This is a genomic window from Paenibacillus sp. 4624, from assembly GCF_050435065.1.
In the GTDB taxonomy this organism is placed as follows: domain Bacteria; phylum Bacillota; class Bacilli; order Paenibacillales; family Paenibacillaceae; genus Paenibacillus; species Paenibacillus amylolyticus_D.
Genome location: NZ_JBNDJR010000005.1, coordinates 346028 through 403698, shown reverse-complemented (window position 1 = coordinate 403698; position 57671 = coordinate 346028). Strand labels below are relative to the sequence as shown.

Below are 57671 nucleotides of genomic sequence, written 5' to 3'. Positions count from 1 at the left end.
ATCGCAATTTTGGTCTGATAATTGATGAACTTTTGCAGTACTTCACCAGCCAGACGTGTTTTTAAATCAAAAAACGCTTCACTAACTTCCGATTTATTAACGATGATCAGATTACAGTCCACTTCATATCTAACGGTTGCCATTAAGTCCAAGGCCGATTGCACATCCGAGATTAGTTTTTCGTTATTTGTAACGTAAGCGATGGACACTCCATTTTTGTTTATTTGTTGAATATTCATGTCTGTTGCTCCCTCATCTCATATCTGTAACTTAGGATCAAAAATCACCTTAATATACGTTAGAGCCTATTCATATACAAGCACCCAGTATCTTGCTTCGGGTTCACCCTCTTCGACAACAGCGTTCCAGCCCTGCTTTTTATAGAACGAGAGCGCCTTATGGTTATCTGAAACACACTTTAACGTGACGGGTGTTCCCAATCTGCATATCGATTGCTGGAGCAACTGTTTACCTACGCCTTTCCCGGCCGCCTGCGGGTGTACGAATAAATTATGAACAAAACGGTCAGGTACATACAATGAAGCAAATCCAAGGATTTGATCACCTGATTCCGCCACAAGAATCTCTTCTTCCGATGTATCCCGGTCAAAATCTTCGAGAGTCATCTCATCGGCATTAGCCCAGTGAAAGCTCTCCTGCCGGGAATGCAAATAAATTTGTCTCAATTGTGCATAGTCTGAAGTTATTGCTTCTCTAATGATCATTCGATGAATCCCCCATCCGTCTGTTTCATCAAGGTTAGTTGTCATTTGGAGCTGGCGTTTACCATTTGTTTAGCCTGTGTACGACCTGCTTGTAACAGATCGTCACTGAGCTTTGAATCACTAACTGCACGTGCCAAAGCAACAGTTCCTACCATGCTGCTCACTAGCGCATAACCGGCAGAAGTATCGATTCCAGCCAACTTTGTAATAAACGTAATAAAACGCTGTAACTCTCGTGTATAAGCCTGCCGTATCTCCTCCGATAGCTGAGAAATCTCACCTGACAGTGCTGGTAGGATACAACCGACTTCCGTTTGATCTCGATGCAAGGAGCCTAAATAAAAATCAATGACCGCCTCAATTGGAGGTTGATCTTCATTTTTGTTTTTATCAGCAACTTTTTGCAGCATTTCCATGGTGTCACTAATAGCAAAATGGCAGGTCTCCATCACAAGCTGATCTTTGTTCTCAAAATGGGAGTAAAATCCCCCGTGTGTCAGTCCAGCACCTTTCATAATATGTGGAAGACTTATATTCCGCACGCCATGGGTTCGAAATGCTTTAGCCGCACTAGTAATAATATGGTTGCGCACTTTGAGTTTGTGCCCTTTCGGATAAGGCATCTTGCTTCCTCTCCTTTTTGTCTAGGTCTGTATCTATGGATCGTTTTTTAAAATATTATATTTATCATATTATTTAATGTCAATTCATATATCAGCATCTACAGCAGAGGAAGAATGATCATAAATGGAGTCTTGACTCCTTTAAAATATGATGACTATAATATATTACGATCATCATATTTTATTTTGGAGGTAGGCATTATGAATGCATTAGAAGCTGTAGACACCCTGGTCATTGGATCAGGGCCAGGAGGTTACGTGGCCGCATTACGATCCTCACAACTCGGGATGAAAACAGCTGTTGTGGAGCGTCAGCAAATCGGCGGCGTATGTACACATGTAGGCTGTATTCCTTCCAAAGCACTAATTGGCGAAGCGGAGCGTTTTACCATACGCAGGCAACGGGGTGCTGTGGACAAAGGTAGTTCCTATAAAGAGGCTCAGACTTTCAAGCAAGCCGTGGTGGATAAGCAGTCTGGAGGGGTTCGGTTTTTGCTCAAAACGGCGGGTGTTACTGTTCTGACAGGTGAAGCAAGCTTGATAGATGCACATACCGCGGCGATTCATCATGCTGAAGATGGTGAGCGCCATATAGTCTTTAAGCACCTCATCCTGGCAACCGGCTCCCGTCCCATTGAAATAAGTGCTCTTCCCTTCGGCGGACGTATTCTTTCATCCACCGAAGCGCTATCACTGCCCGAAATTCCTGAAAGCCTTGTTGTGGTTGGAGGCGGTTATATTGGTGTAGAGCTCGGTCAGATGTTTGCAAGATTTGGAACCAAAGTTACGATGCTTGAGGGGGGTGAACAGATTTTGCCGGGATTCGAAGCCGAGCTTGTTGAACCTGTTATTCGTCAACTGAAAAAAGACGGCATAACCATCTTAACCGGAGCTAAAGTTACAGGAGCAGACCAGTATACGAGTCACATCGATCTCCACTATACACGTCTGAATGAACGCGACGTTGTTCAAGCGGAATATGCGTTAATTACGGTGGGCAGGAAACCGAACACAGACGGCACTTTAGGTCTTGAAAATATAGGTCTCTCCCCCACTCCACAAGGGTTGATTGAGATTGACGGGCAGTGCAGAACATCCATCCCGCATATTTATGCTATTGGAGATATCGTTCAAGGCCCTGCTCTAGCTCATAAAGCTTCGTATGAAGCAAAGATTGCAGCAGAGGCTATTGCGGGTAAACCCTCTATCATCGACTATAAGGCGATTCCGCTAGTTGTGTTTTCACATCCGGAGATCACTAGCGTTGGTCTTAGCGAGACGGAATGTAAGCAAAAATCCATTCCCATTGTCGATGGAAAATCTGTTTTTTCCATCAATGGCCGTGCACTTGCTCTAAAGGAAACCGAAGGTTTTGTTAAAATTGTAGCTCACGCTACATCGGGTCTTGTATTAGGTGCACAGATTGTCGGAGCTGAAGCTTCTACGCTGATCTCCGAGTTGTCTCTTGCTATTGAAATGGGAGCAACGGCGGAAGATTTGGCCATGACCATTCATCCTCACCCGACGCTGGGGGAAATCATTATGGAGGCCGCAGAACAAGCTTGTGGGAAAATGGAAAAAATGAAAACGAGGGAGAAAACATCATGAGATCTAAATGGGGCCTGTATATCATTATCATGTTGATCATTATTTTGGCAGGCGGTTTGTTGATTGCAAAAGGTACCGATGCCGTAAGTCAGGCTGAGAATAACAAACAGGGAATATTGAATACAGCGCAAGATGCAGCAGCGTATTACGTCGACTTCTATATTCCCGAATCGCAGATTGAGCAGTTTCATGCAGATCAAAAAATAAACGTTCACTTTCCTTATTTGGAGCAGCCACTTGTAAAAGAAGGAGTGGTAACTTCGGTGGCTCCCTCACCTCAATTTGCTAACCTGCGCATGACACGGGAAAAAGGGCAAGCAGATCTGAGCATGTATCTGATCCGTATATCGGTTCCAACAAGCAAGGACCTGCTTCCGGGTATGACTGCGGAGGTGCAGCTTGATAACATCACTGACTGATGAATGGAATCACCTACGCGGGAGTAAATGGATTATTTTTATTTTTGTAGCCCCTCTAGTGGCTGCTCTATTCTTCGGACTGATGTTTTCCCGAAATCAATTGAGCGAAACGCCTGTTGTGGTGGTGGATGAGGATCACTCTTCCTATTCAAGGCAGCTTATTGAACAGATCAATGCCTCACCATTGATGGAAGTTACAAACGTCTTTCCCAATCGACTCTCTCCAGATATACTGCTGGCTAATGAACAGGCTGTGGCGGTCATTGCGATCCCGAATGGATTACAGCAAAGGCAAGATGCAGGACTATCCTCAAGTATCGGGATCTGGATGGATAATACGATGCCCTCCAGCCTTAGTGGTATTCGTCCTGCGATTCAGGAGATTGTGACGACCGAAAATACGATCCTTGCTGTAACCCGTCTCACTCAAACGGGGATGAACGTAGAATCGGCTAAAGATATAGTATCCCCGCTATCTCTTGCGCAGCACTTGTTATATAATCCAACCTCCAGTTATACAGGAACGATGGTGATTGGATTTGTAAATATCGTTATTTTAATGTTAACCACTGGAGCAGCTGGAGCGATAGCTCCCCGTCTCCGGCAAGAAGGCAAGCTTTTGTCTGTGGGAAGCTCTCCGTTCCAGCTCTGGATTCGCGTTCTGCCTTATGCAATCTTAAGCACCTGCTCTTCCCTGCTCAGTTACGGGATGTTAAAACAGGTGGGACAGCTGCGATTCGAAGTGCCACCGTATGTATTCATCGTGCCTTTACTGCTATATTCAATGTCATTATGCTTACTAGCGATGTTTCTCGGATATTCTGTTCAAAACGTATCGAAAGTCGGTTCGCGAATGAGCCTCATCCTGTATCCTTCTTTTCTGGTAACAGGGATTCAATTAACACCGCTTGCGTTTCCCACCTTTTTTCAAATTACGGCATGGGCACTGCCTATGAACTGGCTTAATCGGTTGATCCGTGGTATGGCTTTTCGGAACGGTGAACTTGGTTTTTACAGCGTGGAGCTGGGAGCATGTATTTTGATCATAGGTATTGCTTCATTAGGCATCGGATTCGTCCTGCGACGAGAGTCACGTAGGCCATTATTGAACCTTGAAGTAGAAGCTGCATAGAATGAATAATCGCCGCAAACCTGTTTAAACGATAGGCTGCGGCGATTTGTACTGTGAATTTGTGTAAGATCTGTAACAACTTAAGCGCTCTAACTGAATGATCTAACCTGATTTTGGTCACTTCGCTTCTCAGTTCTTTTGCGGTTCATTACCCTTAGAAGCTTCTACAGCTTTTCTCCCCATGTTCATGGATAACTGTACACTAATCATTAGCGTTACAATGACCAGCATGGCAATAATGGATACGTTAAACCGTCCGCTGAGATCAAAGATCCATCCAATAACAAGTGGCCCGAAGGCACCCATGATATAACCTCCCATCTGTGACATGGCTGACCAAGACCCTGCTTCCTCGGTTGTATTTGTTGCCATAATGGGTAGCATCAGCGCTAGTGGAAACAATCCACCAGCCCCGATACCGAGAAAAATAACGGCAAGAAGCATGGGCACAGGTGACAAAAGTAACACTAAACCGATGAGTTCAGAAACACTACACAAGACAAGCCATAGTTTGATCTTCCCTGAGCGGTTTACAAGATTCGGAATCAGTAATGCGACAGGAACTTGAATTAATGTAAACACGGTCAGAAGCATCGCTGCGTTTTGTGAACTGTATCCAAAGCTGAGAGCGATCGGGGAAATCCAAGCTGTCAAGCTATAGAACATACTGGCCATGAAGCCAAAAAACAAAGTGAATTGAATCGCTTTTTTATTGCCCAGGGGCAGTTTAACGCGTTGTGATCTGCTGCTGGAGGGTTTGTTTTTTCGAATGAGTAAGGTCCAAAAGATCACAGCAATGAAGCCAAAAGCGGCCCAGCAGGACAAGGCTAGTGAAAGATTGTGTTGATTTTGATTATAAATCGGAATGGTTAACCCAGATGCCAGTGCAGCCCCAATCGTCATCGATACGGAGTAAATACTCACTATGCCTGGGCTTGCTGGGAAATATTTTTTAATAAAACTTGACAGCAGCGGTCCCGTGAAGCTGATGCCGATCCCTCCGACCAAGGCGGTAGCAAGTAGTACGGTAACAGATTGATCTACACTGCGAAGTGCAGTGGCGAGTGTGATGAGAAGAAGCGAGATAAAAATAGTTCGCTCCAAACCGAGCCGCTGACTTAACGTTGTGGCGACGGGAGCAAATAATCCCATACACAGGACAGGCAGTGTGGTCAGAAGGCTTGCTGTTAATGCGCTTATACCTAAATCGGTTTGAATCATGCTCATCATGGATGCTACGGAAGTAATAATGGGTCGCAGGTTCAATGCCGCAATAAATAGTGCGAATAAATATAATATTTTTTTCACCGTTTTCATCCTCCTGGTTCTTCTTGAAGTCACTTTGAGTATACGTCCGCCCTATCCATTGATCAATCCAATAATTTATATTATTATGATAGTAAAATACTATTATTAAACGAGGAGAAGAGATGGATACCCGAAATATAACGTATTTTATGGCCGTCTTCGAGCATCTTCACTTCACGAAAGCCGCAGAGATTCTCGGAATTTCACAGCCAACATTGAGTCAACAGATACGTCTGCTGGAGGCTGAAGTAGGCATGCCCCTTTTCGATCGAATTGGAAAAAAAGTAGTTGCAACCGAGGCTGGCAGGCTTCTCCATCAATACGGAATGAAAATGATTCAGGCTGAAATGGATGCAAAAAGTGCGATTCAAGAACTTGTATCGGAGAAGCGTGGAACGGTCCGGCTTGCTGTGTTACCCTCTGATCTTGACTTTCAGCTTGTTCCGCTGTTTGTTGAATTCAAGACCCGGTACCCTCATACGAAGCTGCAGGCATTTTCAACCATTTTCGTTCGAGACGAAGTACTAACACACAAAGTTGATCTTGGCATTGGGCTACGTGGTTCAAAGGACAAGCGTCTCGTGCAGATTCCACTGGGAAGTGAGCCTTATGAATTGTTTGTTCATGCATCCAGTGATCTTGCAAAAAAACAGGAAATTACCTTGGAAGAATTGACGCGGCTCGCACTAGTTATGTATCCCAAAGGGTATATTGGCAGAGATTTGGTGGATGAGGTTTTCCGGGAGCAAGGCCTGGAGTTAACTACGGTTATGGAAGCAGGTTCCGCATCTTCCCTGTTGCAGCTAGTAGCTGCTGGCATTGGTGCAACGATCCAGCCGAGAGAACTGTTAAAACAGCATTCGGGCTGGGAAGATATCGTAACGATCCCCATTGTAGGGCCTGCACCTGTTCGGCATATGGAGTTGACTTACTACGCGGATCGATTCATTAGCAAAGCGCAACACCAGCTAGCGGAGTGGTTGATTGATTTTTTTAAATCGAAAACGAACTAGTGAAACGCGAAAATTCAAAGAGAATAAATGAGGTTTTTAAAATGGAGAAATCGAAAGAAGTATTTGCCGTTTCGGAGCGTCTAGTGATTCGAAAGTTCGGCATGCAAGACGTGCAATTCTTCTATCAATACCGCTCTAATCCCGATATTGCTCGTTTTCAATCGTGGGAAAATTATACGATTCAAGATGCAGAATCATTTGTCAGCCGTCAATTAGCATCTTCCCCTGATCAGCCAGGAGCGTGGTTTCAATACGCGGTTGCCTTGGCTACATCTGATCAGATCATCGGGGATTGTGCGATTCATACCCTTGGAGCCGAACCTCGAATCGTCGAGCTTGGGTTTACTCTTGCGCCTGAGCATCAGGGTAAAGGATATATGCACGAAGCACTTTGTGCCCTGCTTGACTATGTTTTTGGTTCGCTGAACAAACATAAATTGATCGCTTTTTCCGATGTGCGAAACACAAAGTCTATTCACGTTCTGGAACGTTTAGGTATGAGACGCGAAGGACATTTGCTCGAAAATTACATGTCCAAGGGTCATTGGATCGATGAGTATCAATATGCGATTTTGCAATCAGAATGGTTAAATATGCGGCGGTAATCTGTTATAAAGATATGGGTCTTTTCAATATAGAAAAGAGTCTGATGGTTATTGTTTTATTGGGGTGATGACTTTATTGGGTACCCACCCCTTCTCACCTTCAGTCGTATGCACAAAGCTCCATTCGTTTAACTCATATTCTTTCTGCACAAGAGTACCAGGTATCACGTTTAATTCGAGAGCAGAGTAATCTTCTTGTACTTTTGCTATGTGTTCTTCATTCGGTGTACTCAGTATTTGCTTCGGCACCCAACCACGCTTTTTAGATTCAATAGATTCACAAAAAATCCAGTTCGGAAATTCAGTATCTTCTTCTCCGTAATGAACGATATCTCCCTTAGCCAGCACAATAGGGTCTGGATAATTCGACTGATGCGGGTGAATTACCTTGTATTGCTTCATATGTACTCCCTCCAAATGTAGTTCTTTAAGAAGTGAACCCAACGATCAGGACAATTCTTCGTTTTTGTGGTAACTGGCGCGTTGTCCATAGGCGCGAAGGAAGACACGTACCCCTTCTGTGATGATTCGTTTGGTTTGTTCATCTTGAAAATTTCCGATTTTTTTCGGTTGATTAAATACCATTAAAAACGTTAATGCGGCGAAATGCTTTGTAGCCAGTTCAGGATCGGACACATTAAGCAATCCGTTTTCTCCAAACTCGGTAAACCTCTTGATCAGCCCCTCTTCCGTTGCGTTGTCTAACTTTTCTAAAAAAGAGATGGGTAGGTTGGCTTCTTCCATCGTAACCAGACGGATCAAAGCACTGTAATCAGAAGAACCGTTTGCAGAAGCTACGAATTGTTCACAGAACAAGGTAAGAGCCTGCTCCAAATCCTCGAATTCCGAGAGATAGTCTGTTATTCCTTGTTTGATCATGTCCAAAACTGTCCTACTGGTTACTTCTACAACAGCAAGCAGTAAGTTCTGCTTGTCACCATAATAATCATAAACTGTCCGTTTGGAAACGCCCGCTTTAGCTGCGACCGCATCAACACTGGAACGATCAAACCCATCTGATAGAAACAAATCTCGTGCCGCCGCAATAATTTTAGCTCTTTTGTCAGAAGAGCCTTTGCGGACTTTTTTGATTTCCGTAGTATTCATCCTTAAGCTTCCCCCCTATGACTATACTATCAAAAATGAGTTCCTCTTTACAAACTACACTGCACGGTGTAGTTTAGTTAATGTGATCTATCCAAATCCATGATTAAGGAGGAATTAACTTATGAACACGCCACAGTCTTTTGTAGATGTTCTAATTGTTGGGGCTGGGCCTACAGGGCTGACACTTGCCTGTGACCTTGCCCGTCGAAACGTAGACCATCGGATTATCGAACGAAGCACTTCGTATAACCTAGCATCCCGTGCCAAAGGAATTCAGCCCCGTTCGCTTGAAGTCGTTGATGATTTGGAAGCCGTTCGTTACATTATGGACACAGGTGTCGTGGATTTACCTGTGCGCTATTATAACGAGGATGGCAGAAGTATGGTTAAGCCTTCTATTACCGTTGCTGCCAGCGCTGAATTAGGATCACCCTATCCAGATCCGGTCTGGATTGCTCAATTTGATGTGGAAAAGGCGTTACGTGACCGATATGAGATGTTTGGCGGTAAAGTGGAGTTGGGTGTGGAAGCTGTAGAACTTGTTCAAGACTTGGAGGGTGTACAGGTAACGGTGAATACACCAGAAGGAAAAGAGCAAATTCATGCCCGTTATGTGGTTGGCGCTGATGGTGGGAAAAGTAGTATTCGCAAGTTTATCCATCTCCCTTTAATTGGGAATACACACGATTATGAACGGTGGTATCTTGGCGATGTGCGTTTGGCAGGACTGGATCGTGATCATATCCATATCTGGACTTCTCCGGAGGGGATGATCGGAGTAACGCCATTACCGAAATCCGACATTTGGCAACTCCAAGCTACCATTTCTTCAGAGATTAAGGAACCGGAAAATCCGTCGTTAGAAGTGTATCAGGATATGTTTAACCGACGAGCAGGTGCTCGGCATGTTCGGCTTATGGATGCCTCCTGGCTATCTATCTACCGGATCAACGTGCGAATGGTTGAATCTTACCGCAACGGTCGGGTTTTTCTTGCCGGAGACGCCGCGCATGTTCACTCGCCAGCCGGAGGGCAAGGCATGAATACCGGGATGCAGGACGCCTACAACCTAGGATGGAAACTGGAATCCGTCATACGCGGAGCAAACACCACCCTGCTTGACACCTATGATGAAGAACGTCGTCCCGTAGCTCAAGTGGTGCTTGAGGACAGCACAAAAAAAATGGGAGCGATTTTAGGGACAGCGACTGAACGTGGAGCATTATCCCAATCCTTAAGTACCGTATCTGATGATCTAACGAGCGGACTTCTTATTTCCTATCGTTCAAGTTCTCTTACCTGCCCCTCTATTCAGGCTAATGTTACCCGTTCATTGCCTGGAGATCGTGCTCCTAATGCCGAGGGCCTGCAAGGTGCTGAATCCATAGGAGATGTCTTTGACCTGTTGCGCGGCCCACACTGGACTCTTTTAGCTTTTGTAAACCGTACAGATCATCTTTCTCTACAGGACTTCACTTTTGATGAACTCCATACGCATTGCATTGTGCCATCACATGTGGAAGGAGAAGAAGGTATCATTGACACGGCAGGTAATGCCTATCGAATGTACGATGTTACAAGCGAAACGCTTATATTGATTCGTCCCGACGGATACATCGCATTACGTACTTCCATTGAGGACAGCGCATTGATTCTAAGATACCTGAACACTATTTATCGCGCGAACTAATTAAAACTAGGTTATATGTTGGAAGCTCCTGATGCTCAACCTAAAGATGGCCCCCGTAAAAACAGGAGCCATCTTCTTCATTTTTTATGATGTGCTATAACGAAAATAGTCAAAGTCAGCATGCCTACGGGTACCGCCGAGATCCTGCACACAAAGACCAATATAGGTTCCCGTGAATCGGATATATTCTGGGGATTCATCACACAGATGAGTGATATCCGTCCACTCCCCTACCTGAATCCATGACGAATCATCGTTTATCGCATAGTAGAAGCAAGCACGATCATGCTGAATCACGGCTTTTAAACGAATACGACTCCCCGATTGCAATGGAACATCCTCCACAAGTTCATCATATACTCCACATTTAGACTGAAGGATGCCAATGCATAGTCCCTTTTCTTCTTGATACGTCACTCTAAGGTAAAGGTAATCCTGCGTATCGTAATAGAGGATCAGTCCTGCCATTTGCTGTGGATGATCAGGCTCGAATTCCAGACACGTTTCAGCTTCACACTCGAAAGCATCAAGTCTGCGAGCAAGCATGCTTTGTCTGTGTGTTGAACTCATCGATTCCATCCCATACAAACGTAAGTAGTCAGGACGTTCCTTCAGTGTAATCCAAGTTGCGTCGGGCGGGATACGAAGAGTATTCCAGTCGTTACAAAGTTCTGCTTGATCAAAGTGGTCCATCTCCGCTGTCGGTTCAAACGGGTGAAGCTTTATATTTGGTGCGGATACTTGAAGCTCTGGATATCGATCCCCGCTTGCAAGCCTTAACCATCCATCCTCGCTCCACGTACAGCGCTGCAGAGCCGTTTCACGTCCAAGGATACAGTGTTTCTCCTGAACAGGTCTGCCCACCAGATGTGCAATGTACCATTCGCCCGTGTGGGTCTCGACGAGACTTCCGTGACCTGCCTTTTGAAGTGGTAAATCCGTTCTTCCGTTTGATGTGAGGATCGGATTGTTCGGATCAACTTCATATGTGCCTTGTAATGTACGTGAACGGGCAACCGTCACAGCATGCTCATAACCTGTTCCGCCTTCAGCGGTTACTAAATAATAATAACCATTGTGTTTATACAGATGTGGTGCCTCTGTCAGCCCCAGTTCTGTTCCTTTAAAGATGTTGACGGCAGTTCCGACGAGCTTTTGCTCCTGAACCGAATACTCCTGAAGTACGATACCTGCAAAGCGGTTTTTGCCCTTACGGTGATCCCAAATCATGTTTACCAGCCACTTACGTCCATCTTCATCATGAAACAGAGAAGGATCAAAGCCGCTGCTGTTCAGATAGATTGGTTCAGACCAAGGCCCTTCGATATTTGTTGCGGTCACGAGGTAGTTGTGAGTATCTTTAAAAGCACCTATTCTACTCTTCACATCCGTATAGATCAGATAAAACACACCTCGATCATAGCTGAGACAAGGAGCCCATACACCTCCAGAGTTGATATTCCCCTCCATGTTTAACTGAGATTTTCGCGTCAATGGTGAAGGTAACGCACGCCAGTGAACTAGATCCTTGGAGTGATGAATGCGCACACCTGGAAACCACTCAAAGGTGGATGTAGCAATATAATAATCTTCTCCTGCCCGGCATATGGAAGGATCGGGATGAAAGCCGGTGAGGATCGGATTGGTAATCATGGTTGTGGTTGTATTCATGAAAGCAACCTCCGGTAAAAAGTAATAGCTATAAAACATGGCTGGCTAGCACATCGTAAAAGAATGGGCTGATTTCAGGACCTCAGTTCCAACCGAGCGCCTTTTTGCCAGCCTCAAGTGCAGTTATGATGCGGTCTACATCGTATACATTCCCTCTCCAGGTGCCTCCACTGACCGATTGCAACGCTGCCCACAAGCGTGTATCGTCAGGCAGTGCTTGGTCTGGTCGCATATCCGGATGAAAAGGCCGCTGTGCCAGGATCAGTGCTCCTTCTTCGGGCGAAACCTCGATCCCTTCAGCTCCGACAAAATTAACACTTCCCTCCAGCGTGTTACGATCCACGACAATGTCAATTAAATCACCGTTTCGCAACTTACCAATTGGTCCCCCGGCAAGCGCTTCGGGGCCAACATGACCAATGCACGCACCGGTAGATACACCGGAGAAGCGGGCATCGGTAATGAGCGAAACATGTTTTCCAAAGGAAAGATGTTTAAGTGCGGAAGTGAGTTGATACGTTTCCTCCATCCCTGTTCCGGATGGACCACGTCCAAGCAGGACAATAATATCACCTGCGAGTATTCCGCCTGTTTTAATTGCACGGATGGCTTCACGTTCAGTCGTAAATACCTTGGCCATACCCTTGTGACGATATACTCCTTGTTCATCGAGTACATCCGGGTCAATGGACGTAGATTTGATAACAGAGCCTTCGGGAGCGATATTGCCCGTTGGAAATGTCACGGTAGAGGAAATGCCCAGCCGCTGGGAGTGCTCCGCACTCATAATGACACTGTCCGGATCGATGCCATCGACCTCTTGCAATTGTTTTCGCATAACATGCCGACGCTCGGATGACTCCCACCAGTCCAGGACGTGGCTCAGAGATGTACCTGTTACCGTCTTCACAGTTTCATCCAACAAACCAAGACGTCTAAGGTGAAGCATAACTTCTGGCACACCACCGGCCTGAAAAACCCGAATGGTCGGGTAGAAAATAGGGCCATTGGGGAGCGCACTCACCAGTCTCGGAACATGTTTATTGACCTGAATCCAGTCCTGTACATTGGGCAATGTCAAACCGGCCGCATGTGCAATGGCAGGAATGTGAAGAAGCAGATTGGTAGAACCGCCGAAGGCTGCATGTACTACCATGGCATTGCGAATCGACGCATCGGTGATAATGTCCGCCATTCTCATCCCTTGAGTCTCCATCTGGATCAGTGCACGTGAGGATTGCCGAGCCATCTCAAGCCAGATCGGTTGCCCTGAAGGGGCTAGAGCGGCATGAGGCACAGTCATTCCCATCGCCTCAGCTACAACTTGAGCCGTGGCTGCTGTTCCTAAAAACTGACAGCCTCCGCCCGGGGTAGCACAAGCCCGGCACCCTAACTCAGATGCCATCTCCAGTGAAAGCTCTCCGCTTGAGTACCTTGCACCGATCGTCTGAATTTTCCCGGCGTCTTCTCCATCCGTAGGCGGGAGAGTTACACCGCCGGGAACAATAACACCTGGCAGCTTCGGCATACCCGCCAGAGCAAGCATCATCGCGGGCAGTCCCTTATCACATGTTGCTACGCCTAACACACCTTTGCGTGTGGGCAAAGATCGAATCAATCGGCGAAACACCATCGCAGCATCATTTCGATATGGCAGTGAGTCGAACATACCGGTTGTTCCTTGCGATCTGCCGTCGCAGGGGTCGCTGACATAACCGGCAAAAGGAATTCCGCCGCGGCTGGACAATTCATCTGCCGCGGCTTTCATCAGCAATCCAACCTCCCAGTGACCCGTATGATAACCGAGTGCCGTGGGACTGCCATCCTCATTGCGTATACCGCCTTGTGTACTTAAAATCAGATACTGTTTGCCGTTTAACTCGCCAGGCTTCCACCCCATGCCAACATTCTGGGACATGCCGAACAAGTCGCCACTTGGCGCATTTCGCAGTAAATCATCGGTTAGAGGCAGGCGCCCTTCCACTCCGGGAGCATGGGCTTGAATCGTGAAGAGGTCAGATTGATTTTGACTTCGATCAGAACCTTTTCCCCCGGAATCCACGGTCTCTTCCCCTGGTTTAGATGCTTTGTTGCTCGGATCAGGCGAATGTTCACCCATAATGGATCGAATCTGTTCGTACATAATATCCCTCCCCGCAGTTTAAGACTTCACGAAGACGGTTTTGATTGCGGTGAAAAATTCAATAGCGGCCTGACCTTGCTCTCTGGAATGGGAACTGGACATCTTCATTCCGCCAAATGGAGCCTGCAGCTCAACACCCGCTGTTTCCGCATTAATTCTTACAAGTCCAGCGTCCATATCACGAATAAACGAAAGCATCGATCCAACGTTTTGCGTATAGATTGAAGCACTTAATCCATAGTCACTATCATTGGCCAGCGCTATAGCTTCTTCAATGGAATCTACAGGCATTAAAGCCAGCACTGGGCCAAATATTTCTTCCCGAGCGATCGACATGTGGGATTCGACACCTTCAAATACCGTCGGCTGTACATAAAATCCTTCTGCAAGTTCAGGACTATCCGGTCTGTTTCCTCCGGCTAGTAGAACTGCACCCTCATCCTGTCCTTTTTGGATGTAACTCAGCACCGTATTAAGCTGTCCTTCACTTGCGCATGGACCCATCCAGCTACCGCCAGACATACCATCGCCCAAACGAATTTCCTCAACTTTTGCCAAAAGCTTTTCCTTGAAAGCATCATAGACTTTTCGTTCAATAATGACACGGCTGGTCGCCGTACATTTCTGACCCGTTGATTTCAGGCCGCCGCTAATCGTTCCTTCCACAGCCAAATCCAGGTCAGCATCAGCTGCAATGATAACCGGATTTTTGCCGCCCATTTCAAGCTGATATTTGGCCCCTCGAGCAAGTACAGCAGCACCGACCCGTTTACCCACTTCATTGGAGCCAGTAAAGGTAATTCCGTTCACATCTGGATGTTCAGCCAGTGCAGAACCGATAACCGAGCCTTTACCACACACCAGATTGAGAACGCCAGCCGGAAGTCCTGCTTCTTCAAAACATTCCAATACTTTGGCTGCCGTAACCGCTGTCTCCTGTGCAGGTTTCAACACAACCGTGTTGCCATAGATCAACGCAGGTGCAGCTTTCCAGATCGGAATAGCTACCGGGAAGTTCCACGGTGCAATTACACCAACAACACCAAGCGGTACACGCGTTGTAAACATTAAAGCTTCGCTGTCCGTGGACGGAATGACATCACCCGTTTTGCGCATGCCTTCACCTGCGTAATATCTCAAGATCGCGACACCGCGCATCGTTTCTCCTTTGGCTTCAGGGAACGTTTTCCCCATTTCTCTCGTCATCGCCTCTGCGACTTCATTCGCTCTGCGTTCCAGCACGTTTGCTGCTTGAAAAAGAAAATTACCTCGTTCAGCGCCAGTTAACCTCCGCCAAGACTTCGCCGCTGCTTTTGCTGCTGCCACGGCTTGATTCAGGTCTTCCACGCTAGAGGCAGGCACATGCCCTACCACTTCATTTCGATTGGCCGGGTTGATACTAGGTTCTGTTTTTCCGCTGGCAGCTTTCACCCATTCTCCGTTAATAAAATTGTTATAGGTCTGCTCTAACTGAAATGCGCTCATTGTTTTCATCCTCTCTAATCAGTAATTTGATTTTATAATTGTCGGATTGTCACGAGTTCGAAATAACGGGATTAATTAGCGTTCCGATGCTGCTGATTGAAATCTCGATACGGTCTCCTGGCTCAAGTGTAAAATCATTTGGCGGTACAATGTTAGTACCGGTCAGAAGTACCGTACCGTCGAACAAGTCATTGTCTCTTGCCAAAAACGAAACGAGTTCATCCAGCTTGCGGTTCAATTCACTCGTGCTGGCTTCACTTTTTACAATGACTTCTCCATTGCGGTAGATCTCGCAGATAATGCTGAGGTCATAGGGGTTCTGCACCGTTTCCACCAGTCGAATCGCTGGTCCAATAGCACAGGAATTGCGCCATATTTTGGCCTGCGGCAGATACAGCGGGTTTTCCCCTTCGATATCCCGGCAGCTCATGTCATTGCCTGCGATGTATCCTACAATGCTGCCATCAGCGGCAAGCACAAGTCCAAGCTCGGGCTCCGGAATCTGCCATGTGGAATCACTACGGAGCGTGACCGCTTCATTCGGCCCAATGGTACGTGCGGCTGTGGATTTGAAGAAAATCTCCGGACGTTCTGCATCATAAACTTTATCGTAAAAGGTGGTCGCATCCAGCTTGCCATCCGTTGCTTCATAATTACGAGCTTCCCGGCTGCGCTGATACGTTACACCTGCTGCCCAAACTTCGGGTGCTTCAATGGGATTGACAATATGCAGGGTTGTCCAATCGTCTGTCAGTTTGTTTACAGGTTTAAAAGCGCTTTCAACTAATTGAACCGTTGAAATGCCCTGTTCTCTCGCTTGGTAGATCAAGGTCATGAAATCGGTTTGTGGCAAACGATAGGCTTGTTCATCATCCGTCACGGCTGCCAGCCACTTCTGTTCTCCATCCAGAAATCGAATAATTCGCATGTAAGCGTGCCTCCTGTGCCCCTATTGGGTTGATAATTCTAGATTAGCATTCAACATGTCTCATGACGATGTTCTAATCACTCCGAGCATTTACCCTTTTCACGCATCATATTTCTGTTAAGATAAGGATATATCACTCTGACAAAGGGGTTGAATTGCGTGGCGAAGCATTCAGAAACGATGTATTTAGGCCGTTTGCCTGATGTTCGTCTGTCGTTTCAATTAATGGGGCTGCATGCCAGAAAAGCAGATTCGAACTGGACGTATCCATCCCATGAACATTCGATGTATGAAATTCACTGGATGATGGAGGGTCAGATGAGCATGGTGATCAATGGGAAACTGCATCAGCAGTCCAAAGGAGATCTTTTGTTCATTCGTCCAGGAACCACCCATGCTTGCACAGGGGCAGGGCCAGAAGGGTTTACCTATTTTTCGGTTCATTTCAGTGTACATGATACTTCTTTTTGCCGGGAACTCAACCGCTGCAAAGACACCTACTATCCAGCAGCATCGAATATGGCCATGGTCATGTCCCCGATCCTCTCTACGTTATATGATCTATCCACAGAGCATTTGTCTGAATCCTTATCCTCCTCGAAACAAATGAAGGTGCATGCCGCTGTATTTGAGCTTCTTGGCTCGCTCGTAGGACAGTTATCGCAGAACGCATCCGTTCCTGTATCCAGAAAAGAAGCGATTGCCCATCAGATCGCTGAGTATATCGAGGACTCGGTAAGATATATCCATTTACATAGTGAGATTCAGGAAACGAACCGAACCTGGATTCAGGATATTGCTAAATCGCTCAGCTTGAGCACGTCACAGGTCAATCGAATTTTTCGAGAAGTGTACGGTCAGGCACCGCGCAAATATTTATCGGAAACGTTACTGAACGAAGCCCAGCGGCTGTTAAAACAAACGGATCTGAATGTTGACCATATAGCCATGATGCTCGGATACAAAACGAATGCACATTTCAGCCGCCAGTTCAAACGGTGGACAGGCATTGCGCCAAGTGAATTTCGCATGCATGCCCAGCAGGATATGACGAATCTTATGGAAGACCAATAATACGTAAGATGGAGAAGAACATACTGTTTAAAATAAAGCTCAATTCCATGTGAAAAAGAAAAAGCAGCTCAAGGGTGAGTGCTCCCACCACGGGCTGCTTGGTATTTTTGAAGATGTAGTTTGCATCTCATGGTATACACGTTTGAAGAAATGAAATGTTGTTCATTTTTACGGGTGATTAAGTTAATTTACGTTAACCCAGTATAAATGAAGCCAGACTTGCGCTCCCCGTCCCGCGGTATGTAAAATACAAGGCCTGTTTTCCGTCCGGAATGTGAATCGCGGCTGAATACGACTCCCATACATTGGTGAAGTGTACCGGGATGGTTCCCAGAACTGGGCCGTCCCAAGCGGTTTTTACCTCAAAGGTTCCGTTGCAGTAGCCACGTACCTTAATCGTGACTTGCTGAATGCTGCCGCAATCAAAGTATTTAAAACCAGCTGTCGCAGATTCCGTCATATTGGCGATATATCCGGTTTCTTCGTCGCCATCTCGGCCATCTTGGGTAATTTTCGGAAAGCGACTGTCGAGCCAAGCGCCTGCACCAAATCCACCGGTATACAATTGTTCTTCTGGGGTAAAAAGGTTGCATGCAAGATAAGCGGGGTATTCGCCCCTACCTTCCAAAGGTTCTCCATTCAAACCACAAGAAGTCATTTCAACTTGAGGAATATATCCATCGGGTTCAAAAGAAATCTTCTCGATACATCCCTGCCGATTGAATGCATCTCCATTCGTATGTCGGTGATAGAAGATATACCAGTCTGTGCCGATTTCTACGATACTTCCATGATTGTTCCCACCATAATACATAGGCTTGCCAGCTGGCTTGTATGTATCGATATGAAGATCACAGTTGCTCACAATCACACCTTGATATTCGAAGCCTTGGGTTGGAGACGTACTGGTTGCGTAACATAATTCATGCATGACGACCGAGGAGTATACGAGGTAGTAGAGTTCTCCCCTTTTGCGAATCGAAGGAGCTTCAAAAAATTCATGTCCTTCATATCCGCTTCCATCACTATACGGCTGACTTGGGGCAATAAATACCGGTTCCTCCACAATGGTGATCATATCCGAGCCGAGCACTGTCGCCATTGCTCCATGTCTGGAACGGTCACCGGGTGCACAGAAGCCCGTGTAGAGATATGTGAACTCTCCTTCTGTCAACACACCCGGATCGAACTGCGGCTCATCCCCTTCTCGTTCCCCGAGCCGAGTGCCGTCTGTATATTGAACGTAACCATAGAATTCATATTTACCCGCAGGCGAATCACATACCGCTACAGAAACAACGGGCACTTTATCAAGTACATAATATAGATAATAGCGGCCATCCGGGCCAAGTGTCACATCGGGTGCATAAAGGCACATATGACCGTCCGGGTTCAGCGGATCATCTGTTTTTTGATAAATAAATCCCTCATTGCGCCAGTCTCCAAGGTTGTCTACCGGTGCGGACCAGCACACATAATCGTTCAGACAAAACGCATGTCCGTTAAACCGATCATGTGACCCGTAGACGTATACTCTGTCGTTAAACACATAAGGCTCGCCGTCAGGCACGTATTCCCATGATGGGAGATAAGGGTTTAAACCTTGTTTTTTCATTTGAAAATGCACTCCTTGTTTAGATTTATATGGTTTAGATTTAAATCGTTTAGTTCCTGTTTCAAGATTAGTGTTATACTGCTTTTTTCTATTGCAATCAAGCTAACTTTCGTATAATTAGGAGACAACGAGAATGTCAATGTTTCAATGGTGTTTTAATGTAACACATAGAACGAGACTCACAATACGCATGGTAAAGGTGAAAAACGATGAATACGATTTATTACGTTGAATATGATGCTGAGCATCACAGTCCATTTGTGTTTGATATACCTGAAGGTCATGATTGCTGGCTGTTGGTTATTACGCAGACTCCAGCACTGTTCTGGGTCAATGGTCAACTGAAAGAATTCCCGCCCTATTGTGCTGTTTTGTATCCGCCATATTCGAAAATATACTATCGCGCTTGCTCGGACCAATATGTGAACGATTGGATACGTTTTGCAAGTGATGAGCTCTATGTAACCGAAACATCTCTCCCTCTGGGGGAGCCTTTTGCATTGGACGATCCTGAATATTGTCATAAGTTGTTTCAATTACTTGTCGCAGAGCATTCTCTCCAGAACGGCTACAGGGAATCATCGATCGATTATTTGCTTCGAACATTGTTTAACAAGTTGCTCGAATCTTATGTGCAAAAAAATATCGGCCCGCAGCATTACCCTCTGATGAAACTTCGGACAGCTATTCACAACCATCCAAGTCACCCATGGACAGTGGCTGCGATGGCCAAAACCATGAATATCAGCCCGGGATACTTGCAACTCATTTATAAGAAATCATTTGGTTTGTCGTGTATAGATGATGTCATCCATAGCCGAATTCGCTTAGCAAAAGAGTACCTTAGATATCATCCCTATACGGTTGCAGAGATTGCGGACAGGTGCGGGTATCGTAATGTCGAGCATTTCTGCCGGCAATTCAAACAAATGACAGGTGTATCGCCTAAGCGATTCAAACATCAGTGAGTCGTAAGGAGAATCTGCGCTTCTGAAACAGACGTGTTTGTTTCTCCACTTTTCTTCGTGAATGGGTCGCGCGTGCTTATGATTTAAGATAAGGTTTTTAACACATGCATGCAATGACTTATCCTGACCGATTATTGATCAATCCTCATATAAGAGCAGTTGTTTGGCACTATACTTCGGTTCCATCAAGATTAATGGTAAAATAAACAAAAAAAGATGCCCACTAAAGGAGAGTTAACATGAACAAAAGACCGAGTAAAGAGGAATATGCAGCATTCTACGAAGGGTATATCAACCTTGTTCCTGAAGGAAATGTCATCGAGTTATTACAAAAGCAAGCGGAACGTGTGGAGAGCGTAATTCGCGCATTATCAGACGAACAAGCCAATTACCGCTATGGTGAAGGGAAATGGAGCGTTAAAGAGGTTTTTGGTCACCTTATTGATAATGAGCGAATTATGAGCGGCCGTTTGTTACGCATCGCTAGAGGAGACAAGACCTCTCTTCCAGGATATGATCAGGACACTCTTATGGAAGGTCACCCTTTTGAAGCATATAGCGTGGTTGATCTGGCTGAAGAATATGCAGCGGTACGGTATTCCACCATTGTACTGCTCCGCCGCCTGAGTCCGGAAGCTTGGATGCGTATGGGGCAGGTCAATGATAATACGGCATCTACTCGTTCCATTGCTTATGTGATTACTGGACACGAGCTGCATCATTTGTCAGTCCTTCGTGATCGTTATGATGTACAGATATAAGAGGTGAAGTGGAATTGAAAGGATCTTCAGCCTATTTGAGGAAAATACAGCTTAAACGGAATCAAATTGCAAACTACGATGAGTATCCTTTTGACTTGCCAATCATTCGTAATCTACATACGATGGATTTTCATCCCAAAGTTACGTACATTGTTGGTGAGAACGGGATGGGCAAGTCTACGTTAATGGAGTCCATTGCTGTGTCATGGGGATTCAATCCCGAAGGCGGCACCATGAACTTTACGTTTTCTACCCGGGCCACACATTCGGATCTGTTTCGTTATGTTCAATTAATCAAAGGCACACGACGTCCGAAGGACGGTTTCTTTTTCAGAGCTGAAAGTTATTATAATCTGGCAACAACCATTGATGAGTTGGATCGTGAGCCTTCCTATGGTGCTCCCATCAAGGATTCATATGGCGGTAAATCGCTGCATGAGCAATCCCATGGAGAGTCGTTTTTTTCCACGTTTGTTCATCGGTTTGGCGGTTATGGTCTTTATATTCTGGACGAGCCTGAGGCGGCATTATCGCCGCTTCGCCAGATGGCCATGCTTGCCCGAATTCATGAGCTGGTAGAGCAAAATTCACAATTCATTATTGCTACCCATTCTCCTATTCTGATGGCGTATCCAGATTCGCAGATCTATAACCTGACACCGGGAGGTATCGAGGTACAGACCTTGGAGGAAACCGATCATTTCTTGATCATGAAGGAATTTTTGAATAACAAGGATAAGATGATTCGGCAGTTATTTGAAGGGGCAGACACAATCGATTAAGGACTTCAACTACCGATTCTGATGCTGTCCCCTGGTCTGCTCCTGCAACTTGTCTTACTACTTCGCTAAATAAAAAAATAGACAGCTAATCTTAATGATTAGCTGCCTTATCTATTGATCACGCGGATTGCTTTATGTGAATATTCCTGTTTCGTTCTTAGCGCTTATAATAAAAATCCGGTATGCTCGTCCAGCGTCTTTTCAGTTCATGTGCGATAGCTTTCGGTTTGCGATCCCGTGTGAAAATGCCTTTCTTATTGCCTTGTACACGAATAATTCCTTGACTGGTGGCAAAATCAGCAAAGTTCCATACTTGTTCACCGACAAAGTGCTCAAATTCATCGAATACTTCATGGTTCGCTTTGTAAAATTCCACTTGGTATTCCTCCGTAAACATGACAGGTTCAACATCGTGCAATCCGGCAACCGTGTCTGCCCCGTATTCGGTCATCATAAAAGGTTTGTTCGGGCATCGTTTTAGCCAGCCATTGAATTCAGCGCGAAGCTTTTCCTTGGCAGCATCCAGATCCCCACCATCCACATACCAGCCGTAATATCGGTTAAAAGTGAGAATATCCAGCATCTCCGCAATCTGATCCTTCTCAGGTGAGGATTCCATTTGAGTAACAATGGTCACCGGACGTTTCTGTGGATCTAATTCTCTCGTTAGATCAATCAACGGTTTAAAATATTCATATGCTCCCTTTTCTTCAGAGGCAGGCTCGTTAGCTATATTCCACATGACTACACAGGGGTGGTTTTTGTCCCGCTGAATGAGTTCCCGAATGTCGTCCTGATGATGTTCGAACGTATCAAGTTCGTCCCATGTGTTCTTGAGCACACCTCCGCGATGAACGACCAGCATGTTCAGATGCATGCCAACTGCGGCCACCTCATCAATCACGACAAAACCTTCCCGATCAGCCAGCCGCATCACTTCTTCTGAATATGGATAGTGTGCGGTACGGAAGGAGTTGGCTCCAGACCATTTCATCAAATTAAAATCAAGCACATTGGCTGCTTCATTAAAACCTCTGCCATGAATGGTCGTATCCTCATGTTTGCCATACCCTTTGAAGTAAAAAGGTTTATCATTAATCAGGAACTTGCCTTCCTTCACTTCGACACTTCTCACCCCGAATGGCTGTTCATAAACATCTATTGTTTCTCCTTCGGTTTCCAGTTCTACACGCAACGTGTATAAGTAGGCATTCAGCGGCTCCCAGAGTCTAACGTCTGATATGATCATTGTGCCGGATTCGCCTTCGGATGCTGCAACCAAAGAGCCGGATTCATCGATAATTTTAGCTTTAACTGACGCAGATCCAACCACATCAATGGAATACTGAACCTGTCCATCCAATTCCGTTACGATCGTGACATCCTTAACATAGGTCGTTGGTGTTGTATATATTTTTACAGGGCGATGCAGACCGGCATAGTTGAAAAAATCAAAGTTCGGCAGATTGTGCACCGTTGTTTGTCCATTTGAATGTTGTTTCTCAATGATGGAACCAACGGGTAGTGTTGTTTCATCCACGATATTATTTACAGCGACGGTTAGGCGATTTTTTCCTTTGTGAAGGTAACGGTTTATCTCAGCTTCAAAAGGTAAAAAGCCGCCTTTGTGCTGAGTAACAAATTTCCCGTTCACATACACTTTGGCCAAATGGGTAACGGAGCCAAATCGTAGTACAACTCTCTCTTCACTCATCACACTCGGTAGCGTGATCTCCCGCTCGTACCAGACCCAGCCCACATGGTCACGAATTGTGGCGCTTACTCCGATATCATTATATGAAGCTGGAACAGCCATGCGCATCGGATCTTGGAGTTTTTCCTTTTGCCAATTTTCCTGAAATCCCTCTCCGGCATCCAATTTGAAATTCCAGATTCCATTCAGATCGATTAGATTACGTGTCTCGGTCAATATAGGGTATAACATATGAACCTCTCCTTCATTCTCTATAAAGTAGATGCTTCCTCTACCTCCTGCCTTCTACAGGTTGTGAAACGTGTCTCGGGTATCAGTTCATTCGTTTTGCGTTGATATCGCTTACAAGTTGTGCTGTACGTTTCTTGTTTAATGGATATAGGAAAGCAATGCAGATAAATACGAGAAACAGACCCATAGCTGGAACAAGCGTTGCCAAGAAATAAATGCCTTCAAGTGTACGTGGTGTTTGAACATGCAGTGTAGCATTATACCCGACAGCCGCCATAGCTACCCCGCCAATACCTCCAGCAACGGCCTGCCCAACTTTACGCGAAAAGGAATAAATAGAATATATCGTTGCATCCTCTCGCAGTCCTGTAACATGTTCATGATAGTCAACCAGGTCTGTAATAAACGCCCAGCTGATCAGATTGAACAGACCGTATCCTAACAACCCAATGAACAGAATCGCCATGTATTGAACAGCCGAAAGGTTCGGTATGAAATAGAGCAGCAAGTAAACGAGCGTTGAGAGTAAAAAGCCAGCAGCGGCAACTTCTTTTTTTCCGAACTTTGCTACGAGCGGTTTGATTAACGGCATTCCGATAAAAATAGGCGCAGCTTGAACCAGACTGAACACACTAAGTAATTGCGCGTTACCAAAATAGTCCTTGAACAAATACGTATTAACTGTACCCAGCAACATTAAATTGATTAAGAAAATGAGCGATCCGATCAAAAAGACGATGAGTGGTTTATTTTTCAAAAGTCCATATAATGTTTTTCTCAAATTGGTATTTGGTTTCTCATTCATATCCGGGATAACACGTTCGAGCGATAATTTATAACACGCCATATAAGAAGCAATGGACAATATTCCAAAAATAACAGCTCCCAGTAAAAAACGGCTTGCGTTGGCTTCGTTATTTACAAACAACAGCAAGGGGCCCACCACGCCTACAAATAATTGCGCCAATGTTGCTCCCAGCGATCTCCATGTAGACAGCACGGTTCGTTCTACTGGGTCAGCCGTAATGACCGAAGCCATGGAACCGTAAGGAATGTTAACGGTGCTGTAAAGCGTTCCCCAGAGAATATAAGTAACATAAGCGTAGGCGAGATAAAATCCATCGGGCATTCCGGGAATGTAAACAAACATGAGTACCCCGGAGATCACAAGCGGAAATGACATGCGATAAATCCATGGTTTGAATTTACCGTGTTTGCTTGCTTTACGCGTATCAACAAAACGTCCCCACGTGACATCGGCTACGGCATCCCACAAACGGGCTAACAGGAATAATCCTCCGACCGCTGCCGGGTTAATATGAAATACATCGGTGTAATAGACCATTAAAAATGAGCCAACTAGCGCAAAAAAGAAATCGTTTCCAAAATCACCAAACAAATAGCCGAATTTATCCTTATATCCGAAAGGACGCATAAAAATCCACCTCTTTATTCAAAATTTGGAGTAACTATTGCCGAATTTTATTGCAATACAAATTTGTTCTTTTGATAACGCTCTCAATTCAGGGTGTAGGTCGTGTGTTATATTGGCTGAGTAGCTGATCCCCCTTAAATCCATGCTTGAAATCGATTTCATGACAAATTATAATCGGTCTTGTGAGGTTTCATATGGTAAGTTTCACATGTAAATAGGAATATTCACATGTGTTTTTCACTTCTAAGACTGGAACGGAGGCTTGGTGATGTATAACTTTTGTGATGAAAACGTTGAATATATATGTAATATGACACATCATTTATACAATGTACCCGTCTACTATTTTGATAACGAATACAAGCTAATCTATCAGGTCACCCCTGTGGATTTCCAGCATAACCCGTTACTTCCCACTGACGATAAGATCATGACAGACCTGTTTTCCAGCATGCCACTCGAGCAGCTTCCTGTCCTTCGAGAAACAATCTATTTGGAGAAATTTTTTGCAATACGTATTCGTGCAGATCATCAGTGGAAAGGAATCATCATTGTTGGCCCGATTATTAATTTTAAAATGACAGAGGAAATCATTCGTGTTACTCTAAGTGATTTGTTAGCTAAGGCGGATCACCAGGAAGTGAAGATGTATTACGACGGAGTCCCTGTGATGAGTACTTTTAAATTGATTAATCTTAGTATGACGATGTATTTCATGCTCTATCAGGAGAAGCTGACGCTGGACGAAATTTTAATGAAAAATGAGAATGAGCGTTGGAGAAAAACGCTGGAAATCGAGCAGCCGTATAAGCAAATCATAGACGACCGTCAAAATAATCTTATTCACACGGAAATCGATAAAGAGAAGAAAGTATTTGATTTCATTCGATTGGGTAGAACCGATAAGGTGCTGGAATCCTTTCATACCATTCACAAACAAGGCAAAAAAAGTGTGTTGTCCAAGACGAGTTATTTGCGTAGCCAAAAGAATCTGGCGATCTCCCTTATCACGCTTGCAACAAGGTCAGCAGTAGAAGGTGGTGTTTTTCAAGAGATTGCTTATAATCTTAGTGATTTTTATATTCTTAAAATTGAGGACTTAACCGACAGCCAAGCGGTAGAGGATTTAATGGAGGTTGCTCTGCTTGATTTTGCGGAACGTGTGAAGCGTAGTAAAAAACACAAATACTCGAAACCGATCAACATATGCCAAAACTATATCTTCAACCATTTAAATGAACGGATTACGGTCGCACAACTGGCTGAAATCAGTTCGTTGAATCCGAATTATTTGTCCAATCTGTTTAAAAAAGAAGTCGGCATCTCCATTTCGCAGTTTATTTTGAAAACGAAAATTGAAGAAGCTCAAAATCTGTTGACGTATTCTCATTATACTTTAGCGGAGATTTCTACTCTTTTAAACTTTTACGATCAGAGTTACTTTGCGAAAGTGTTCAAAACGTATACGGGGTGTACACCCAAACAATTCAAAGATCAAAGAACAAAGGATTAAATTCAGTGGATCAGGGACAACAAAAAACCGCTGTAAAAGCGGCTTTTAAAGGTGTATTTAGTAACTTCCAAGTTACATTCCGGTGTTCGAAAGTAACCTGTGATTCGCGTATGCGGCGGCACCGATTACGCCCGCTTGTCCACCCAATTTGGCTTGCACGATGGTACAGGCTCCTGAAGAGAGCTTCAATGAGTGATTTCTAACGGTATAACGGACGGTGTTAAGGAGCCGATCACCTGCTGCGGACATGCCGCCACCTATGATAATCATTTCGGGATTCAACATATTTATGACATTGGAAAGGCCGAAACCCAATATCTCTCCTGTTTCGTGCATGACTTCAACAGCAAGTGCATCGCCAAGGTCATACGCATTCGAGATCATCTGAGCGGTAATTCTGGACGGCTCTCCTTCTACCCACTCTATAATCATACTGGATCGGCCTGCCTCCAGCTTTTCCGTCAACGTTCGAACCATTCCAATGGCAGATACATATCTGCCCAGGCAGCCTGAACTCCCGCAACGGCAAGCACGGCCTTCCCTATACATATTCATGTGTCCAATTTCCCCAGCACTTGATGTTGCTCCGTAGATTACCTTCCCGTCATTGATGATTCCAGAACCCAGACCAGTCCCTAAGGTGATTAATACCAAATTACGATGACCGACACCTGCACCAAACAGCCATTCACCATATAGATTAACACGTACGTCATTGTCGATAAAAACAGGGAAATCAACATGTTTGTCCATGTGATTCACTACATGGATCTTCTCCCATCCAGGAAAATTAGGCGAAAATATAGATAAGCCGGTTTGTGGGTCCAATAAGCCTGGCACACCTATACCCATGCAATTTATCTCATCTGGATGGATTCCTTCGGCCAACATCATTTCTTGTGTAATGTTTGCCATTCTATTTAACACATGGATCGGGCCTTTATCGGCTTCGGTGGCATCACTTCGTTCGTGAACTTTCTGAAATGCTGTATTAAATATAGCCGATTTAATATTGGTTCCGCCCAGATCTATTCCGATTATATATTTGCTCATATATTAACATCCTGACCTTAAATGATATAGACACCTCATTATTAAAACACGAAACCGCAGAAAAATCTAAAAATAGCAAAAGTCGCCATATCGGCGACTTGTTTAGGAAAGATTATTTACATGAGTAAGAAACGATACCCTAAGGTTGCTTATTTAAATCAAATCGGTTTATCTGAACATTATCGGTCATTACATAAATAATGCCTTCGCCCTCATATACAAATGTGGGATCAGACTCCTTTAGTTCAGAAATATTAACGGTATGAAGTAACTTCAGTTTGGTCTTTGCCGACGCACTTGTCTGATAGATGGATATTTTTGAGTCCTCAACCAGCATGACAGTTCCATCTGGCGCGGTCTGGTACATTTTGGCTGAAGCAGGGACAGTTTGCATGATGCCTTTGGGGTCAATAATGAAAAAATTTCCATTCGATTGAATTCCTGTGAATCCATTAGAAAACACGTTTCTTTTCACGGTCATGGATGTCTCCATGTCGTCATAGTAGCTCACATTGCTGATTTTTTTAGTCCATACTTCCTTCCCCTTCGTTGTTTTAGCACTGAAACTTATAACATTGTTTCCGTGATTCTTCTGAAAATGAAGTAAACCATCGGGACCGAACCCTGAAAACATGCCTTCTTTAAAGTCAAAATATGTCATGCGGCTGGACGTTTTGCTTGTACTATTGATGGTTTCGAGTAAACCATTGACAAAACCGTAAAGAATGGATGCGTTCCAATTGTTTTTACCCAAAAACTTACCTTCCGGATTATACCGATAACTAGTCACCCGCTCAGAAGCTGTTTCCAGATAAACAAACAAATTACCATCAGGCATGATGGATACTCCTGATATGGAACGGACTTTTTCGTCAAAATACTTCATCCACAATACTTTTCCGTTAGGATTGTATGCGGTTAGACGTTGTTTAACAACGCCAGAACTATTCTTTATCGAAGTGAGGATATAAACATTACCGTTTTGCGCGACTTGTGCATATGTACCAAAAAAACTAAAAAACAGGTTGCTTCCAGCAGTATAATCGGTTTTGGATAATTGCTTTCCTGTCTTCTTGTCAAAAATGTACATCTGATTGTCCATGCTCATAAAGTTCAATGTTTGATTTGTAATCCGAACATTACTGTCCGACAAATACTCGTGTCCATCTGGAATGGAGAAGGTCCAGTCTGGTTTGGGCAGGTTTTGAAAGTTGTTTGCAGACACCGTTCCGGTAAAAGCACTGCTGAGCATTAGGATGATTACCAGAGATATTAATCTTTTGATGTGAAGCAACATATCACCTTTTTCTTTTTATTTTTTTATAGATCCATTATCGTCATTTATGTGTATAAAATGAATAGCAGCCTTCTATTGGAAGACTGCTGGATCTGGCTATTTAGGCTGGCTTATTTTAGATCAACCAGATCAATTGATTTTTCGTACAGCAAACCATAATTCGACGAATTGCAGTCCATCCTTGCTTCCTGTAACCTCGAATTCGAGGCCGTCAACTTGCTCATAACCTGCTGTGGGGAGCCACTCCGAGAAGAAACGTTTATATAATGTTTCCATTACTTCCCCCAGCTGATCCCATTCAAATGGTTCGGATGAAAAGATGGCCCACGTATAAGCAGGAATGGAGATTACTTTGTAACCAGCAGTTACACTTGTCTCCTTTTTAAATGCACACAACATATACGGAAATGTTTCTTCTTCCGTCGGTCTGTAACTGCACACAGCGTGTACTGGATGATAGTTCTGATTTAAAAAATCAGGCAGCCCATTGGCATGGAGTGCAAGTTTTTCAACCTCACCATTCTCATGACTTTGTTTCCATAAGTCGGCTGGGGTTTCTTTTCCGTTTAAGCTGAATATTTTTTCGATCCCGAACACTTCAAAGCTTTCTCTTGTTTCAATGCGATAATTCATAGGCTCAGCCCCTTTAATAGAGATAAGAAAGGAAAGCCGTGGATAGGCTTTGAGCGCTGTCCCTTTTTCTCTTGCACGTGCAGGGTTCACTCCATGTAAAGCATGAAACGCCCTTGCAAACGATACCGGAGATTCGTAGCCATACTTTATTGCAACATCAAGCACTTTCGCATCACTGGTCTGTAATTCGATAGCAGCCAGTGTAAGCCGTCTTCTTCTAATATACTCTGCCAGTGGCACATTCGTAATGAACGAGAACATCCTCTGAAATTGATATGAAGAACAGCAGGCACACTGCGCAACGTCTTTTAAACTGATTTCGTTGGATAGATTCGTTTCAATATGATCTAGAGCACGATTCATTCTCATCAGCCAATCCATCTGATCCCTCCTCTCAATTAAAGTAAAGTATAGCTTTATGTAACCAAAGTTTCGCAACGATTTGTGCACTCTGAAGTTTCATCATGCCCCACCCATCTCCGCATTAAGATTGTGTTCAGCACCTTTTCTTTAACAATCATTTGTGATCTTGCACAAATCGATCTTCTTATGTTATGTTATTTGACATTTTTGTTTGACTCCCCTCCACAACCATGTTACATTTTCAAACATAAGCAATGATTGGAAAAAGATTACATGAAACTTGACCTGTTATTCCTACTTATTTTAACTCAGCGAAGGAGTTGCTGACTATGCATTTAACTGTACAGGAACGTGAAAAATTACTGATGTACCTCGCTGCAGACATGGCTGAAAAGCGGCTGAAACGTGGCGTTCAGCTGAATTACCCGGAAGCCGCCGCCTATATTTCAGGTTTTGTCGTAGAGGGTGCACGGGATGGAAAAACCGTAAAACAACTGATGGAAGAAGCTCGTCACCTTTTATCAGCAAACGAGGTAATGGATGGCGTAGCCGAATTGCTGAGTGAAGTTCAGATTGAAGCCACGTTCCCCGATGGAACGAAGCTGGTGACTGTACATGAGCCTGTTGCCCGGATCGATGGTGCGATTATCCCCGGTGAGTATGAATTTGCGGATGACCCTATTATCCTGTTACCTGACCGCAAACGAATTACCCGTTCCGTGACCAATACAGGCAGTCGCCCCATTCAGGTCGGATCACATTTTCATTTTTTTGAAACGAACCCCGCTTTATCATTTGACCGGGAAGGTACTAAAGGATATCGACTGGATATCGCTTCGGGTCTCTCCGTCCGCTTCGAACCAGGAGAAATGCATGAAATTACGCTGGTTGAAATCGGTGGAACGAAAGAAATCCACGGATTCGCCGGACTAACCAACGGGAGGGTTGAATGATGAACACCATTGATCGTGCGACATATGCAAGCATGTATGGCCCAACGACCGGAGATCGGATTCGGCTCGCGGACACCTCGTTAAAAATTGAGATTGAAAATGACTTTACCGTGTATGGAGATGAGTGTGTTTTTGGCGGAGGTAAAACGGTCAGGGATGGCATGGGACAGCATCCTCTGGCAACGCGCAGCGAAGGTGTCCTGGATACGGTCATTACCAACGTTGTTATTGTGGATACATGGGGAATTGTCAAAGCCGACATTGGCATTAAGGACGGACTGATCCGAGGCATTGGCAAGGCAGGAAATCCGTTTGTGATGGATGGCGTCGATCCTGACATGTATATCGGGGTAGGCACAGAAGTGATCTCTGGTGAAAATTTGATCGTGACCGCTGGTGGTGTAGACAGCCATGTTCACTTCATCTCGCCCCAACAAATTGAAATTTCGTTGCAAAGTGGAATAACCACAATGATTGGTGGAGGGTCTGGCCCGGCTACAGGTACACTTGCAACCAACTGTACCTCGGGCGTATGGCATATTGAACGCATGTTACAAGCGCTCGATTCACTGCCAATGAATTTTGTGATGCTTGGTCGTGGTAACAGTTCCAGACCTGAAGCCTTGATGGAACAAGTGCTTGCAGGCGTTGGCGGACTGAAAATTCATGAGGACTGGGGAAGCACGCCTTATGTTATCGACAAATGTTTAAGCGTGGCGGAAAAATATGATATTCAGGTCAATATCCATACCGATACGCTGAATGAAGCTGGATATGTGGAGGACAGTTTGCGTTCATTCAATGGTCGAGCCATTCATACCTACCACACGGAAGGTGCGGGCGGCGGTCATGCGCCGGACTTGTTGCGTGTCGCTTCGATGCCTAACGTCCTGCCTTCTTCCACCAGTCCAACGATGCCTTATACCCGAAATACGGTTGATGAACACTTGGATATGTTAATGATCTGTCATCATCTGGACCCTAAAATTCCGGAGGATGTGGCCTTTGCTGCTTCACGGATTCGGGAGACAACGATTGGTGCGGAAGATATATTACATGATATCGGTGCCATCAGTATGACCAGTTCGGATTCACAGGCGATGGGACGTGTAGGTGAGGTGGCAATCAGAACATGGCAGACAGCAGATAAAATGAAAAAACAACGCGGTTCCCTTACCGCAGATACCCAGGCGGATAACGAGCGCGTGAAACGTTATATTGCGAAATATACGATTAATCCTGCCATTACACATGGCATCTCCACGTATGTAGGCTCGATTGAAGTCGGTAAAATGGCGGATCTTGTGCTATGGAAACCCGCGTTCTTCGGAGTTAAACCGGAGCTTGTCATGAAGGGCGGCATGATTATTCATAGTGTGATGGGAGATCCAAACTCGACGATCTCGACTCCGCAACCGTATATGTACAGACCGATGTTTGGAAGCTATGGAAAGGCACGTTCAGCCATTTGTGCAACTTTTGTTTCTCAAGCCTCCATTGATGCAGGAACTCTGACTACTCTCGGACTCACGAAATCATTAAAACCTGTGACAGGCTGTCGTGCAGCTAGCAAAAAAGATATGATTTTGAATGGAGAAACCCCGGCTATTATGGTCGATCCGAAAAATTATACCGTATCCGTGAATGGTGAAACGCTACGCTGCCTTCCGGTTGACGAACTTCCCATGGCACAAAGGTACTTCTTGAGTTAATATGATGAAATCGTTGTTGCCTTCATTGAATGGCTCCGTTTCAATCTACAAAAAGCTCAGCAAATATGAATAAGTTGAACTACAAACTTTACACAGGTTATTCTGTTTCAGTGTAAAAGTATAGTTCAACTTATTGAGCTGGGCTTTTTTCGTTTCCCATTTTTGAATTGCGAATCTCGTCTTCATCAGACCACCTAATTAATCCCTTATAAATCCACCTTCCGAATGAATAACTTGCCCCGTAATCCAAGCTCCGGCTTCACTCACGAGAAAATCAATGATGTTCGCTGCATCCTCAGGTGCTCCAATCCGTCCCAGCGGGAACTTGGGCACAAGATAATCACGAATGGAGTCATCCATCCACGTTGTATCTGTCGGCCCAGGGTTTACAGCATTCACTGTAATTTTCAATGGTGCAAGTTCACGGGATAAGGATGTTGTAAAAGCGGAAATCGCACCTTTGGTCGCAACGTACGCTAGCTCACCTGGCATCGGCGATATATCCTGTCCCGACGTCATATTGATAATTCTGCCTGAGGTTAGATTGGATTTCTCAAATTCGCGGGCAAATATCGTACATAGTAGAAAAGTGGATCGCATATTTACGGCGTAGTGGTTGTCCAAGAGTTCGGCGTCAAAGGACTTGTAATCCGTGTTGACACAATAAGCTGCATTGTTAATGAGTACAGAGGGTTGTCCCAGTTGCAGGACCGCACTCTCATAAACTTGATGAGCTGCATTCCGTTCGGATAGATCAATCTCGATGGAGGCACAGCGAACCCCCATGTTTTCAATCTCCTTGTGAAACGCAATGATCCATTCCCGATCAGCCTTATAGTGTGTGAAGAAAATATCAATATCTCTGGAAGCTAGTTTGCGGCAAAAAGCACTTCCCATTTCTCTGGGACTGCTAGCACCTGTGATAATTGCAATTTTTCTCTGAGTTAAAGTCATCCTTCTACCTCCACTTACATAAAAGATGTGTATGTTTCTCATCAATTATAGTGAATAGAGGTAACTTATGAAACACTTCTACCCAAACGAATATCTGAACAGCCCATAGTAAAGAGGCCCAAGTGTGAGTACTAGAGTAACAAACATTAACAATCTTCTCTTACGAATTGAGATTTCTGCTAGAATTTCTTCGCCTTGGTGATCCTTAAGCAGCATCCCGAACAGTATTTCCCACAATAATCCCGAGATTGTAATTACTTTCCATGTTAGAGGGTTCAGCCATTGAATGTGTTTTACGTACCCTAACAATCCAATCCAAGTGATAACAGATACAACAAAATCAATTTTGCCGAGTGTTGTTGTGTATTTCCCTTTTAGCAAATAACCAAGGGATGCTGTTCCAAGTAATCCAAGATAAATCGTCCATAACAAGTTAATCACATGTGTACCCCATTGTAGTCTATTATAAAATAATCGTAACCTATGTCCTGTTGCATTATAGTGAAGCATTTTCGTTCTGCATAGTGGGAAATTATTCTAAAATAAAGAGATAAAGAAGATTCATATGTAATACCCCTTTCAATATCAATCCAGTTGTATTGTAATATACAGTGATCATTGATTTATTTTATCTATGAGGTGATAGCCGTTTGATGAATTTATATGGCGCGCAGCATCACATTCTTGTGCATTCCAATGCCATTGATGCTGAGGCACATCAACATACGTTTATTCAAGTTACGATTGCACTAGAAAATCATTTTCAGTTTGAAGTTCAGGGAGAGATTATAAGTACTGCCGGAATCGTGCTAAACTCTAATGTTACTCATCGTTTGCAGGGATTGGGGCAACCTCTAGTCTTGCTTTTAATAGACAGCACTTCAAGCATAGCTGCCGCCTTTAAACAATATATGGGCAAACAGGCATACGCCAATCTTCCTCCAGTGGATAGTAAAAAAGTCGCCGAATTTATAAAAGTTCGGTTACCGCAAATTCATGATGCAGAGTGTTACAGTTTTTTTTTACAAGAATTCATGACTCTTTTTCAACTGGACTACACTCCACCTGCGATCACGGATACACGAATCAAGGAACTGATCCAACATATGAAGGATTGCACGGATTCGGAGCACTCCATTCGTAATTACGCTGAACAGTTCGGTCTTTCGAGTAGCAGGCTGTCACATCTGTTTAAAGAGAATACAGGAATATCTCTTAGTGGTTATTTGGTCTTACATAAGCTACAGAAGGCATGTTATCTGATTTTCCAAGGAACGAGCATCACGGAAGCAGCCATGGCAGCTGGTTTTGATACGCCCTCCCATTTTGCCAATACCAGCAAACGCTTGCTCGGCATGACCGCCAAAGATATTCGCAAAGATAGCGTGTTTTTGCAAGTTTCCTCCCTGCACTGACGATACAATGTTTGCAGGAGGTGCTCATCATGAACAACAATCTCGAGCAAACGCAATTGTTAGATTACAATCATTCGACCATTCAGAGCCTCATTCGCAGCCGTAACTGGGCTTCACTCCCTGTAAAGGAGCAGATCCTTCACGTATATAATTACGTTCGTGACGAAATTAAATTTGGTTATAATCGAAGCGATAATATTCAGGCTTCAGAAGTACTCCACGACGGCTATGGACAGTGTAATACGAAAGGCATTTTATTCATGGCACTGCTTAGAGCGCTCGGCATCCCTTGCCGTATTCACGGCTTTACGATTCATAAGCAATTGCAAAAGGGAGCCATGAAAGGCTGGTATTATCACCTTTCTCCGAAAGAGATCATCCACAGCTGGATTGAAGTGTTATATAACGACAGATGGTTAAATATCGAAGGTTTTATCCTGGATCTCCGTTATCTGACCAAGCTTCAGCAAAAGTTTAAGCAATGTACTGGTTCATTTTGCGGTTATGGAGTGGCTACGGACGATTTTCAGAACCCCGCTATTTTTTGGAATGAAAGTGACACGTATGTACAAAAAGAAGGTATTGTTCAGGATTTCGGTACGTTCGAACATCCAGATGAATTCTTTTCTCTCCACCCGCAAAAGTTAAGTCCGATCAGAAGAATAGTATTCAGCAATGTGGTTCGGCATCTAATGAATAGGAATGTGAGACGCATTAGGCAGGGATGATCGTTTATTCTTTTGAAGCAGCTCATAAAACAAAAAAACACGGAACGATGCGGAAGAATTCTCCGTTTCGTTCCGTTTATGCAACTTTATCGTTCCCATATAGAATAGATTTGGAATGGAAGCTGCTTTTGGAATGTTCCCTACCCTCTCTGTTTCCTCTTTACTTGATGTAGAAATAATCAAAGTTGGCCATAAGTCCTGTGCCTGCACAGGCAATAAGACCGATTTTAGGGTCTTCCAGCTGGGCTGTCTGGATATCTCCAACCTGTGTATAGTTCGTGCCATCGGCAGAGTAATATCCGGTATACGTATTCCCCTCTTTTACAATACGCAAATACGCTATTTCGGATGAGAGGGTGTCCGGAATTTCGGTGTGGTTGCGAACACCATTGATTTTTGTATCCAATTGAAATTGATTGCCTTCCCCATACAACCGTGTCATTCGAATATACGTCTGATCATTCACGTAAACAACCAGTCCGCCCTGTGACCACCTTGAGGTAGGTTTGCCCTCCAGCCTGGTTTCAATTGTCCAGTCCCCTGCAGGTGCACCAGTCAATAAAATATTTTTGGCATCCCCTGTTGCGCCGGAGATATCCCCCTGCTCACTAGTCATTTGCATATATCCAGGATTTGCTTCAAGGGACCATTTGGCCGGGTTTTCTCGAACCCAGCGCCATTGCTCATCTAACGTTGCGGAGTCAAAATCATCATCTGTTCCTGCCGGATATGACACAGGCGGTTCAGCTTGTCCGGGGGAAGCGCTGTACTGAATTAAGTCCAGATCATCAAAGTACACATGGCCGTTTCCACCAGCTTTATAGAGATAGATCGTTGCACTGGTGTTCGTGCTTCCTGTGGTGAAGATCTGCTCTACCCTCTTATATTCGGTTGAATTGATATGAGCGTCCTTGGCACTTCCACCGTAGTTTTTCACACCTAAAACCGCACGACCGCCATCCACACTCTTCGCCCATCCAATCAATTTGTACATCGTATTCGGATATAAACCGTCTACCGTCTGCTCTGCACCTGCCGTGCTTCCGGTCAGTTTGGCCGCATAGGTGCCGCTGTGAGCATTGGTGTTTTCTATCGATGCTCCATTGTAATGGATGGGCCAGTCGGAGAAATCTCCCGTTTCGAAACCCGGATTCGCCAGCAAATTTTCACCCGAAGGTGCTTCCGGCAAAGGAGGCAAGTTGTTCGGATCAAGCCCCGGACCTTGGTATGCTCCGATATTAGGTGCGGTGGTGGTGGAAACCGGATTCCCGAAGTAGTCCCTTCCTCCGTTATTGGCAATCATTTTGCCTGCCCCGATGGCTGGTGATGTATTCAGCAGTTGGTAACCGGCAAGTGTATCCCGGCCTATACCGGCAGAGCCGGGTGAAGCCAGCTGTGGGTCAGCAGTAATTTTGTAAGGATCAGCTGGTTCGTTCGTTGGATGTGAGCCGAAGAATAGGTTGTTTTCAAACACATTGTTGGTACTGCTCGCAAAATTATACCCTCCAGAGCCCAGATTATAGATCAGGTTATTATAGAAAAACGTATTCTTTGCGTAACCTCCCCAGTCGAGCGTATCTATAATTTTGGTATTCGAGTGTGCAGGCAAATAAACCGTATTGTTGTAGATCGCGGTGGTATCCGGTGATCCGCTAAAATTAAACACTGCACCGCTGTCATTCTGACTAATGTTATATCGTATCGTTGTATTGGTGTTTTTGTTGGCGGCATTGGTTCCGTTATTCACAACGAGAAAAGCTCCACCTGCGTTATTATGACTGTAATTATACTGAATGATCGTTCCGTCACTGTCATAATCTGCATCATAGGCCATGGCATCGCCGCCAGGCGCTGTGTTGTACACCTCGTTGAATTGGATGACATTATTTTTGGCGGAGAAAACCCACAGAGGCACATGGTAACCGCCTGCTCGCACATGTGTATCATGAACAACGTTGTTTTCAATGAGTCCATCGGTTGTATTCAAAATAAACGCGCCATCCGCTGCCACATCGTAAATCAGGTTGTTGGTCACTTTCAGATTAGAGGAATATTTCGTTTGAGCACCGTTCAGATATATGCCTACACTATCCAGAGAATAGATTTTGCAATTGTTCACGACCACATCAGATACGTGATAATCCCACGTTGTGCCCCAAACGATGATTCCTCCATTATGCGCATAATCGTTGGATACATCACCTTTCACGTGATGAATGTCCAAATTTTCAAACACAAAATGTTTATACACTTTGGGATTCGTCCAGGTTCCACTGCTACCATCGATGTGAATGCCTCGTCTTACACCTTTGGTAGGTGCGTCGTTTGTAATCTCCAGATTCCGAACTTCCCATTGCTCCTGATTATAAAAATAAACCGTTGCGGGTGCGCCAGCACCCGAAATTAAAGGTTTGCTCCCTTCCCCATACCGATCGATCTTGATGGGATTTCCCTCTGTACCTGAACCTTTGGGATGAAGGGTTCCCGTCCATACTCCGCCTGCCTTGAACATCAATGTATCGCCAGGCTGAAATTCAGTCGCATTTACTTTATCAAGGGTTTTCCAGGCCGATTGTGGACTTTTACCGTTGTTAGCATCACTCCCGGTCACCGAATCCACATAATATACGTTGTTCTCTGCATACACAGTCTCCCCTGGCAGAGGCATAACGCTTGATACCGTAATCATAAAAACGACAACCCAGCTAAACCAATGTTTAACCCTGACATTTCTCAATTGCATACGAACCTCCTTAATATTTTGTGATTTATCCTAATAGCAAGTTACCGTTCCTGTATAAGTTGAGCTAAAGTTTTTACACAGTCCATTCCGTTAAAGTGTAAAAGAAATGTTCAACTTATAAATCTTAAGTAACCGCTTTCAAGATCAACGGGAAGGATTTAATCGATGGAGACACGATGGTATGCTTCAGACATAATATCAATCTGAGCATGGGAAATTAGTTTGAGGATGTAACGGGCGTAAGCTTGGTTCAGGTAACTTTGCCGGATGTGATTTTGTTCTTTTGCTGTTAGACTCTTTGTTATACGTTCACTTAACTGTTCTCCGAAGGTTCTGATCAAAACATACTGGCTCTGTGCTGGTTCATCGATAATAAAGCTCTTATGTTCAACATTCGAAAGGTTTTGGAGTTCCGCGTACAGTGCAGGTTGGGATTTGAAATATGTGCTCGCTGTCTGAGGATTGAATTCTTCTATGGTATGATGAAGGATTGCGCTGTTGAATTGCTTTTGCAGGACTGTGATGATTTCAGACATCTCGCTTTTGTCTCCCTGCTCCAAAAGCGACTGTGCAACTTCAATGACCTTTTTGGCAGTCTGTTTGTGTACTTGAGTCTGGTTCAAATCCAGATCAGTATGCTTATAGGATACCGATATTTTATCGAACTTTATCGTATCCTCTCTCACAAAAAGTTGTCCTTGAACCTCTTTATAGTATTCTTCAAGTTCCTTGTCCGTGGGCTTTAATTCGTTCAAGGATAAGGCCTCTTTTAGCCTGTTTCGTACTCTGCTCGTAAAATAATTCATGAAGGAGATCTCATCCAATTGTTTTGGCCCATAGATAGGCTGATTAGAAGCTAACGCTTCCCTTCTATGCTGATTCTCAATTTCCATTTCGTGCATCAGATCATCATGGCTTGAGCCACGAATAAGCCCTTTGTTTTGTGCAAGATCCATTTCCACTTTAATCTTGGTGATCTCCTCCATGGCGAGTTGTTTCAAAAACTGTTCGGGATTTTCACCTTCATAATCAGCTTTCCAGAAATCCTTGTTGTATGGCGCCCCATATGTGGATTGAAAATAATGGATGACCATTGCCCTCTGCTGCTGCATTTCACGTTGCAATTCATGCACAGTAATCCAGCTTTCGTTGACCTTGGCAACGTAGGTGTTCTCTGAAGGCGTATGACCTGCAATAGCAAAATAAGTGGAGCTTGCAATAATCAAAATGATGGCAACGAAAGTGAACCGCTTCATTCTCATTTTTATTTTCAAGTTCAATACGCAACCCCTCCAGCATCATCCGAAGTTTTTCTCCCTTTGATTGAAGCTTGATTACGCTTGCTCCAAGTAAAGCTCGTTTAACGCTTCCCCCAGCCACGCCCCTTGGCGGACAAGCCTGCTCTGCAAAGCACTTACATCGATACTTCGTGTCTCATTCGATCCATTCTCTCGAAGCATCGCAGCAGCTGTTCCGGCAGCTTCACCCATGGCAAAACAATTCGGCATGACTCGCGCGGAGCCTTGTGTTGCTCGGTCTGTAGAGATGGATCTGCCGGCTACAATTACATTTTGAATACCTGCAGGAAGTAAAGAACGATAAGGTATCCCGTGTGACTCCCCTGCTGGCAGATGAATCATCGTCATACCACTTGTCGGTTTAGCCATATGAATATCGATAAAATAAGCATTACGTGCGATGTCATCGGAGAACGAACGGCAAGCCATGAAATCGTCAGCTGTAATCGTATAGTCGCCCACAATTCGCCGAGTCTCCCGGATGCCAACCTGTTCACCGGTCAATGTCAGGAAAGCGTTCTCAAATCCGGGGATAGCCTCACGTAACCATTCGGTAATATGTGCAGCCAGTGCCCTGCCTTGGATCGCCCCGCGTGTTAAATCCTCCGCATTCGAGCCGTCAATACCAAAGACGTGACCAAAGTTAAGACCTGCCGTATGGTTGTTCAGCCATGAAATCCCCGCCCACTCTCGCGCTACATGCAGACGTCCTTCTTCTTTAGCTTGACGGATGGCATGTTTCAAATCCTTGCCGTGAACCTCCACGCTGGACAGGAATTGGCTTCGATCCAGATGGGTAAGCACAAAACACATCGTGCCCGGCTGCAATTCTCCGTTCTCACCACCCTTGAGGAGCTGTCCGCCGGCAAGATAGGTGATATCCGCATCACTGGTGGCATCAATATAAATGTTGCCCTTCACTGCCTGTGTTCCACTTTTGTTATGAATAATGACAGCTTCCACACAACCATCCTTATGCAGAACATCTCCAACGAACGTATGGTATAACACTTGCACGCCCGCTTCCATCATCTTATCGTCCAGCACCCTCTTTAACACTTCCGCATCAATAGGAACCCAGTCCAGCATATCCTGCCAATCTTTACGGAACGTTTCCTCCATATTGCACTTCATATCATTCAGGATTTCCAGTCCGATCCCGCGAATCACGGGTTTAACCTGATCGGTGTATGGGCAAAAGGCTGGAACCTGGGATACCGTCGCCATGCCTCCAAGGTAACCTCGCTGCTCAATAAGTAATACAGATGCTCCGTTTCTTGCAGCGGCCAACGCTGCTGCTACGCCAGAAGGTCCTCCTCCAGCGACCAATACATCCACTTCGCTATATAACGGAATACGACGTTCCGGAATTCGTATCTCTGATTTGGGTTGAGTCATGTGAACCACCTCCATGAATTACTTTCATTTTAACTGCCATCGAACCTTATTTTTAGTTACACTTTAGTTTCACTTTTGGTTGGTTTTATCTATAATGATAGAAAATTGATCGTTAAGGTGGTTCATATGCCCATTCCCAAGAAGGTTACGCTAAAAATGATTGCGGATCAGCTTGATCTGACCGTACACACGGTGTCCAAGGCTTTACGCGGTCTGCCGGGGATGTCCGAGCATACACGTAATGAGGTCGTTGCCCTTGCTAACCGGTTGGGGTATCGAACCAAGGAGCAAGAGCGCAGCTTGGCGGTTGAGCAGATCCCCATCTATTCTTCCAAGCCGCGAAGGTTCGCGTTTATCGTGCCGAACACAGAACTGCCGTTCATTCATCACTCTTTGTATGAGGGTATCAAGTCCCGACTTGCCGAGTTTGGGCACAAACTGGAAATACTTTTTGCACCACAGGGTACAGTTTCAGATTCGCAATTTTTTGATTGGATGGACGAGAATCAATTACTTTATCTGGACGGTTTCTTTATTGGACCGATGATTCTTCCGCCTATGGAGGCCAGATTGATGGAGCTTGATCTCCCCAAGATTTTGCTTAATTACCCGCCGCCTGTTGCACAGGTGGATAGTGTGATATGGGATGTTTCGTCGGCGGTGCACCAGTCTGTTCGTTTTCTCGTTAGCAAGGGCCATTCACGTATTTTGTACATTGGAGACATACGAATGCATCGCGGCTTCCGGCTGCGCTGGCATGCTTTTCAGGAAGCGCTACAGCTCGAAGGAATTCCCGTGAATGAAGATCAACATTTGACAAGACTTCAGTCCAAAGCGTTGTATATCCAGCAGTTGACGGATTTATTGGAAAAGGAAAAACCAACCGCGATTCTGGTAGGCATGGAGCATGATTTAGCGTGGATTTATTACGGATGCAGTCTACTGACCCGGCAAATCCCTCAGGATTGCTCTCTGATCGGTTTGGAGCATGCTGCTTCAGAGCTAATCCCTGATTTGACACGGCCACAACTGCCTGTGAAAGAGGTGGGGGTGCGCGGGGCGGATCGGATGTTATGGAGAATTTCTAATCCGAGCCTGCCCTATGAGCATATCCGCCTGCAAGGAGCATTTCATTCTGGCGCGACGGTGAGTGATATTACGAAACGACGAGCGTGAGAAGCGTATCCGATAGTGTGGCCCTAATCCGGGGTCAGCTCAGTAGTACGTTCCTGACGTTTGAATTCGCTCGGCGCGACTCCCCAATATTTGCGGAACACTTTGGCAAAATAACTAACGTCACGATAACCGGCTGCCTCAGCAGCATCATAAACTTTAACCCCGTTTAATAACAGTTCTTTGGCGTATTCCATACTTCGTTTCAGCACGTATTCGGAGAACGACTTCCCCTCTTCTTTTTTGAAGAGGCGGCTGAGGTATGAAGGGTTGACATATAAACGCTCGGCAAGCGTGTGCAATGTCAATTCTTCTTTTCCCAGCATGAGTTCGACCGTATCGAGCATCTTTTTAACAAGCTCATGGCTCGAATGTTTCCGTTCCTTCTCCCGGTAAAGAATGATTCGACTGGCGACTCTTTTCGCCCATGTCACGATCTGATCTTTGGACAGCAGTGATCCGAAGGCAAGGAATGCGGAATAGTCTTCTTGTAGCACTTGCTGCATCGACCAGCCTCTGGATTGAATGATTCGAGTAAACAAACTGCTTAGATACAACAGATGTTCATATACACGTTGAGTAGATACATCATAGGCATATAGCTGCTCAAAGTAGTTCTCAATCAGACGGATGACTTCCAATGAATCGTCGGTATGAACCGCAATCTCTAGCTGTTTTTCAAAATCAGAATCAAATTGTACGGGTTGTCTGCTGCTTGCCACATCCAAATACGGAATGAACATATCATTCCCATAGATGGCCCGCTCTTGTATTGCACGGCGCGCTTGACGGTACGAAAGCGATACATGATCCCATGAACCGAAGGTTCCTAGTCCGGCACTGGCTGTGATTTTCAGGCATTCCTTCACGATGTTCAACAACCGTGCTACATTTACGTTGATCCGTTGGATCACTTCCTGCTCCGATTCTTCGGGTTTCCCCACAAACAGCAGAATTGTTGCTCCGTCCGCATCCGTAAACACCCGGCAATCCTCGTCCCGAAGACATTCAGAAGTGATGCATTCCAGCGAAAACTGCAATAAAGATTGATCAGAGGATGTGAACCGTACGTCTTGCTCCGAAAGCGGGTCTATTTCACACACGGCGACGACAAAGGTTGAGAAAACGTTCAAGGATAGATTTAACTCCTGCATATGTTTTTGCAGTTCCCATTCCGCATAACGATCCATCATCCAGTTTCGATAAAAATCATCTTGCAGCTGAGGCAATCGATCCTGCCACTTCCGCTTTAATTCAAGCATACTGTGCTTCTCCATGAGTTCTTTGCGAATCTCTCCGGCAGCTTGCAAAACAGCATCCATAATCTCTTGATCGCCTGCAGGTTTAAGTAAATACTTCATTACGCCAAGTCCCACTGCCGCTTGGGCATAGTGAAAATCATCATGGCCACTGAGCACAACCAATTTAATCTGGGGTTCCAATTCTCGAACGAGTTTAGCCAAAGTCAGACCGTCCATTTCGGGCATTTCAATATCAAGCAGTACAATATCAGGTTTTTTACGTTCAATGAGACTTAACGCCTCGAGCCCGTTCTCGGCTGCGGCCACCACCTCAATGTCATACTCATTCCATGGGATATTGTTAACTAGACTATTCATAATTCGAATCTCATCTTCAACAATCATTAGGTTCATGTTCTGACTCCCTTCTGTCCTTAATACAGCGGTTGACGGGTAATTTCATGGTGGCCGTTGTGCCTTCGCCTTCTATGCTTTCAATAATTAGATCAGCTGTCTCTCCGTAATAGATGCCTATACGTGCTTGCACATTGAGCAAAGCGAAAAACGATGAATTTCGTTCCGAAGGTGACGTTATATTCCCCTTCTTTATGAGTGCGAGTGCTTCCTGAATTTGGTCTAACCGTTCTTTCGGAATCCCGCGCCCGTTATCACTGACTTGAATGACCAATCGATCATGAATGACGTTTGTACTTATGTTCAAAGTACCCCCTTTTTTTCGTTTTTCAAGCCCATGCAAAATGGCATTTTCAACTAACGGTTGAAGCAGCAATTTCAAAATATGCAGATGTCTGCTATTTTCAGAGGCATGGTAAGTGATAGTGAACTGTTCGGAAAAACGGATTTGCTGAATGCGTACATAATAATGCAGATGTTTGAACGTTTCCTCTACCGTAAATGTTTCTTGCCCTTTGCTCAGGCTAAGTCTGAAAAAACTCGACAGATTCAGTACCATGGTACTGATTTCTTCAGCATCATAATTTTTGGCTGTCCAGTAGATGGAATCAAGTGTATTGTACAAAAAGTGCGGATTAATCTGCGCTTGCAGCAACTTCAGCTCTGTTTTGGTCATGCGCAGCTGCTGCTCATAGATGTCTTTAATTAAATGCCTTTGTTGCGTCACCGTCTGATTAAATGAATCTGTTAAAAAGCCTAATTCATCTTGTCTTTTATTCTCAAGCTGGATGTTTAAATTCCCCTTTCGCAGCTGTCTCATGCCTGAAACCAGACCGGAAATGGGAGAAGATATTCCACTGTACACCAGCCAAGCAATCCAGAATGCAAGGACCACACTAAGAACGATGATACCGTACGTAAAGATTTCCAGCGGTTTTGATTTCATATAAACTTCTTTTTCAGGCTGCACCAGTAAAATGGACCATCCACTCCGGGGTGAGGTCACCCGTAATATCATGTTTTTCTCGTTACTCTCCAGGCTGTCCTGTACAATGATTTGATCTACCTGAACTTCATGAAGCTCAAAAGATTGTGGTTCATCGGCAGCATTGGAGACAATCATTCGATCCTGATCATCGTACAGATAGAGCTTGGATTGATTCTTTTCCACTAAAGATGACAGAGAACGCAACAGCTTACTTTTGGATATGGACAACATCAGTACGTTTTCACTTTTATCTACACGATAAAAATCTAGCAGTCTCATCATGATGAGGTCGTTACGATTATAGATGGAGTCTGCTCTCCCTGCCATGGTCTCTTTGTAACGATCTGGCAAGTAGTAGATACTTGCACCATTTGCTTTTAGGGCATCCGCGTGCCATCGCTCCGAATCGGAGGAATCGAGATGTATCAAGCCAAGCTTGGTAGTCATTAAGGAACTCGAAGCATGATGATAGATCATGACGTTACTCAAATAATCATTCACCGCAGTGATATCTGTAATTCGCTCAATCACACGGGAGAAATCCATAATAGCACCAGGACTCAACGTTTCTTCTTCATGAGACAGTAAGGATAATAAATTGGAGTCTGTCGAGATGAGCGTAGATAAGTTTTTGATGCTTCCGAGCGTCAGATCCACAAACTCCAGACCCGAACTCATCGCACTGATTGTTCGCTCACCAAGCTCCAGCTCCAGAATCTGCCGGGATTTCACGTTAGCATAGATACTGAAAGCAACCAGTGGCAACAGAATCAAGAGAAAATAACAGGTCAGTTTCACTTGAATGGACTGGGAATAATGATTCTGCAATCGTTTGAGCCATTTCATTTGCTGCACTCCCCCAAAGACAGATACGATATGTTACGTTTATTTATACGCTTACGCTTAGCAGGGGTGTTGCTTGTTGAACGGGCTGAAACAGCGCCCAATTTGAGCGCTGTTTCGAAATTGCCTTCTCTACCTATACTAACTGAACTTTTTAATTACTCTGATTCACTTCATTCGTAATTTCTTCTCCACCGTTCTTCTTCCAATCTTCGACAAACTGGTCGAAAGCATCCAGTGGCAGATCACCCATAATGATTTTGGTGAATATTTCGTTTTCCATTTTGCCTAATTTCGGGCCGTTTTTACCCATACCTGCTGTCGGAACTCCCAGGTATTGATTACGGATTGCAACGGAGTTGATCTGATCTATAATCTCATTGAGTTTGAACTCCATCCCTAGTGAATCCAGGCGATCTCTGGAAACTTCAGCTTCAAATGGCACAATGGCCTCACTCAGTGTCTGACGGTAAATATGTTTGTTGTGCTCATCAAAGTTGGTGACAACTTTTCCGTCCTGCGTGTTCCACACTTCCCCTTCGAAGCCGAGAACAAGCGTACGATATCCATCACCAATCATAAAATCAAGCATGCGAATGACAGCATCCGGGTTTTTACTAGTGATTGGAACAACATTGTAACCGGATACATAATTGTTGCCCCAAGTTCCTTGTTTACCATCCGGTCCAGTCGGGTACTCCAGCGTGATCCACTCGGCCTTTTCATCATTCTTTTGATTGGTTAAAATAGGTCCCCTCGTATCATACCAGTTTCCTGAGAACAGTCCGACTTTACCACTCGCAACTTTTTCATCCACATTCGCCATTTTGTTCAATGCCCATTCGGGATCTATTAATTTTTCCTTATACAGGTCAGCAAGATACGCCAGAGCTTCTTTCATCTCAGGTAAAGTGCTGGACATCACCAGCTTACCGTCCCGTTCTGTCCATTGACCCCGTTGAATGCCCCATGCACCGATGAACGGAGCTGTTTTCCCCAAATTTTCTTGCAGGATCAGCCCGAAGGTGTCATTTTTACCGTTTCCGTCGGGATCATCCTGTGCGAAAGCACGCATTACGTTTTTATATTCATCAAGCGTTTTAGGTGCATTCAACCCCAGTTTATCAAGCCAGTCTTTGCGTGCAAATATAATTTCATTTCCCGGGATCGGATTTAAACTTGGAATGGCATAAATTTTCCCGTCGACCGTTACTGTTTTCCAAGCCTCTTCAGGTATATTTTTTTTCAGATTTTGCCCGTATTGATCAATCAGATCGTTTAATGGAGTTAGCGCTTTTTGTCGAACATAACTTTCAAACCAGTTCGGGTCGTAGGACAGAATCATATCCGGTAGATCACCTGATGCCATAATGACATTCAATGCTTCCCCATAACCGTCTGCTGGCGGGGTAGTCAGCTTGATGTCCATATTCGTATTTTCACGAATGTAATCAATGTACGGGTTTTTGTTTTCGTCCATGCCTTCGGGGAACTTCCGACCCGCATTATTTAATACAATCTCGATGGATGGTTTTTCACCGGTTCCATCTGCCGTACCTTCTTTTGCTCCAGAAGAACATGCGGTAACGATGAACAAGGCGGCCAGAGCCATCACAGTTACAGACCGTTTCAGATAAATCCCCATGCTTGATCCATTACTTTTATTTCTTTTCATATGACAATCCCCTCCGTGTGGTCAGCTGTATATTATCCTTTTACAGAACCAAGCATAATGCCTTTGACAAAATGTTTTTGCAAGAAAGGATAGACCAGCAATATTGGAAGTGTACTTGCGATCAGTGCTGCTGCCTTCAATGACTCCAAAGCGAGCAAGGTGCTGTCGATGTTGGCGGAATATCCATTATTATTGCTGATGTTGGATTGATTGAACATCACTAATTCTCGCAAATAGACTTGAAGTGGGAAAAGCTTGCGATCGGTCACATACAATACGGTGTCAAAAAAGGCATTCCAATGCCCCACAGCATGGAATAATGTAATTGTTGCGATCACGGGCATGGATAGTGGAACGACGATTCGGATTAACGTCCCGACATTGGACGAACCATCGATTTTGGCAGATTCCTCAAGTTCCAGAGGCACACTCTGAAAAAAGTTTTTCATAATAATCACATTAAACGCGCTGACAGCTCCAGGTATGATATACACCCAGAAGGAGTTCAGCAGTCCCGTTGCTTTGACAACCAGAAACGTCGGAATCATGCCACCGCTAAACAGCATCGTAAATACAATCAGAAACATAATGGCTGAACGACCCTGGATATATGACTTGGATAACGGGTAAGCGAGCATACATGTGATGACTACATTTACCGCAGTGCCGATTACCGTACGAAGCAAGCTGACTTGAAAAGCATTCAAGAATGCCTGCTCTGCCAGCACTTTCTGATAGGCTTCAAAACTGAAATCGACGGGCCACAGATGTACTCGCCCTGACGTAATTGCTTGGTGACTGCTAAAGGACTGGGCAATGACATGCAGGAAGGGTAGCAAGGCCAGCACGGCGAAAAGGCCAAGGAGCACAACATTCAGACGGGATATCATTCGTTCTCCCCTTGTAAGTCTCACGTGATCTCTCCCTTCTCTACCATAAACTGTTCTGCCCGAGTTTTCTGGCTGCCTGGTTTGCAAATACGACTAGAATGAGGCTGATAACCGATTTGAACAAACCTACGGCTGTTGTAAAGCTGTACTGCGCTTGTGTGATCCCCGTTCGGTACACGTAGGTTTCAATGACATCAGCGACGTCGTAGACGAGCGGATTATAAAGTACGAAAATTTGCTCGAACCCGACATCCAGCACACTCCCCAAACGAAGAACGAATAAAATAACAATCGTTCCCATTAGGGATGGCAACGTAATATGAATCAACTGCTTCCATTTGTTTGCACCGTCGACAACTGCGGCTTCGTATATTTGAGGATCAATCGAGGACAGTGCCGCCAGGTAGATTATCGCTCCCCAGCCGACTTCCTTCCAGATATCGCTGGCTACAAGTATGGTTCTAAACCATTCCTTGCTTCCAAGGAAAAAGATGGGCTCCAGCCCGATCATGCCCAGAAGCTGGTTGATGATGCCTGTTGATGGAGACAAAACATTGATCAAAATGCCTCCGATAATGACCCAAGATAGAAAGTGTGGTAAATAAACCAGGGTCTGAATGGATCGTTTATACATCATGTTACGAATTTCATTGAGCATTAAAGCCAGAATAATCGGTCCAGGAAACCCCCAGACCAGTTTGTAGAGACTGATTAACAGGGTGTTTTTGAAAACGGAATAGAATTCGCTATCCATGAACATGTTTCTAAAATGGGTGAGTCCTACCCACTCACTGCCGCGAATGCCGGCAAAGGCGCTGAAATCCTGAAATGCAATGACGATGCCGCCCATCGGCAAGTATTTAAAGACGATAAAATACGCGAGCCCTGGCAGCATGATCAAATATAAGTCCCAATATTTTTTGAAAGACCTGAATCGCTCAGGTTTGATCTTGCGGGGTACGGGAGTTTCGGGTTGTTCCAGCGCCGCCATATTTGAAGCCACGTGCATACCTCCTTTTCTTCGTTCTGCATTTTCTTCGAATGCGTGTTCTTCGTATACCTGTTCTCGTTGAACTCTTTGTTGAACACTCTCATTGTAACTTCTGAACACCAGCTGTTTTAAGACCAATCTCATGACCTTATAGGTGAATTTGATGACTATTTGCTTGAAAGTCGATATTCCAACGGTTGCTTAAAGGCACTTTAGATACATGAAATGAGATAATCTCCACGAAAAGAAGAGGAATATACTCTGGTGATGCAAAAAAAGGAATATCTTAGGCAGACTTGCGCAGCGCTTACGTAGGGCTAGACAGGCATAGATGGATATAAGTTGACATAGGTGAAATAGGCAGGTTGGAGTAAAAATAGACCTCCCATTAGCAGAGGTCGTGGCAAGGACGTGCGATATGTATCTTGCAGAGCTAATCATTCGGTTCTAGAGTCGAAACTCAAGCTAGCTCATGTCCAATTTGAGGGAGTTATCACTTGAAGAGGAGGTCGTATCATTGTCCTACGGAGGCTTGTTTCTCTAACGATCCCAGTGTTGCTAAAATAAAATGTGGACACCCGTTAACGTACGGAAGGAAACGAGCCTGGTGCTAGATGCATTGAAAGATGCTTACCAGGCCAAACGCCCCGCTCCAGGATTGCTCCGTCACTCGGATCGTGGCTCGGATGGCGCTAGGTTATCTTTCACCTGCTCGTTTTGCACTGAAATTTACGGTCAAATCCGTCGCGTAAGTGTCTACTTTCTTGACATAAGTCCATATTAATCCACATTTACAGCCTCGATCACTTCGAATAAAAATGGATTACCGTTTAAATATTCTCTTATGTATGCTTGGGCATATTTTTGTTCATTGATTAAACTGGCTGTTTCTCTTGGATCAGATGCGTGATGACAGTAATTCTCGATTATGATCATAACGAAAAAACATTCCAGATCCCGAGTATAGTCCATTTCGAGCTTCCTAATACTCTCATAACCTTGGATAAGCATCCATCGATGCTTTGGCCAAAGCTCCAACATGGTGCCTGCCATGTCGTAGAGATAATATCCGTACCCACATCTTCCAAAATCAATCGGATAAGGTTGATTATCGTTAAAAACCATATTACCGGTATGTAAATCAGCATGAATGAGCCCATAGTTATGTTCACTTGGACGCATAGTGGTAAGTTGGGATACAACCTTCTCAGCTGCATCTTGATACAGCTTCCATGCCTCTTCGGATAAAAAATGTTCATGGCAACGTTCCAACTTAGCCATATCACGTTTAAAAGTTTCTACTCCCCAAGTAGGTCTTACAAAATCAGAAGGTGGATTGAAATCCTTTGTTGCTTCATGGAGCCTGCTCATCAATACACCCATATTATATGCATGACTATCCGTAAATTCACCTGTTGCTTTTTCACCCTCGATCCACCGCATCATCGTTATATAAGGGCGTCTATATCCTATCTCTGTTTCGATGTCCAATACATAAATACCATCACAACTTGGTATCCCTTCGGGTACCTTAAGATCTTTCGATTTGTTCAGTGCTTGTAACAGTAGGAGTTCCGAACGAATTTCTTCTCTGCTTAATCGGTCCGAATGAATGCGAAGCAGATAATGGTTATCTGTACTGGTTTCAATTTTATACGTGATCGTATCAGATAGTTGAATAAACTGGATGTTATCCCACTCTATGTCATACTGTTGAATTGCTGATAAAGCTACTTTTCTTGCTCTGATCAATAACGCTCGCCGTTCTTCATGCGTATCAAATCTAAAAAAATCATTCATTGGTTATCCTCCTGCAGTTTTTATGAAGTAAATCAACCACTTCTCTTATAAGTTATTGTAACGATCGTAAAAGATTAATAATATGTAATAAACAATTTAAACTATGCTATACACAAAAAAGTCATATGCCTAATCAACAATAGGAATATGTTATTAGCTAGCATTTGCTGAAAAAACGGAACGAAGCATCATTAAGCGATGTCTCGTTCCATTTGAATCGGGTCTACTGAATGGAGAACACTTCTTTTTTCAACAGCTCTTCAGGTTTTTGACCGATGGGATCGCTGTGGAAATAATCACGGATAACCCCATCCTCCAGATAGTTCGCAATAGATACCATAATCATGCCTTGATCCAACGCCAGATAAGCTTTGGCGATTTCTTTGGTCTCCAGATTGATGGAGTCGTATAAGCCATATTTGCCCATCATGTTTAACTTTTTCAATGTTTTGATGTTTTTGCGTGCCTCTTCAGGCGCATAGTCCAGGGCAAGGAATGTTGCATGCGCAGTTACCGTTGCTCCGTCTTTGTAACCTGAGATGCCAAGCGGTGTCGCTGCAAACTCACTATATCCGGTAGCTGTTGCTGATGGCGAGAATCCCCATGCTGCATACCCTTTTTCTTTGGCATATTCGATTTGCAGCTCGACATGACGTTTATTGTTTAGACCTAACGCTTCTATACCCAAGTCTTTTTCCTTGATTACCAGACCCGGCATAAGTCCTTCAAACATGCTACCGCCCCAACTTGGGACAAATTTTTTACCTTGATACTCATAACTTCCTTCGAAGACATCTACGCCATCATAATTCACCGTTTGACCCTGCGGAATCTGAGACTGCCAATCCCATTCAAGAGGCATAGTTCGATACATCTTCCACCAATGCTCTTTTGGTACATCTCCTTTACCAATGGCAATATAACTCGCTACACGAGGTTCCGTATAAAAGGACCCATAATGATGCTCTGTCAGTGCGCCTTTGGCGACATCATAGCCACCACGGAATTGGCCTACTTCCGGATCGTATAACGTTGTATAGTTCATCTGTTTAACGAGAGTGCTGGTTTGTGCATTTAACTCTTTATACGCTTGTCCAACGACGATTAATCCTGCGGATAACCAACCGTTATCTACTTGTGATATAAATTGCCCCCAATCTTTTTTGACGGAACCATCGTCCGTATTGTACCAGTTATAAAAGAGCCCGTTCCACTTATCCATCTTCTCCAGCGTGTTTAACGTTGTTTTCAAGCGGGATACGGCTTCTTTCTTTGAAAGCAGGCCCATTTGTTCGGCAGAAACGGTACTCATCATGTACATCGCAATGTTTGTTGGCGAGGTACGCTTGGCTTCTTCCGTTCCCTTTTCCTTCATTCGGACTTCATCATACGTTAACCCGGTTTTGGGATCGGTAAAATCTTTGAAGTACTTGTACGTTTTTTTGGCAACCGCTTTCAATTCCGGTTTGAAGCCTGGCGGCTTGCCTGAATCATGTGCGGATATGACAGGAGTGAAAGCTGTGCTGGCAAACAGACAAAAAGTTAAAATGAATCCTAACCTTTTTACAATGTTCATCTCTTTTCTCCCTTCAAAAATGAATTCGAAACGTTTCGCATTTATGATACCATGAGTGTCCATATTTGGTAAATAACAAAATGAAAACCCTTACTTTTTAAAGTTGAATTTAGCTTTTCTTTTTATTTTTTAGTTCGAAACGTTTCATTTAAAACATGAATTCTTGACATACAGAAACTTCTTCTTCCGTAATAACAATGCTTCGACCCAGGTACGTATGTAAGCAAAATCTAAAAAAAAGCCGCTATGGTTAGCGGCTTCCATGAGACATACAAATGATAAAGTCCAAGCACGATAATCTATTCAAAGTCATTGTTTGTATCGTGATTGTATGCTTCGATGCTCAAACCATCCCATCATTTTACAGAACAACGGGCTTCATTTGCCCATCCGCTCCAAACTGAATCGGATCAATACACACTTCCCGGTGGTACCCTTTTCCCTCGGAAAACCGCGATAACGGAGTGACAAAACGATGGTAAGCCATGTGGTACTGATCTGTTCCAGCATCATGGAAGATACAGTGATGTCCTGTTCCAAGCATGTCTTTTTCTACATTTTTGCTTAAGACAGGGTAGTGATAGGTGACCGGGCCATAGAGGCTTTCCGACGTACCGTAATTGACATGATAATCCTCACTTCCCGTATCATCACAAGACCATGTGAAGTGGTACAGGCCCTCCCTCTTTAATACGGTTACGGCCTCCCTGAAATCATGCAATCCTGCAAGGTTACGCATCGTTTCTTCACGAACAGTAATCATATCGTCACTAAGCTCCACAATGGCAGCATCCCCGTTGCCGAATAACAGATACATCTTCCCATCCTGCTCAGCATAGATTGAAGGATCAATGGCTTGCCCCATCTTGATATCAAGACGTCTTAATTGATCCATTGTAATTAAAGGCTCAGGCTCCGCTCGGAAAGGACCCGTTGGGGAATCCGCAATAGCCACACCAATAGCACTTTCCTGATTAGGCATTTTGCCGCAGAAGTAATAGTAATATTTGTCGTTGCTGCTGGCAATCGCTGGTGCCCAAGCATTTCCGATGGCCCAAGGCACATCATCCGTTGCCAGATCAAGAATGATCCCTTCATCCTGCCAATACTGCAGATCTCTGGAGGAAAACACCTTGAACTGTGTACCTGACCATCCATCAAAACCATCGGTAGTTGGATACATATAGTAGCGGTCGCCAAACTTCGCCACATCAGGGTCAGCATATTGACCAGCCAGTACCTGGTGACCGTCTCCATAAGCGGCCAGCAGACGATTACCTTCTTCCGCGGTGATGGGCAGAATGCCGCCGTGCCGTTTCTTTGTCGTCCCCATATCAAATTCATTCTCCGCTGCAATGCGGAAGTCTCCACTTGCCAAGTCAGTGGTCAGAAGTGGAAGATACCCCTTCCCCTCGGCAAACCGATCCACTATTAGGCACCACTCTTCCCGGTCATTGAATTTGAAGATTTGCGGCCCTTCTACTCCCATCAACGCTTCGAGCACAGGCGCATAGAGCGGAGTGAATGCATCCTTATCCAGAGAGCTCCCCTTTTCAACACGAATGTTTTTGGTTGTTTCATCCTTGGAGTAACGGTAGTAGGAACCAGATGAAGCAAGAACGGTGGTATCAATGATGTGATTCTCACGCTCAATATATTTTTCGGATGGAGTGAATGTACGGAAGTCTTTGGTACGTGCGCTATAAATCTTTTGTTTACGTTCAGATTCATCTGCATCTTGTGTGGCCGAGGCCCAGAATACAAGAAACTCATCAGCCGCCTCATCATAGACGGCTTCAGGTGCCCACACACAACCTGCACCCGGGGTGCCAAGTGTAACTGTCCAAGAAGAAGACCAATCCATGAGATTACTGGACTCCCATACGACAATATCACGACTTCCTTCGTTTACAGCAACACCCCAGCCTTTGCCGTTTGCGATTCGCAGATCGGTAGCAATCAGATAAAACTTGTCTTCCTTAGCGGAGCGAATGAGAAACGGGTCGCGTACGCCCTGTTCCCCCAGATTGGAGCGTAATACGGGTTTACCTCCGTTTAAATCCTTCCAATGAAGGCCATCCTCGCTATATGAAAAATAAACCTGCTCTCCATCGGGCTGTTCACCGATAAAATGCACAAAAAGATATCCTGCGTAATTTGTGTTTGTATTCAACAAGTTTGGTAGCCTCCTAAGTATGTATACTCAATTCGATTTAAAAGAAAGCGCTTAACCTAGTGTTATCATACTTCAATTCAGGGCTTAGGAATAGGGAAACTTCCTGCTCTTCCTCATTTACCGTTGTGGTGTATACGATTACAATGGTAGAGTTCTATCATAATCTGAAGATGAAATGGAGACCCTTTTAATGATTCAATCGATTATACATATTGCCTTGGTCGTTAACGATTATGATGAAGCAATCGAATTTTACACTCAGAAATTAAACTTCACATTGCTTGAAGATACGTATCAACCTGAGCAGGACAAAAGATGGGTGGTGGTCTCCCCTCCGGGATCTATAGGCACAACCATTTTACTCGCAAGAGCTTCCAAACCGGAACAAGAGCCATTTATCGGCAACCAGGCGGGTGGGCGTGTTTTCCTGTTCCTGAATACCGATGACTTCTGGAGAGATTATAACGACATGGTTGCTAAAGGCATTGAATTTGTAAGAGAGCCGAAGGAACAAGACTATGGCATCGTTGCTGTATTTAAAGACCTTTATGGAAACCTGTGGGATTTGCTGCAAATGAATGAGGACCATCCCATCTCCAGACGTATGAAGTAGTGTTCAACTGCAAGTAGAGATAACTTTAGCTAGAATGTTTATCTTAAGCAAAAAAATGAATGTAGCCCCTCTCTTCCGAGGGGCTACATTCATTTTTAAACCATTAGTTTAGATCATTTCAACATTGCTGTGGAGTGTCTGCTTGTACAACTTTGGTTCAACTTACCTTTTATTTCGCTTGCTGCTTCTTTAGATTCTTCCCTTCTCCTCCTGCGCCATGGAACGAATGTAGAACGCCCCAAGTACGGAACAGAGCAAGAAAGAGAAAAATGCAATCGCTGCGGCCTGTTCGCGCTCCTGAAATACACTGAACACCTGTTGCATAGATACGCCGAGCATTTGGGGAGAGTTGGCTCCGATCAGAAACGGCGCGGTGAACGAACCGATCACTCCCATAAAGACAAAGGTGATTGCAACAAGGAACGTTTTGTAGGACAGTGGGAAAATAAACCGGGTAAACAGCGTCAACCTGCCTACACCTATGTCCTTTGCACTTTCGATCACTGATGACGGGATTCCCGACAGTGCTGAACTGAGCAGCATCGTGGTAAACGGTATGTTGAACCAGAGGTTCGCAATAATAATTCCTTTTTCATCAAAAATGATACGTGGTAACGTTACCCCCACCACTTCCAGCATACGTGCCAGCCAGCCATGGTTTCCAAGCAGATTAATCAGACCATAGGTTGCGATGACCCCCGGGATAAAAAGCGGAATCATGTACGTTTTACGAATCAGATTCACAATCGGACCTTGATTGAAACGCATGTAGATCGCCAGACTGTAACTGATTAGCATGACGACGATGCAGGTTATTACTGTGATTCGCAGCGTAAAAACGATATTGTCACGCATGCCTTTATCGGTAAACAAAAACGTGTACCTGCTCAGATCATAACCGCCTGCATCATTGCTCAGACTCATTATAAACGATTGAATAATTGGAATGATGACCACAATCAGCAGGATGGCGAAGGAGGGGAGCACCATCGCTATGCCTGTAATTGACTGCCTGATTTCCTTACTCATTGGGCCGCAACGTCACTCTGCCAGCGTTTGTTAATCTCTGTGCCCAGATCCCCGATGTTGAATGTGCGGAAGCCCTCAGCTACTCCATCAAATTTGCTTTGTACTTCACTAGACATGTTGGAGAGCTCGATTCCTGGGAATCCATTCATTTTGTTTACAATCACTGCTTGTGCTTCTGGGGAAAGAACAAAATCCAGGAAAGTGTTGATCGCTTCTTTTTTGTCCGACGCTTCATTCACCATCAGGTATGTTGGTCCACCGTTAAATCCTGGCGTAATCTGTTGCATTTTGATGGTGTCCGGCAGCAATCCTTCGTTTAATTGTTGCAGTACCATATCAGACCAAGCTGGGATCATGGATACTTCTCCATTCATGAGCAAGTCCAGGGTACCCTGATTTTTCTTCGGATAGATCCCCTTGCCGTATACAAATGGTCCAATTTCTTTAAGGGTATTAAAACCGGCACTCCACTTCTCCATAACCGCTGGATCGGGGTTGTGAATGTCTTCTTCCGGCAGGTCTTTATACACGATCGTTTGCACAAAAGAGCTTCCCGAACCGCCAGTTGAAGGGTCATTATAGGCAAATTTCTCAGGGTTTGCTTTGATCCATGTCAGGAGTTCATCCAGTGTTTTGGGAGGATTGCTAACTTTACTGCTGTCATACGCTAGCACCACTGCGGATGAACGATAGGGAATCGCATAATTGTTAACATCCTTCATCGTGTTTGCATTAACTTTGCTCAGATTAGGAATGTCCTTTGCATCCAATTGTGCCCATACGCCATCTTTTATCCCTTGAGAAACAGTGACGATGCCATCCTCATACAGATCGATATCTCCTGATCCTTTGCCTGCCTTCTTGGCAGCAACGATGCGGTCATATGTCGGCTCTGCTCCAGTTCCTGATGGAATGTAGACCATTTTTACGTCGATATCCGGGTGTTCTTTTTCAAACATAGGTTCGAGGGAATCCCACAGATCCTTAACATTTTGTGAGCCTGTAAAGTAGAAGTTAAAGGAAACGGGTTTACTTGATGCCGCTGCACTGCTTTCACTTGAAGCTGTCTTCGCATCACTTGCACTGCCACAACCAGCTAATAGGGACATCGACAATCCAACTACCGTCAACAATGATAAAAAGGGCTTTTTCTTTGGCATATTTT

The 57671-nt window shown here is 44.6% G+C and carries 49 protein-coding genes (1 of these 49 cut by a window edge); 18 read left to right on the top strand and 31 right to left on the bottom strand.

Going from position 1 to position 57671, the window contains the following annotated elements:
* From ABIE27_RS14560 to ABIE27_RS14550, 3 genes are all read right to left on the bottom strand, one after another.
* Positions 1-239, bottom strand: partial view of a DUF4180 domain-containing protein gene (locus ABIE27_RS14560; RefSeq protein WP_123067313.1) — the 5' portion only. 133 nt of this gene lie to the left of the window's left edge; only the first 239 of its 372 coding nucleotides appear in the window; its start codon is at positions 237-239; the stop codon falls past the left edge of the window.
* Between the two features lie 66 nt (positions 240-305).
* Positions 306-725 (bottom strand): N-acetyltransferase family protein, encoded by a 420-nt coding sequence (locus tag ABIE27_RS14555; RefSeq protein WP_429350786.1) that lies wholly within the window; start codon positions 723-725, stop codon positions 306-308.
* A 41-nt stretch (positions 726-766) separates the two neighbouring features.
* Complete coding sequence (locus ABIE27_RS14550) at positions 767-1348, bottom strand: TetR/AcrR family transcriptional regulator (RefSeq protein WP_123067311.1); 582 nt, start codon at positions 1346-1348, stop codon at positions 767-769.
* 201 nt (positions 1349-1549) lie between these two features.
* Between ABIE27_RS14550 and lpdA the strand changes: the two genes are divergently transcribed.
* The 3 genes from lpdA to ABIE27_RS14535 are packed head-to-tail and all read left to right on the top strand — an operon-like array spanning position 1550 to position 4507.
* Entirely contained in the window at positions 1550-2956 is a 1407-nt protein-coding gene (gene lpdA, locus ABIE27_RS14545; protein WP_429350785.1) for a dihydrolipoyl dehydrogenase, read from the top strand.
* Positions 2953-3375, top strand: a complete 423-nt coding sequence (locus ABIE27_RS14540) for a hypothetical protein (protein ID WP_123066647.1) — start codon at positions 2953-2955, stop codon at positions 3373-3375. Before lpdA ends, ABIE27_RS14540 begins: the two co-directional genes overlap by 4 nt.
* Complete coding sequence (locus ABIE27_RS14535) at positions 3356-4507, top strand: ABC transporter permease (RefSeq protein ID WP_429350784.1); 1152 nt, start codon at positions 3356-3358, stop codon at positions 4505-4507. Before ABIE27_RS14540 ends, ABIE27_RS14535 begins: the two co-directional genes overlap by 20 nt.
* A 129-nt stretch (positions 4508-4636) precedes the next feature.
* Here the strand turns inward: ABIE27_RS14535 and ABIE27_RS14530 are convergent, their stop codons facing one another.
* Positions 4637-5815: a CynX/NimT family MFS transporter gene (locus ABIE27_RS14530; RefSeq protein WP_123066646.1), complete on the bottom strand. Its 1179-nt coding sequence runs from the start codon at positions 5813-5815 to the stop codon at positions 4637-4639.
* A gap of 122 nt (positions 5816-5937) precedes the next feature.
* On the opposite strand from ABIE27_RS14530, the gene ABIE27_RS14525 reads away from it, so the two are divergent.
* Together ABIE27_RS14525 and ABIE27_RS14520 are read left to right on the top strand one after the other, a co-directional pair.
* Positions 5938-6828 (top strand): LysR family transcriptional regulator, encoded by an 891-nt coding sequence (locus tag ABIE27_RS14525; RefSeq protein ID WP_123066645.1) that lies wholly within the window; start codon positions 5938-5940, stop codon positions 6826-6828.
* Positions 6829-6869: 41 nt separating this feature from the next.
* Positions 6870-7433: a GNAT family N-acetyltransferase gene (locus tag ABIE27_RS14520; protein WP_123066644.1), complete on the top strand. Its 564-nt coding sequence runs from the start codon at positions 6870-6872 to the stop codon at positions 7431-7433.
* A gap of 48 nt (positions 7434-7481) precedes the next feature.
* On the opposite strand, the gene ABIE27_RS14515 is transcribed toward ABIE27_RS14520, so the two are convergent.
* Both ABIE27_RS14515 and ABIE27_RS14510 read right to left on the bottom strand, forming a co-directional pair.
* Positions 7482-7835, bottom strand: coding sequence for an SH3 domain-containing protein (locus ABIE27_RS14515; protein WP_123066643.1), 354 nt, complete (start codon positions 7833-7835; stop codon positions 7482-7484).
* A 45-nt stretch (positions 7836-7880) separates the two neighbouring features.
* The gene (locus tag ABIE27_RS14510; protein ID WP_429350783.1) at positions 7881-8540 is read right to left on the bottom strand and encodes a TetR/AcrR family transcriptional regulator; all 660 of its coding nucleotides are present in this window, start codon (positions 8538-8540) and stop codon (positions 7881-7883) included.
* Positions 8541-8661: 121 nt separating this feature from the next.
* On the opposite strand from ABIE27_RS14510, the gene ABIE27_RS14505 reads away from it, so the two are divergent.
* Entirely contained in the window at positions 8662-10230 is a 1569-nt protein-coding gene (locus ABIE27_RS14505) for an FAD-dependent monooxygenase (RefSeq protein ID WP_429350782.1), read from the top strand.
* An 84-nt stretch (positions 10231-10314) separates the two neighbouring features.
* Here the strand turns inward: ABIE27_RS14505 and ABIE27_RS14500 are convergent, their stop codons facing one another.
* The 4 genes from ABIE27_RS14500 to ABIE27_RS14485 all read right to left on the bottom strand — a co-directional run bounded on the left by ABIE27_RS14500 (position 10315) and on the right by ABIE27_RS14485 (position 16457).
* The gene (locus tag ABIE27_RS14500; protein WP_123066640.1) at positions 10315-11901 is read right to left on the bottom strand and encodes a glycoside hydrolase family 43 protein; all 1587 of its coding nucleotides are present in this window, start codon (positions 11899-11901) and stop codon (positions 10315-10317) included.
* Between the two features lie 82 nt (positions 11902-11983).
* A complete protein-coding gene (locus ABIE27_RS14495) occupies positions 11984-14044 on the bottom strand; it encodes a YjhG/YagF family D-xylonate dehydratase (RefSeq protein WP_240037173.1) in 2061 nt (686 codons plus the stop codon).
* An 18-nt stretch (positions 14045-14062) separates the two neighbouring features.
* A complete protein-coding gene (gene gucD, locus ABIE27_RS14490) occupies positions 14063-15529 on the bottom strand; it encodes an alpha-ketoglutaric semialdehyde dehydrogenase GucD (protein WP_429350781.1) in 1467 nt (488 codons plus the stop codon).
* A 49-nt stretch (positions 15530-15578) separates the two neighbouring features.
* Positions 15579-16457: a fumarylacetoacetate hydrolase family protein gene (locus tag ABIE27_RS14485; protein ID WP_123066638.1), complete on the bottom strand. Its 879-nt coding sequence runs from the start codon at positions 16455-16457 to the stop codon at positions 15579-15581.
* Positions 16458-16616: 159 nt separating this feature from the next.
* Between ABIE27_RS14485 and ABIE27_RS14480 the strand changes: the two genes are divergently transcribed.
* Positions 16617-17531 (top strand): helix-turn-helix domain-containing protein, encoded by a 915-nt coding sequence (locus ABIE27_RS14480; protein WP_429350780.1) that lies wholly within the window; start codon positions 16617-16619, stop codon positions 17529-17531.
* A gap of 193 nt (positions 17532-17724) precedes the next feature.
* On the opposite strand, the gene ABIE27_RS14475 is transcribed toward ABIE27_RS14480, so the two are convergent.
* On the bottom strand, positions 17725-19146 hold the full coding sequence (locus tag ABIE27_RS14475; RefSeq protein WP_123066636.1) for a family 43 glycosylhydrolase: 1422 nt from the start codon (positions 19144-19146) through the stop codon (positions 17725-17727).
* 209 nt (positions 19147-19355) lie between these two features.
* Between ABIE27_RS14475 and ABIE27_RS14470 the strand changes: the two genes are divergently transcribed.
* The 3 genes from ABIE27_RS14470 to ABIE27_RS14460 all read left to right on the top strand — a co-directional run bounded on the left by ABIE27_RS14470 (position 19356) and on the right by ABIE27_RS14460 (position 21657).
* A complete protein-coding gene (locus ABIE27_RS14470) occupies positions 19356-20114 on the top strand; it encodes an AraC family transcriptional regulator (protein WP_123066635.1) in 759 nt (252 codons plus the stop codon).
* Between the two features lie 239 nt (positions 20115-20353).
* Positions 20354-20875, top strand: a complete 522-nt coding sequence (locus ABIE27_RS14465) for a DinB family protein (RefSeq protein WP_123066634.1) — start codon at positions 20354-20356, stop codon at positions 20873-20875.
* Positions 20876-20910: 35 nt separating this feature from the next.
* Positions 20911-21657, top strand: coding sequence for an AAA family ATPase (locus ABIE27_RS14460; RefSeq protein ID WP_429350779.1), 747 nt, complete (start codon positions 20911-20913; stop codon positions 21655-21657).
* Positions 21658-21814: 157 nt separating this feature from the next.
* On the opposite strand, the gene uidA is transcribed toward ABIE27_RS14460, so the two are convergent.
* Positions 21815-23602, bottom strand: a complete 1788-nt coding sequence (gene uidA, locus ABIE27_RS14455; RefSeq protein WP_429350778.1) for a beta-glucuronidase — start codon at positions 23600-23602, stop codon at positions 21815-21817.
* 82 nt (positions 23603-23684) lie between these two features.
* Entirely contained in the window at positions 23685-25037 is a 1353-nt protein-coding gene (locus tag ABIE27_RS14450) for an MFS transporter (protein WP_192895153.1), read from the bottom strand.
* A 310-nt stretch (positions 25038-25347) separates the two neighbouring features.
* Between ABIE27_RS14450 and ABIE27_RS14445 the strand changes: the two genes are divergently transcribed.
* Positions 25348-26550 carry an AraC family transcriptional regulator gene (locus tag ABIE27_RS14445; RefSeq protein ID WP_161557029.1) on the top strand — a complete coding sequence of 401 codons (1203 nt, stop codon included), beginning with the start codon at positions 25348-25350 and terminating at the stop codon, positions 26548-26550.
* Between the two features lie 72 nt (positions 26551-26622).
* Here the strand turns inward: ABIE27_RS14445 and ABIE27_RS14440 are convergent, their stop codons facing one another.
* From ABIE27_RS14440 to ABIE27_RS14430, 3 genes are all read right to left on the bottom strand, one after another.
* Complete coding sequence (locus ABIE27_RS14440) at positions 26623-27603, bottom strand: ROK family protein (RefSeq protein ID WP_429350777.1); 981 nt, start codon at positions 27601-27603, stop codon at positions 26623-26625.
* Positions 27604-27742: 139 nt separating this feature from the next.
* Entirely contained in the window at positions 27743-28693 is a 951-nt protein-coding gene (locus tag ABIE27_RS14435) for a hypothetical protein (RefSeq protein WP_429350776.1), read from the bottom strand.
* Between the two features lie 336 nt (positions 28694-29029).
* A complete protein-coding gene (locus ABIE27_RS14430; protein WP_429350775.1) occupies positions 29030-29914 on the bottom strand; it encodes an AraC family transcriptional regulator in 885 nt (294 codons plus the stop codon).
* 311 nt (positions 29915-30225) lie between these two features.
* On the opposite strand from ABIE27_RS14430, the gene ureA reads away from it, so the two are divergent.
* Together ureA and ureC are read left to right on the top strand one after the other, a co-directional pair.
* Entirely contained in the window at positions 30226-30849 is a 624-nt protein-coding gene (gene ureA, locus ABIE27_RS14425) for an urease subunit gamma (protein ID WP_123066627.1), read from the top strand.
* The gene (gene ureC, locus ABIE27_RS14420; protein ID WP_429350774.1) at positions 30849-32561 is read left to right on the top strand and encodes an urease subunit alpha; all 1713 of its coding nucleotides are present in this window, start codon (positions 30849-30851) and stop codon (positions 32559-32561) included. The genes ureA and ureC overlap by 1 nt, the downstream gene beginning before the upstream one ends.
* Positions 32562-32759: 198 nt before the next feature.
* Here ureC and ABIE27_RS14415 read toward each other — a convergent pair whose 3' ends face one another.
* Together ABIE27_RS14415 and ABIE27_RS14410 are read right to left on the bottom strand one after the other, a co-directional pair.
* Positions 32760-33515 (bottom strand): SDR family oxidoreductase, encoded by a 756-nt coding sequence (locus tag ABIE27_RS14415; protein ID WP_123066625.1) that lies wholly within the window; start codon positions 33513-33515, stop codon positions 32760-32762.
* Between the two features lie 78 nt (positions 33516-33593).
* Positions 33594-33956, bottom strand: coding sequence for a hypothetical protein (locus ABIE27_RS14410; protein WP_429350773.1), 363 nt, complete (start codon positions 33954-33956; stop codon positions 33594-33596).
* 212 nt (positions 33957-34168) lie between these two features.
* Between ABIE27_RS14410 and ABIE27_RS14405 the strand changes: the two genes are divergently transcribed.
* Together ABIE27_RS14405 and ABIE27_RS14400 are read left to right on the top strand one after the other, a co-directional pair.
* Positions 34169-34930 (top strand): helix-turn-helix domain-containing protein, encoded by a 762-nt coding sequence (locus ABIE27_RS14405; RefSeq protein WP_429350772.1) that lies wholly within the window; start codon positions 34169-34171, stop codon positions 34928-34930.
* A 29-nt stretch (positions 34931-34959) separates the two neighbouring features.
* Positions 34960-35658 (top strand): transglutaminase-like domain-containing protein, encoded by a 699-nt coding sequence (locus tag ABIE27_RS14400; RefSeq protein WP_123066622.1) that lies wholly within the window; start codon positions 34960-34962, stop codon positions 35656-35658.
* A gap of 160 nt (positions 35659-35818) precedes the next feature.
* Here the strand turns inward: ABIE27_RS14400 and ABIE27_RS14395 are convergent, their stop codons facing one another.
* The 3 genes from ABIE27_RS14395 to ABIE27_RS14385 form a co-directional block, all read right to left on the bottom strand.
* On the bottom strand, positions 35819-38401 hold the full coding sequence (locus ABIE27_RS14395; protein ID WP_429350771.1) for a right-handed parallel beta-helix repeat-containing protein: 2583 nt from the start codon (positions 38399-38401) through the stop codon (positions 35819-35821).
* A 158-nt stretch (positions 38402-38559) separates the two neighbouring features.
* Entirely contained in the window at positions 38560-39657 is a 1098-nt protein-coding gene (locus ABIE27_RS14390) for a hypothetical protein (protein WP_123066620.1), read from the bottom strand.
* A 78-nt stretch (positions 39658-39735) separates the two neighbouring features.
* Positions 39736-41097: an FAD-dependent oxidoreductase gene (locus ABIE27_RS14385; RefSeq protein WP_123066619.1), complete on the bottom strand. Its 1362-nt coding sequence runs from the start codon at positions 41095-41097 to the stop codon at positions 39736-39738.
* 126 nt (positions 41098-41223) lie between these two features.
* Between ABIE27_RS14385 and ABIE27_RS14380 the strand changes: the two genes are divergently transcribed.
* The gene (locus ABIE27_RS14380) at positions 41224-42273 is read left to right on the top strand and encodes a LacI family DNA-binding transcriptional regulator (protein WP_123066618.1); all 1050 of its coding nucleotides are present in this window, start codon (positions 41224-41226) and stop codon (positions 42271-42273) included.
* Positions 42274-42296: 23 nt separating this feature from the next.
* On the opposite strand, the gene ABIE27_RS14375 is transcribed toward ABIE27_RS14380, so the two are convergent.
* From ABIE27_RS14375 to ABIE27_RS14355, 5 genes are all read right to left on the bottom strand, one after another.
* Positions 42297-43925: a response regulator gene (locus tag ABIE27_RS14375; protein ID WP_123066617.1), complete on the bottom strand. Its 1629-nt coding sequence runs from the start codon at positions 43923-43925 to the stop codon at positions 42297-42299.
* Positions 43906-45759 carry a sensor histidine kinase gene (locus ABIE27_RS14370; RefSeq protein ID WP_429350770.1) on the bottom strand — a complete coding sequence of 618 codons (1854 nt, stop codon included), beginning with the start codon at positions 45757-45759 and terminating at the stop codon, positions 43906-43908. Before ABIE27_RS14370 ends, ABIE27_RS14375 begins: the two co-directional genes overlap by 20 nt.
* Before the next feature lie 151 nt (positions 45760-45910).
* Positions 45911-47431 carry an extracellular solute-binding protein gene (locus tag ABIE27_RS14365; RefSeq protein ID WP_429350769.1) on the bottom strand — a complete coding sequence of 507 codons (1521 nt, stop codon included), beginning with the start codon at positions 47429-47431 and terminating at the stop codon, positions 45911-45913.
* Positions 47432-47463: 32 nt separating this feature from the next.
* On the bottom strand, positions 47464-48345 hold the full coding sequence (locus ABIE27_RS14360; RefSeq protein ID WP_429350768.1) for a carbohydrate ABC transporter permease: 882 nt from the start codon (positions 48343-48345) through the stop codon (positions 47464-47466).
* Positions 48346-48361: 16 nt separating this feature from the next.
* Positions 48362-49330 carry an ABC transporter permease gene (locus ABIE27_RS14355; RefSeq protein WP_123066660.1) on the bottom strand — a complete coding sequence of 323 codons (969 nt, stop codon included), beginning with the start codon at positions 49328-49330 and terminating at the stop codon, positions 48362-48364.
* 608 nt (positions 49331-49938) lie between these two features.
* Between ABIE27_RS14355 and ABIE27_RS14350 the strand changes: the two genes are divergently transcribed.
* Positions 49939-50064: a hypothetical protein gene (locus ABIE27_RS14350; RefSeq protein ID WP_275670053.1), complete on the top strand. Its 126-nt coding sequence runs from the start codon at positions 49939-49941 to the stop codon at positions 50062-50064.
* Positions 50065-50092: 28 nt separating this feature from the next.
* Here ABIE27_RS14350 and ABIE27_RS14345 read toward each other — a convergent pair whose 3' ends face one another.
* From ABIE27_RS14345 to ABIE27_RS14335, 3 genes are all read right to left on the bottom strand, one after another.
* Positions 50093-51112: a phosphotransferase enzyme family protein gene (locus ABIE27_RS14345; RefSeq protein WP_429350767.1), complete on the bottom strand. Its 1020-nt coding sequence runs from the start codon at positions 51110-51112 to the stop codon at positions 50093-50095.
* A 223-nt stretch (positions 51113-51335) separates the two neighbouring features.
* Positions 51336-52688, bottom strand: a complete 1353-nt coding sequence (locus ABIE27_RS14340; RefSeq protein ID WP_123066613.1) for a glucoamylase family protein — start codon at positions 52686-52688, stop codon at positions 51336-51338.
* A 361-nt stretch (positions 52689-53049) separates the two neighbouring features.
* The gene (locus ABIE27_RS14335) at positions 53050-54861 is read right to left on the bottom strand and encodes a family 43 glycosylhydrolase (RefSeq protein WP_429350766.1); all 1812 of its coding nucleotides are present in this window, start codon (positions 54859-54861) and stop codon (positions 53050-53052) included.
* A 193-nt stretch (positions 54862-55054) separates the two neighbouring features.
* On the opposite strand from ABIE27_RS14335, the gene ABIE27_RS14330 reads away from it, so the two are divergent.
* Positions 55055-55477, top strand: coding sequence for a VOC family protein (locus ABIE27_RS14330; RefSeq protein WP_429350765.1), 423 nt, complete (start codon positions 55055-55057; stop codon positions 55475-55477).
* A gap of 189 nt (positions 55478-55666) precedes the next feature.
* Here the strand turns inward: ABIE27_RS14330 and ABIE27_RS14325 are convergent, their stop codons facing one another.
* Positions 55667-56506 (bottom strand): ABC transporter permease, encoded by an 840-nt coding sequence (locus tag ABIE27_RS14325; protein WP_123066611.1) that lies wholly within the window; start codon positions 56504-56506, stop codon positions 55667-55669.
* Entirely contained in the window at positions 56503-57666 is a 1164-nt protein-coding gene (locus ABIE27_RS14320; protein ID WP_429350764.1) for an extracellular solute-binding protein, read from the bottom strand. Before ABIE27_RS14320 ends, ABIE27_RS14325 begins: the two co-directional genes overlap by 4 nt.
* Positions 57667-57671: the final 5 nt, after the last annotated feature.

Bases quoted from the DNA above. Each gene is read 5' to 3' on its own strand.
- ABIE27_RS14555 (WP_429350786.1), bottom strand. From the start codon at position 725: ATGATCATTAGAGAAGCAATAACTTCAGACTATGCACAATTGAGACAA.
- ABIE27_RS14550 (WP_123067311.1), bottom strand. From the start codon at position 1,348: ATGCCTTATCCGAAAGGGCACAAACTCAAAGTGCGCAACCATATTATT.
- lpdA (WP_429350785.1), top strand. From the start codon at position 1,550: ATGAATGCATTAGAAGCTGTAGACACCCTGGTCATTGGATCAGGGCCA.
- ABIE27_RS14540 (WP_123066647.1), top strand. From the start codon at position 2,953: ATGAGATCTAAATGGGGCCTGTATATCATTATCATGTTGATCATTATT.
- ABIE27_RS14525 (WP_123066645.1), top strand. From the start codon at position 5,938: ATGGATACCCGAAATATAACGTATTTTATGGCCGTCTTCGAGCATCTT.
- ABIE27_RS14520 (WP_123066644.1), top strand. From the start codon at position 6,870: ATGGAGAAATCGAAAGAAGTATTTGCCGTTTCGGAGCGTCTAGTGATT.
- ABIE27_RS14515 (WP_123066643.1), bottom strand. From the start codon at position 7,835: ATGAAGCAATACAAGGTAATTCACCCGCATCAGTCGAATTATCCAGAC.
- ABIE27_RS14510 (WP_429350783.1), bottom strand. From the start codon at position 8,540: ATGAATACTACGGAAATCAAAAAAGTCCGCAAAGGCTCTTCTGACAAA.
- ABIE27_RS14505 (WP_429350782.1), top strand. From the start codon at position 8,662: ATGAACACGCCACAGTCTTTTGTAGATGTTCTAATTGTTGGGGCTGGG.
- ABIE27_RS14500 (WP_123066640.1), bottom strand. From the start codon at position 11,901: ATGAATACAACCACAACCATGATTACCAATCCGATCCTCACCGGCTTT.
- ABIE27_RS14495 (WP_240037173.1), bottom strand. From the start codon at position 14,044: ATGTACGAACAGATTCGATCCATTATGGGTGAACATTCGCCTGATCCG.
- gucD (WP_429350781.1), bottom strand. From the start codon at position 15,529: ATGAGCGCATTTCAGTTAGAGCAGACCTATAACAATTTTATTAACGGA.
- ABIE27_RS14485 (WP_123066638.1), bottom strand. From the start codon at position 16,457: ATGCGAATTATTCGATTTCTGGATGGAGAACAGAAGTGGCTGGCAGCC.
- ABIE27_RS14475 (WP_123066636.1), bottom strand. From the start codon at position 19,146: ATGAAAAAACAAGGTTTAAACCCTTATCTCCCATCATGGGAATACGTG.
- ABIE27_RS14470 (WP_123066635.1), top strand. From the start codon at position 19,356: ATGAATACGATTTATTACGTTGAATATGATGCTGAGCATCACAGTCCA.
- ABIE27_RS14465 (WP_123066634.1), top strand. From the start codon at position 20,354: ATGAACAAAAGACCGAGTAAAGAGGAATATGCAGCATTCTACGAAGGG.
- uidA (WP_429350778.1), bottom strand. From the start codon at position 23,602: ATGTTATACCCTATATTGACCGAGACACGTAATCTAATCGATCTGAAT.
- ABIE27_RS14450 (WP_192895153.1), bottom strand. From the start codon at position 25,037: ATGCGTCCTTTCGGATATAAGGATAAATTCGGCTATTTGTTTGGTGAT.
- ABIE27_RS14445 (WP_161557029.1), top strand. From the start codon at position 25,348: ATGACACATCATTTATACAATGTACCCGTCTACTATTTTGATAACGAA.
- ABIE27_RS14440 (WP_429350777.1), bottom strand. From the start codon at position 27,603: ATGAGCAAATATATAATCGGAATAGATCTGGGCGGAACCAATATTAAA.
- ABIE27_RS14435 (WP_429350776.1), bottom strand. From the start codon at position 28,693: ATGTACATTTTTGACAAGAAGACAGGAAAGCAATTATCCAAAACCGAT.
- ABIE27_RS14430 (WP_429350775.1), bottom strand. From the start codon at position 29,914: ATGGATTGGCTGATGAGAATGAATCGTGCTCTAGATCATATTGAAACG.
- ureA (WP_123066627.1), top strand. From the start codon at position 30,226: ATGCATTTAACTGTACAGGAACGTGAAAAATTACTGATGTACCTCGCT.
- ureC (WP_429350774.1), top strand. From the start codon at position 30,849: ATGAACACCATTGATCGTGCGACATATGCAAGCATGTATGGCCCAACG.
- ABIE27_RS14415 (WP_123066625.1), bottom strand. From the start codon at position 33,515: ATGACTTTAACTCAGAGAAAAATTGCAATTATCACAGGTGCTAGCAGT.
- ABIE27_RS14405 (WP_429350772.1), top strand. From the start codon at position 34,169: ATGAATTTATATGGCGCGCAGCATCACATTCTTGTGCATTCCAATGCC.
- ABIE27_RS14400 (WP_123066622.1), top strand. From the start codon at position 34,960: ATGAACAACAATCTCGAGCAAACGCAATTGTTAGATTACAATCATTCG.
- ABIE27_RS14395 (WP_429350771.1), bottom strand. From the start codon at position 38,401: ATGCAATTGAGAAATGTCAGGGTTAAACATTGGTTTAGCTGGGTTGTC.
- ABIE27_RS14390 (WP_123066620.1), bottom strand. From the start codon at position 39,657: ATGAAGCGGTTCACTTTCGTTGCCATCATTTTGATTATTGCAAGCTCC.
- ABIE27_RS14385 (WP_123066619.1), bottom strand. From the start codon at position 41,097: ATGACTCAACCCAAATCAGAGATACGAATTCCGGAACGTCGTATTCCG.
- ABIE27_RS14380 (WP_123066618.1), top strand. From the start codon at position 41,224: ATGCCCATTCCCAAGAAGGTTACGCTAAAAATGATTGCGGATCAGCTT.
- ABIE27_RS14375 (WP_123066617.1), bottom strand. From the start codon at position 43,925: ATGAACCTAATGATTGTTGAAGATGAGATTCGAATTATGAATAGTCTA.
- ABIE27_RS14370 (WP_429350770.1), bottom strand. From the start codon at position 45,759: ATGAAATGGCTCAAACGATTGCAGAATCATTATTCCCAGTCCATTCAA.
- ABIE27_RS14365 (WP_429350769.1), bottom strand. From the start codon at position 47,431: ATGAAAAGAAATAAAAGTAATGGATCAAGCATGGGGATTTATCTGAAA.
- ABIE27_RS14355 (WP_123066660.1), bottom strand. From the start codon at position 49,330: ATGCACGTGGCTTCAAATATGGCGGCGCTGGAACAACCCGAAACTCCC.
- ABIE27_RS14350 (WP_275670053.1), top strand. From the start codon at position 49,939: ATGCTTACCAGGCCAAACGCCCCGCTCCAGGATTGCTCCGTCACTCGG.
- ABIE27_RS14345 (WP_429350767.1), bottom strand. From the start codon at position 51,112: ATGAATGATTTTTTTAGATTTGATACGCATGAAGAACGGCGAGCGTTA.
- ABIE27_RS14340 (WP_123066613.1), bottom strand. From the start codon at position 52,688: ATGAACATTGTAAAAAGGTTAGGATTCATTTTAACTTTTTGTCTGTTT.
- ABIE27_RS14330 (WP_429350765.1), top strand. From the start codon at position 55,055: ATGATTCAATCGATTATACATATTGCCTTGGTCGTTAACGATTATGAT.
- ABIE27_RS14325 (WP_123066611.1), bottom strand. From the start codon at position 56,506: ATGAGTAAGGAAATCAGGCAGTCAATTACAGGCATAGCGATGGTGCTC.
- ABIE27_RS14320 (WP_429350764.1), bottom strand. From the start codon at position 57,666: ATGCCAAAGAAAAAGCCCTTTTTATCATTGTTGACGGTAGTTGGATTG.